This window comes from Nostoc sp. CCY0012 (genome assembly GCF_963920855.1).
Taxonomy (GTDB): domain Bacteria; phylum Cyanobacteriota; class Cyanobacteriia; order Cyanobacteriales; family Nostocaceae; genus Cyanocohniella.
On record NZ_CAWUDM010000034.1, the window covers coordinates 1 to 57,671 of the forward strand.

Genomic DNA, 57,671 nt, shown 5'->3' on the forward strand with positions numbered 1-57,671 from the left:
GTAATTCGTAATTCGTAATTCGTAATTCGTAATTCGTAATTCGTAATTCGTAATTCGTAATTAAGTAACAACTACTAACTCTTGGCGTTCTACAGCCCTTACGGGCATCGCTGCGCGCGGGCGGCTTGGCGGTTGAGTAAATAAAGCTTTTTCTCTCAAGATAGTCAGAAATAGTATAGACTGCGGAGTTAGGCTAGACTTGTAGTTAAATAGCAGCAGAAAAAATATTATGATTAAAACACCTACTCGTCAGATAACTTTAGAGGAATTTTTAGAATTACCAGAAACAAAACCCGCCAGTGAATATATTAATGGTGAAATCATTCAAAAACCTATGCCTCAAGGTAAACATAGTAGATTACAAATTCAATCAGCTAATGCTATTAATAATGTAGTAGAACCAAAAAAAATAGCGTTGGCTTTACCAGAGTTACGCTGCACATTTGGTGGGCGTTCCATTGTGCCTGATGTAGCAGTATTCGCTTGGCAAAGAATCCCTGTAGACGAAAAAGGCAATATTGCCAATGTTTTTAATACATATCCAGATTGGACAATTGAAATTCTTTCGCCTGAACAAAGTATAACCAAAGTTATTAGAAATATCTTACATTGTCTAAATCATGGTACTAGTTTAGGTTGGTTAATTAATCCAGAAGAATATAACGTTTTAATTTATCCACATAACCAACAACCAATATTTTTAGAAGATGAACAAGATATATTACCAGTACCAGAATTAGTTGGTGATTTACAGTTGACATTAGGACAGTTATTTGGTTGGTTGAAGTTATAGAGAACTGCCATACCACACTTATGAATATACCTAACTGGATTACCTTTTCTCGACTTTTAGCAATTCCATTTTTACTTTACGGTTTATATAATCCCTCATCCCAAGCCAGATGGGTATGTTTAACAATATTTTTAGTTGCAGCATTAACTGATTGGTTAGATGGCTACTTAGCGCGGAAACTCAACCAAATTACAGATTTAGGTAAATTTCTCGATCCTTTAGTAGATAAATTACTGGTGCTGGCGCCATTATTGGTGTTAGTGGAATTAGGAAAGATTCCAGGTTGGGGCGTGTTTGTCATTTTAGCGAGGGAACTAGCGATCGCCGGGTGGCGAGTCAATCAAACTACCATTACCGGGGCCAATATTTGGGGTAAACTCAAAACTGTGAGTCAGATAATTGCGATCGCTCTTTTAATCGCACCTTTACCTGAAGTATGGCAACCTCCCTCTATCATTGCTTTTTGGGTTGCTGTTACCCTGACGATTATATCTGGAGTAATTTATATTTTGCCACCAAAAGCTAGTCCAAAAGTCCAATAAATTTGACTTCCAAGGCAGAGGTACTAGTCCCCAAAACTGCAAATATCCTGAAATCTGTAGCCATTCCCCAAACTGATGTATATACTCGAAGTCTGAAACTGGGCAAATATGAGTATGATTATAGATTGGTTAGCTGTTTGGGGTGTAACTCAGGCTGTCGGGTTTATTTTTAAACCGATTTTTGAGGACTTAGCTAAAGACATCGCCAAAGACTGGGCTAAAGATTTAGTAAAAAGTATTCCCAAGCATTTTTTACAGCAACTCAAAAAAGAAGATATTGAAATTGCTGCCGGCAAAGCCTTGAAGGAATTTTTGCAACTGATGCAGCAGGAATTAGAAGATGCGGATTTAGAAGAAGCAGAACTGCAAAAATATACTCAGCCTTTAAAGCAATTTATTCATAATCAAGCACTTACAGAAATTTTAGGTCGTCCCTTTCAACCAGATTGCCAATGTTTAGATTCTCAAGTATTAGCTAAGACTTGGTATGATATGAATCTACCTGTTCTTCCCGATACATTTGAATGGGAAAGGCTGAGTAAACGCTATCTGAAAAAAGTTAAAGCAATTATTCGAGAGTCAGATAAGTTACGCCCTATTCTCGATGCCAAACATCTAGAAGAAGTTCAAGAAAATCTACAACAAATTGCTGGTATTCCTACAGATTTTGATTTACCAGGATATCAAGAAGGGCTACGTGAGCGCTATGGCAATTTAAAATTAGATAGTTTAGATACCACTGGTTATGCCTATAACGAATTGAAGTTATGGCGTATGTTTATTGCCCAGAATGTGCGAGAAGTTCACCAAGTTTTGCCCCATGTCCATGAACTGCCTAAGGAGCATCTGAAGCGACTGCGAGCCAATAACCAATTAGAAGAAGAAATTTCTCTAGATGAGTTAGAAGGTTACAAACAAATTTATTTTGAACAGCCGATACTCTCGGTATTAGATATTATCAATGATAAACAAACTTATAAATATATAGTAATTTTGGGTGATCCTGGTTCTGGTAAGTCAACATTATTACAATTTTTAGCATTAAATTGGGCAGAAACCCCCTTAAATAATATAACTTCTCAGCCTATTCCTTTATTAATTGAGTTACGCACTTATATTCGCAGACGGGATAATAATGAGTGTAGTAATTTTTTAGAATTTTTCCATAAATGTAGTGGCAATGTGCATCATCTGAATCAACTGCAACTTCATGAACAGCTAAAATCTGGAAATGCTTTAGTGATGTTTGATGGGTTAGATGAAGTATTTGAACCAGGAAAACGAGAAGATGTAATTACAGATATTCATCGCTTTACTAATCAATATCCTCATACGCGGGTAATTTTGACTTCTCGCGTGATTGGCTACAAACCACAACGTTTACGTGATGCGGAATTTCGTCACTTTATGTTGCAAGATTTAGATGTAGCCCAAATTCAAGATTTTATTCACCGCTGGCATGAATTAACCTTCCATGATGAAGTAGATAAATTTCGCAAACGAGAGCGATTACAAAGAGCAATTGATACATCAAAAGCCATTGCTGAATTAGCAGGGAATCCCCTATTGTTGACGATGATGGCAATTTTGAATCGTAATCAAGAATTACCTAGAGATAGGGCGACACTTTATGAACAAGCATCACGGGTACTGCTACATCAATGGGATGTGGAACGGGCTTTAGTAGAAGATTCTCGCTTAGATCCCAAAACTATTGATTATAAAGATAAGCAGGCGATGTTGCGGCAAGTTGCTTATCATATGCAAACCAGTAAAAAGGGTTTGGCTGGGAATATTATTAGTGTAGTTTATTTAGAAAAGATTTTAATTCGCTATTTAAAAAATATAGAATTTGAAAATCCCACAAAAGTTGCCAGAGTAATGATTAATCAGTTACGGACACGTAACTTTATGTTGTGTTTTTTAGGTGCAGATTATTATGCCTTTGTCCATCGAACTTTTTTAGAATATTTTTGTGCTTGGGAATTTGTGTGGCAATTTAAAGAAACACAAACTTTATCCATTAAAGAACTGAATAAGGATGTTTTTGGTAAGCATTGGCGGGATGAAACTTGGCATGAAGTGTTGCGCTTAATTACAGGAATGATTGAGCCAAGGTTTGTTTGTGAGATTTTGGATTATTTAATGTCGCAAAATGGCGAATCAGAAAATTTTATTAATTTGTTTTTGGCAGCTAAATGTCTGGCTGAAGTGAGAAATCGGTTGTTAGTGGCCTCAATAGCGAATAAATTACTCAACCAAATCAAAGCTTTAACAAAATATGATTTGGCTTACTATTACCAACCTTATTTAGATGAAGCAGAAACCAAGTTAGTGCAGGAAATTCGCACCCAAGCTATTGCATCTGTGGCTGCAACTTGGAAAGATGATTCTGAGACTATTCCTTGGCTAAAACAACTGGCCACATCTGATAATAATGAGTATGTGCGTCGTGCGGCTGTGCAAGAATTAGCGAGAAATTTTAAAGATAACCGCGATATTTTACCGTGGCTAAAACAATGTGCTACGGCTAATGAAGATTGGACAGTGCGACAAGTGGCTGTGCAAGAATTAGCTAGGGGGTTTAAAGATGATGCTGATATCTGCTTGATCCTTAAACAATTGGCTACTGTTGATGATAATGAGTATGTGCGACAAGCAGCTGTGCAAGAATTAGCCAGGAGTTTCAAAGATGACGCGGAAACTTTGCCTTGGTTAAAACAACACACCACTACCGATACTGCGGGGACGGTGCGACAAGTAGCAGTACAAGAGTTAGCAAGGAATTTTCGAGATCATGCTGATATTTTACCTTGGTTAAAACAATGTGCTACGGCTGATGAAGATTGGACAGTACGACAAGTAGCTGTGCAAGAATTAGCCAGGGGTTTTAAAGATGATTTTGATTCTCTACCTATTCTCAAGCAAAGTGCCACTACTGATGAAAATGAGTATGTGCGACAAGCCGCTGTGCAAGAATTAGCAAGGAATTTTCCCGATGACTCGGAAACCTTGAGTATTCTCCAGCAAAGTGCCAGATTTGATAAATATTCTGATGTGCGACAAGCCGCTGTGCAAGAATTAGCGAGGAATTTTCCAGACGAACCAGATACTCTTCCTTGGTTAAAAAAACTGGCTATTGCTGATGATGATAAATATGTGCGCCGGGCCGCTGTGCAAGAATTAGCCAGGGGTTTCCCACATGACCCGGATATTTTATCTATTCTCCAACAACGGGCGATCGCAGATCAATATTCTGATGTGCGCCGGGCGGCTGTACAGGAATTAGCCAGGGGTTTTAAAGATGATGCTGATACTTTGCCTATTCTCAAACAACGCGCCACATCTGATGATAATGAATATGTACGCCGTGCAGCATTGCAAGAATTAGCCAGAGGTTTTAAAGATAACCCTGAGATTCTCTCCATCCTCAAGAAACACGCCACATCTGATAAATATTCGGATGTGCGACAAGCCGCTGTGCAAGAATTAGCCAGGGGTTTCAAAGATGACCCGGAAACCCTGACGATTCTTAAAAAACGCGCCACTGTGGATAAATCTTCGGTTGTTCGCCAAGCCGCTGTGCAAGAATTAGCCAAGGGTTTCCAAGATGACCCTGGGATATTTGAAGTGTTTTATAATTGCGCTGTGAGTGACTCTTTTGAACGTGAGTATAACTTTCAAGACAATCCCCGTCAAATAGCATTAGCAGCCATTACTGAGCAATATCGGGAATATCCCCAGACTTTAACACTGTTGCGTGATAGAGCGGAAAATGACCCAGATGAGCAAGTGCGGGAATTTGCTCAGAAGAAGTTGGCTGATTTTCAGGGGCTAGAGTGAATGGCTGTCTGGCAAAGTTGCCACCAAATGATTTTTACCACAGAATTTTGGAGTAGGCGATCGCATCCCCCAATCACAATGATCAAAATCTCCCATCCCTGGGGAATAATTAAACTATCATCCCCTTTTCTGTAGTAGAAGAGGGTATTTATAACTTTGATAACTTTATAGACAAAAATAAATGCCAAATCTTACTGCATACCAAATTAATCCACCTCTTCATAAAGGCATTCAGACCGTCATTTATCGCACACAAATACCAAATACGCAACAGCCAGCCATCCTCAAAGTTCTCAAAAATGAATATCCTACCCTAGAAGCTTTTACTCGGATTAAAAATGAATATCAAATTCAGCAAAATTTAGATCATCCTCACATAGTTAAAATCATCAGTATAGAAACATTTGATAATCGGATAGGACTGTTGCTAGAAGATTTTGGTGGTCAGTCGTTAGCACAGTTGTTAGAAATAGAAAGACTAGATTTAATTAGTTATTTAAAAATTGCCATTCAAATCACTAAAGCTTTAGATTACCTGCATAAACAGCAAATTATTCATAAAGATATCAAACCCAGCAATATTATTATTAACTTAGAAACAGGTATTGTTAAGCTCACTGACTTTGGTATTGCTTCCCGCCTCAATAAAGAAAATCCTCAATTTACTAACCCTAATTCTGTTGAAGGGACACTTGCTTATATGTCTCCGGAACAAACCGGGAGAATGAATCGAATCCTTGATTATCGTACTGATTTTTATTCTCTGGGGGTAACTTTATATGAAATGCTCACTGAGAAAATACCATTTTTTAGCCAAGACCCCCTAGAGGTAGTTTATAACCTTATTGCTATTCAACCAGTCAACCCGCAGTCGTTAAATCCAGAAATTCCTAGCAACATTGCAGCTATTATCATGAAATTGATGGCAAAAAATGCCGAAGATAGATATCAAAGTGCTACAGGATTATTAGCAGATTTAGAGCTATGTCTTAACCAATTAGAAAATGATAGTACAATTACTAACTTTGTACCTGGTCTTTTAGATGTTTTAAGTCAGCTATTAATTCCCCAAAAATTATATGGACGTGAACAACAAGTCCAAGAACTTTTAACATCATTTGAAAATGTAGCATCGGGAACTAGCGCTATGATGCTAGTCTCTGGTTATTCAGGTATTGGCAAATCAGCTTTAGTTAATGAAATTAATAAACCCATTACTCGCCAACAAGGTTATTTTATTGCTGGGAAGTTTGATCAATTACAACGAAATATACCTTATGCACCATTGATTCAGGCTTTTAGTTATTTAATGCGCTGTTTATTAACAGAATCAAATGAAAAAATAGCAGCATGGCGTGAAAAAATATTGGCAGCATTAGGTACTAATGGCAAAGTTATTATTGATGTTATTCCTGAAGTTGAATTAATCATCGGTCAACAACCAGAAGTCCCCCTACTAGGCGCCACAGAATCACAAAACCGCTTTCATCGTGTTTTTGAGAAATTTATTCAAGTTTTTACTCAAAAAGAACATCCCCTAGTTATCTTTTTAGATGATTTGCAATGGGCAGATGCGGCGACATTAAATTTAATCCAAATATTAATGACTGATGCCGAAAATAAATATCTGTTATTAATAGGAGCATATCGGGATAATGAAGTTAGTCCTACACATCCTTTAATTCAAACCATAGCAGAAATCAAAAATACTGACACAGTTATTAATAATATTGTCTTGCAGCCTTTGGACTTAGATAATGTAACTCAGTTAGTCGCTGAAACTTTACAAGAAAGCTGTGCTATCGTCGAAAGTAATAAAAATCATCATCTGCAAATTATTGAATTAGCTGAATTAATTTTTCATAAAACAGGTGGCAACCCATTTTTTATCACGCAACTATTACAGGTACTTCATCAAGAAGAACTCTTACAATTTGATTTTAATCATGCCAAATGGAAATGGGATTTAGCAGAAATTCAGGCAATTGGCATTATCGATAAAAATGTAGTTGAACTTGTCGCTAGCCGATTGGAGAAGCTACCACAATTCACTCAAGAGGTTTTAAAATTAGCAGCTTGTGTAGGTGATAGTTTTAGTCTGGATGTTTTAGCAATAATTCATGAACAATCACCTGCTGTGACTGCGAATCATTTATATTCGGCTTTACAAGCAGGTTTAATTCTACCTTTAAGTGAAGCTTATCGCATTCCTCTAGTTTTTAATCAAGAAGAAGCAGTTAATTTAAATTTTGATAGTTCACGGGTAGGTTATAAGTTCTTGCATGACAGAGTGCAACAAGCAGCTTATTCACTAATTCCCGAAGAGCGAAAACAATCTACTCATTTAAAAATAGGTCAATTACTGCTGCAAAATACACCCCAATCAGAAATAGAAACTAATATTTTTGATATTGTCAATCAGTTAAATGTTGGGATTATTTTTCTAGTTGAACAATCTGCTAAAACTGAATTAGCTAGACTAAATTTAATTGCTGGACGTAAAGCAAAAGCCTCTACAGCTTATGCCGCGGCGCTAAAGTATTTGGAAACGGGGATAAATCTTTTAAATATAGATGCTTGGCAAACTGAATATAACTTAACTATTGGATTATATGAAGCCGCCGCCGAGGTAGCTTATCTTAGCGGAAATTTTCAGCAGATGCAGCAATGGGCTGGGGTGGTGCTGCAAGAGGCAAAAAATTTATTAGATAAAGTGAAAGTTTATGAAGTAAAAATTATCGCTTCTATAGTCCAAAGTCAACAACTAGAAGCTATTCAAACTGCATTATCCATTCTCCGATTGTTAGGAATAAATTTTCCCGATGAACCCACACCTGTTGATATTCAAAAGGGAATGGATGATATTGCTAGTCACCTACAAGATAAAACAATTGCAGAGTTAATTAATCTACCATTAATGACTGACCCTAACAAGATAGCAGCTATGAAAATCTTAATGGGTGTTTTACCTGCGGCTTTTCAAACTGCGCCGGCAATGATGCCAATTATTGCTTGTGAAATGGTCAATTTATCTTTAAATTATGGCAATACAGCTGTATCTGCATATGGTTACAGTCTTTATGGATTAATTCTTTGTGGAGTACAAGGAAAAATAGATGCTGGTTACGAATTTGGCAAATTAGCATCTAGTTTAGTTTCCCAATTTAATGCGACAGAACTAAAGGCAAAAATTCTCACAGTTGTCAGCGCCCATGTTCTACATTGGCAAGAACATATTAAGGAAACATTCTTAACTTCTAAAACTGGCTTTGCTAGCGGTTTGGAAACTGGAGATTTAGAATACGCCGGCTATTGTGGATATATCTATCCTTGTCATTCCTTTTGGTATGGCAAAGAACTTTGTGGGTTAGAAAAAGAATTGATAGATTATTGTGAATCGCTTAAAAAAATTAAGCAACAAGTCGCCTTAACTTGGAATCAAATATATTTACAAACAGTTGTTAATTTAAAAACAAATACAGAAAATATTTGGTGTTTAATGGGAGAGGCGTACAATGAGCAAACTATGCTGCCTATGCATCAAAAATTTAATGACCTTTACACGATTAATCACTTATTTGTAAATAAGCTGATGCTTGCTTATTTATTTAAAGAATATGTTTTGGCTTTAGAATATTCCGCAATTGCAGAACAATCTTTAGGTGGAGTTACAGGATTATTTGTTGTACCTGTGTTTCATTTTTATGATTCTTTAGTGCAATTGGCTATCTATCCTCATGCTAAAGCATCTGAGCAATCATCTATTTTAGAAAAAGTACAAACTAATCAGCAAAAAATGCAACTCTGGGCTACTCATGCCCCGATGAACCACTTACATAAATTTTATTTAGTAGAGGCAGAAAGATATCGGGTTTTGGATCAAAAACTGGAAGCGATGGAATATTATGATACTGCCATTGCTAAGGCTAAAGAAAATGGTTATCTTCAAGAAGAAGCCTTAGCTTATGAGTTAGGCGGAGAGTTTTATCAGTCTTTAAATAAAGAATTAATTTCTCAAACTTACATTACTAAAGCTTATTATACCTATATTCGATGGGGTGCGATCGCTAAAGTTAAACAATTAGAATTAAAGCATCCTTTTCTATTAGAACAAACAAGTACTATAGAAACTCCTAATTTTACCCTAGATGTCACTCATATTGCTTCTAGAACTACTACTAATAGTAGTTTAAGTGACGCTTTAGACTTTAATACATTTATTAAATTTTCCCAGGCAATTACTAATGAAATAATTTGGGAAAACTTATTGAGCAAGTTAATTAAAATATTACTAGAAAATGCTGCGGCTCAAAAAGCTGTGTTACTGCTAGTAAAAGATAATCAACTATATATTGAAGCCTCTGGAACTACGGCGGAGGAAGTGACGATTTTGCAATCCTTACCTGCCGAAACATATCAAGATTTACCTGTCTCTATAATTAACTATGTCTGGAGAACTCAGGAAAATCTGATATTAAATGATGCTACTGTGCATGAAATATTTAATGTTGATTTTTATATTCAAAAATTCAAATCAAAATCTATCTTTTGTTTACCAATTATTTATCAATCACAGCTTACAGGTATTATTTATTTAGAAAACCAGTTAACAGCAGGAGCCTTTATTTTTGAGAGAATTGAAGTATTAAAAGTCTTAGTTTCTCAAATTGCCATTGCTTTAGAAAACGCCCGTTTGTATGCCAGAGAACAAGAAAAATCGAAAGAATTAGCACAGTCTCTGAATGAATTACAAGAAGCACAACTACAACTCATCCAAAGTGAAAAAATGTCCTCGCTGGGAAATTTAGTTGCAGGAGTTGCACACGAAATTAACAACCCCGTTGGTTTTATTTCCGGTAGTATTAGTCAAGCCAAAGATGCTGTAAATGATTTAATAGATTATCTGCAACTATACCAAGAAAAATTTCCTCATGCTGATGTCGAACTTGAAGAAAAAGCTGAAGAAATAGATATAGATTTCTTGCTAGAAGATTTGCCCAAAATGATTGATGGTATGAAACTAGGGACACAACGTATCCGCAATATCAGTACTTCCTTGCGTACCTTCTCTCGCGCTGATACGACATCTAAAGTATCAGCTAATATTCATGAAGGTATCGATAGCACATTATTAATTTTACAACATCGCTTAAAAGCTAATCATATGCGTCCGGCTATTCAAATTATTAAAGAGTATGGCAATATTCCCTCAGTCAAATGTTACTTGGGACAATTAAACCAGGTATTTATGAATATTTTAGCAAATGCCATTGATGCCTTAGAAGAAGTAACTAACGGTCATACCTTTGCCGAAAATCAAGCTAATACTCCTAATATAATTACTATTCAGACCAAAATATCTGAAAATAATCAAAATGTAGTCATTAAAATTCAAGATAATGGTAAAGGCATGACAGAAGAAGTGCAAAACTGCATTTTTGATAAGTTATTTACCACAAAAGATGTAGGCAAAGGAACAGGTTTGGGTTTATCCATAAGTCAACAAATTATTGTAGACAATCACAACGGAACTTTGATTTGTGATTCAGCATGGGGAAAAGGAACCGCGTTTATTATTTCTATTCCTATTGATGGAGAATAATTTTTTGACTGTTATTCTGACGTACTAAACTTTGACGTAAGGAAACCCAACACCAATATCCCTGTTGAGTTTCTGAGATCAATGTTGGGTGGCGCTGCGCTTAACCTAACCTACATTTAATCCCACATCTTAGCCTTGCCAAGCCAGTAGAGTATGTTATGAAGTTTTTTGTTTGTAGTAAGCGATTTATCGCTCTCTTGCCAGATTTTAAAGGGCTAGAGCCACTTACTATGAACTTGTATTTTATTGTGTATTATCTTTGTAAAATTAAAATATTTTTTATGAAAATGTGGTAAATATTTGGATAATTTTTCTATACTTTATCTCAGTATTATTTAAAGGAGAATAAATATTTACTTCACTATTGGTGTGCTACAAAAATATTAAACTTAGTTGCAATTAACAGTTACCAAGTTGTTATGTAGTTGCTATAAAGAATTAGCTGAACAAAAATGGCATCAGCCAAATTGCTCACTAGGATATTTATGGCATTGCTAATAAATGAATATTTTAGCTCATGACATGGGCTAAATATTTCGTGGTACAAACTACAAAAACAGTGAAATCAGGAATTACTTTTATGGACAATACAAGAAAAAATAAGCAACCAATTACTAAATACATTTCGCTTCCCTTACGTCATGTAACGTTAATTGCCCTAACCATTACTGTTGCTGCATTGACAGTAGGTAAATTTGAGCCAGCTAATGCTAATCAACCTAATGCAGAACTAGCAATTCAAAAATTAACAAACTGTTATGCACTGGGAACTGACGCTATTGGTAGCGGTAATGTTTTAGAAGGCAAAAATATTTATCGGGATTGTTTTACTCAAGATGCAGTTATCACAGCCGTTTTTCCTGATGGTGCTAGTGAAACACGCATGGGAACAGATGCTTGGGCAGATTTTGTCTATGGCGTATTCCAAGGAAATGGATATCAAGCTACCCAACATTTAATTGGGACGATAAACATTTCTGTGCAAGGTAATCAAGCAACAATGTCTTCTTACCTCCATGCAACTCACAAACGTTCGGAAACCAGCATTGACGTTGCTAATGGTACTTATGAAGATGAACTTGTCAAAGTCAATGGACAGTGGAAAATTCAACGTCGTACTCTCAAACTTAATAATTTCTTAAATCTCAGTTCTCCGCCCCCCACGTTGACACAACCACGCATACCTCGTCGCTCAAGACGATAATAGCTCAATCAAAAGTTAGAGAACCTTGGTTTCTTGAAGAAACTAGGGTTCTAATTTTATTTGTGCAAAAAGCCCACCAGAGGCGATGGCGTAAACGCCCACCGGAGGCGATCGCAATGCGGCATAAATAGCTAGAATCGAGATGTTTACTTATTTGTGCTGAGGTTGTGGCTACTATATCTTGTCCCCATTGCCATCAACTCGTTGATAGTCAAGCAATTACTTGTCCATATTGTCGTACTACGCTGAAAGCTTACGGACATCCAGGAATTCCTTTGCACCGCGCCACGGGGGACGAGTATCTATGCGATAGCTGTACCTACCACGCCGATAATACCTGCAATTTTCCCCAACGTCCTCATGCCAAAGACTGCACTCTGTATGAAAATCTGGAAGAGAGCAAGTTAAGATTACAGCAGCAGCGTAACGCCAGCAGCTTTGGTACAACTTTGCAGAACTGGGTTAAACGTAATCAGTCTTTGTTGCTGCTACTGGGTTTATTCTTTGTCTGCTTGCTGGTAGCCATGTCAACTGCTTGACATTTTGACCTTGTTACTCGCCTCTGGTTAAGCATGGCTATTGAGATGCGCCTCCTGAGACTGTGGGGATGGTCTGTGTTTCAGTTGTAGGCTCTGATACTGGCTTTGACGCTTCTTCAAATACAGTTAAATCAAACCAAAAAGTAGTACCCACCCCGACTTCGCTCACCAGATGCATTGTACTACGATGCCTTTCCATGATGTTTCTCACAATTGATAAACCTAAACCAGTCCCTTCTAGGGTGTGAACTCGGTTTTCTACACGGAAAAAGCGGTCAAAAATCGCCTGTTGGTCTTCTAGGGCGATGCCAATACCAGTATCGGATATTTCTACCCGCACCTGAGCAGAATGATTATGTGAGTTGGACTGGGGATCTAATTGGTAGGTGCGAATAGCCACTTTACCACCCGCCTGAGTGAATTTCAGGGAATTACCCACCAAATTAGCTAATACTTGCAGCAATAAATCATAATTACCCACAACTAAGGGTAAATTGGAGGCGACTTCCTGAATTAGTTCAATGCCTTTATCTCTAGCATTGAGTTGGTAAGTTCGCAAAGTTTGCTCAATTGCTTGCGCTAAATCTACACCATTGAAGTTGTAGCTGCGCCCAGATTCGAGTTTGGATAAATCCAACACATCGTTAACTAGACGAGTTAATCTATCGGTTTCGTGATTAACGGTTTGCAGAAAATCTTGCCGTTGTTCTACACTCAAGTCTTCGCCATATTCATGCAAGGTTTCAATAAAAGACTTGATGTTAAATAGAGGTGTTCGCAGTTCGTGAGAAACGTTACTGATAAATTGGCTTTTTGCCTCATTTAGTTCTACTTCACGGGTAATATCTTGCACTGTGATGGCAATACCTTTGATGCTTTCCCGTTGTAAATTTAGTACCGTAGTCAACAGAATCCGGATTGTGCGTTTGATGGGTTCGCTCAGATGAATGCGGAACTCAGCACTTTCACATTCACCTGCGGCCATTTCATACAAAGGCCTAGTGATTTCCATCTGCACCGCCGGAGGCAAATTATGTAAAACATTGCTACCTTCAACTTGTACCCCTTCCCAACCAAAAATGCGCCGCGCTGTGGGGTTCACTAAAATCACCTGCATACTGTTATCAATCAGCACAGCACCATCGGCAATAGTTGATACTAGGGTTTCGAGTTTAGCCTTTTCTGCTGTTAATTCTTCTATATTTTGTTCTTCATAGCGCTCTAGTCGCTCCGCCATTTCATTAAAACTAAGAATAACCTCTCCCAGTTCGCCACCTAGTGGTAAGTCGATGCGTTGCTTAAAATTCCCGGCGGCGATTTGTTTTACCCCCACTAACAGTTCTTTAATGGGCTTAGTAATGGTCAAAGCGTTAATTACTCCTGCCAAAATCACCATGACCCAAATCGTGATAAAAACGGCAATGGTGACATCGCGGGTGAAATTGGTGGAAATAACTGCGGTTTGATTAGGATTGATGCCGATAGCTAAGACACCCTGGGATTTTTCATCAACAATCAGGGGAATAAATACATCAGTAACTACCCCATCTGGGGACATGTGTTGCCGCACCATCGGCTTTTCTAAATCACTGGTGTAATCTTCTGGTAGTTGGATTCGCCGTTCAATGGTGAGGGAATTTTCAACCTCTGGCTCCCAAAAAGGAATGCCAAAGAAGATTTTCCCGGTTTCATCGGCATAGAGCATATAACGCACACTAGAGGTGCTGCTATAGAAGCGTTGAGAAAATTGAGCAACCTCAGTGAGATTGTGATCAGCAATGAGTGGGGCAACGTTGGCAGCTAGGAGTAGTCCCAAGTCACGACCAAAACGGGTATCATTCATCCGGGCATCTTGCTGAATTGTATTCACAGCCCAGAAAGTTAGACCACTCATCACCAAAGACACCACCAAGGTGGCCACAGCCAACAGTTTAGTCTGAAGGGTGAAGTCAGACCACCAATTGGCGAGTGTCTTCGACACGCCATTGGCGAACGCTTCTCGAATTGTTTTTAAAGGAGCCAGCATCTTAAACAAAGTTGTTAGTAGTTTTAGTTATTCAACCCCAACAACTAAAAAATTAACAGTTAATTTGACAAACATGTTAATCGAGATGAGGAAGTAGGAAGTAGGAAGTAGGAAGTAGGAAGTAGGGAGTAGGGAGTAGGTGCAGTGGGAAAAACTTCTCAGTTTCCAGTGTCTAGTCCCCAGTCACCAATCCCCGATATCACTTTAACTCAGCACTCGATGACCGATATCTTTGCGGTAATACATACCATCAAATTGAATGGATTTGATTCCAGTGTATGCTTGGGCGATCGCCTGCTGAAAATTGTCACCGATGCCTGTTACATTTAACACTCTTCCCCCATCTGTGACTATTTGTTGTTGTGAGTTTAATTTTGTACCTGCATGAAATACGGTGACTTGTGCTGTTTCTGCTGCTTGAATACCAGTAATGACTTTGCCTTTTTCATATGTCCCAGGATAACCACCTGAAGCAGCGACAACAGTAGCCGCAGCTCCTTGTTTCCAAGCAATAGGTGGCATTTCTCCTAAACGCTGCTGTACACAGGCTAACATCAATTCTTCTAGGGGTGTGGCTAACAGTGGTAAAATCACCTGAGTTTCAGGATCACCGAAGCGGCAGTTAAATTCTAAAACTTTCACATCGCCATCGGGTGCAATCATTAATCCTGCGTAAAGTACGCCTCGATAATCAATGCCTCTGGATTTTAAGCCTGCGATCGCTCTTTCTAAAACTTCTGTTTGTACCCGCGCCATTAATTCTGGTGTGGCAATAGGTGTTGGGGCATAAGCTCCCATGCCACCAGTATTTTCGCCTATATCGCCTTCCCCAATCCGCTTATGGTCTTGAGCCGGTAACAAAGGACGAATTGTTAATCCATCGGTCAAGGCTAAAACTGATACCTCTTGCCCAATTAAACATTCCTCAACAACAACAAAATTACCCGCACTACCGAACTGTCCTTGAAAAATTGACTCAATGGCACTATTCGCCTGTTCCACAGTCTCGGCAACTATGACACCCTTACCCGCAGCCAAGCCATCAGCTTTCACCACAATGGGCGCGCCCTGTGCTTTTACATATGATTTAGCTGCTGCTGCTTCCGTAAATACCGCAGCCTTGGCTGTAGGAATCCCCGCTTCCTGCATCAAAGCTTTTGCCCAAGCCTTACTCGCCTCAATTTGCGCTCCTGCTCTGACAGGCCCAAATACCATTAATCCTTGACTTTGCAGGTAGTCGGTAATTCCCATTGCCAGGGGTACTTCTGGCCCTACTACCACCAGGGAAATGTTATTTTCTAAAGCGTATTGGCTCATGCCCTCAAAGTCATCTACAGCCAAAGGCAAATTCTGGCAACGTTCCATACTTGCCGTACCCCCGTTTCCTGGCACACAGACAACTTGCTCAATTTGCGGAGATTGCAGCAGTTTCCATGCCAGTGCGTGTTCACGCCCCCCGTTACCTATAACTAAAACTTTCACTGATTTCCTCGTGAGTCCCTTGTGAAACGAGAATACCCTAGTGGTTCTCGCGGATCAATTTTTCACTAATTCTTCCGCTGATGCAAGCTTTCTGAAAAGTGCATGGTGGGACATAGCCGATGTTGAGTACAATTTATGCTATTTTTTCCGGATTTATACTTAAATAGCTAACAGAGTAGGACTTACGCAACTGGCATATTATTTTAAGTTTGTAGTGAGGACTTTAGTCCTCTCTGCGAGACGCTCCGCGGTCAGCGCAGCTATGCCCCCAGGGCTTGACAAGATAAGGGCTAAAGCCCTTACTACAAGCAAAAATTTTTTATTTTTTGTGACACTCGCGTAAGTCCTGTAGATTTCAGAAGTAGTTTTTATAATTTAATACCAATATTTCTACGGTTATTTTCCGAAAAATGATTCAGACTTTAGGTATTTGTCATTAATCTTAGCAAGTTAAAATAATTGATTTAAAAAGACTGGGTAACTAATGACGTTTAATCGGTGTAAGTATTAACCTGTGAATATAGAGTCAAAAAAATATCAATAAAATAGGAAACATGGCTAAAACTATTGTTACTGGAGCCGCAGGATTTATTGGTTCTCACCTTGTGGAAACACTGCTAAAACAAGGAAAAGAAGTAATTGGCATTGATGAATTTAACGATTATTACGATCCGATGTTAAAGCACAAGAGTATTGCACATTTACACGGATCGCCTAACTTTACTTTAATTGAAGGAAATATTCAGTTTTTAGACTGGCAGGCACTTCTCCAAGATGTTGAGGTTATTTATCATCAAGCGGCACAAGCTGGGGTAAGAGCAAGTTGGGGTGAAGGCTTCCGCAATTATACTGAACGCAATATTAGTGCCACGCAAGTTTTATTAGAAGCGGCAAAGGATGCTCAACATCTGAAAAGATTAGTATTTGCCTCTACATCTAGTGTATATGGCGATGCTGAAACCCTACCGACTCATGAACAGATACCACCGCAACCAGTGTCCCCCTACGGCATTACCAAGCTAGCCGCTGAAAGGCTGTGTGGACTTTATCACAAAAACTTTGGTGTGCCGATTGTGGCATTACGCTATTTCACGGTTTACGGGCCAAGACAGCGCCCAGATATGGCTTTTCATAAATTTTTCAAATCTATTTTGCAGGATGAAGCAATTCCCATTTATGGCGATGGACAGCAAACGCGGGATTTTACATTTGTCAGTGATGTCATAGCGGCCAATTTAGCCGCCGCCACTGTACCCGAAGCCGTAGGCGAAATCTTCAATATTGGTGGTGGTAGCCGGGTAGTTTTGGCAGAAGTTCTAGACACAATGGCAGAAGTAGTAGGCAAACCCATCAAGAAAAATTACATTGAAAAAGCTATGGGAGATGCACGCCACACTGCGGCTGATGTATCTAAAGCCCGGCGAATTTTAGCATATCAACCGCAAGTCTCCTTAAGGGAGGGTTTGATACAGGAATGGCAATGGGTGAAGGCTTTGTATTGTTAGGGATTGGATATTGGGGACTGGGGAGATGAGAGCGATAATACAAACAAATCTATATTATTCTCCCCCCTGCTCCCTGCTCCCTGCCCCCTGCCTCTTCTCACTCTGGCCTCAAATCATTAGATAATTCAATAATCCCCCTAGATCCATCAATCCTGACTCGTTGACCATCTTGCAATATCCATGTAGCACCGCGAACATCCATGATGGCAGGAATACCGTACTCCCGCGCCACGATCGCACCGTGAGAAAGTCGTCCCCCGGCTTCGGCAATTATTCCTCCCGCCCTGACTAACAGAGGCGCCCAACCGGAATCTGTATAAGGTACTACTAAAATTGTGTCACGGTTGATTTCTGGTAAATCTTGTAAATTGCGTACCACCTTCACCCGTCCTTCAGCTTGTCCGTGGCTGGCGGGAATGCCTTGTAATATTTGGTCTGAGTAGATTTCCGAGGATTCTAGGGCATGGGGTGTGGTGTTACCGTAAACTAAAATGGGGATTTGGTTGATTTGGCTATCTTGGCTAAATTGCGATCGCCTAGATTGTAATATCTCAGATAAGCGATCGCGCAATTCGGCATCACTATCGGCTACTAAACGCCGCACTTCATCCAACTCCAGAAAAAAGATATCTCCAGGTTCTCTGAGGATGCCCATCTTTAACCAAATTTGTTCTAAAGCCACAAATCGCCAGCGTAATTGGGCTAATAACCGGGAATAAACTTCGGTAACTCGCCCTTTGATATCAACCCGTTGCTGGACTATCCCCCGTTGACGCTTGCGGGACAAAGCACGGTTAAGAGAATTTACCCCTTCTGTCTCGGCTTTGTTGATCATCAACTGCACAAATAACTGCTTGACTGGTTGGGGGTCTTCTTTCCAGGTGGGAACGGCTATATTTGTCCCAACATCACTTAAATAGCCGTAATCCTCTAGCAATTCGTTAAATTCGTAGAGAATCTTATCTCCCTCTGGTGTTTGCGCCAGTTGCTCAAATATTTGATCGGGATCACATTCAGGTAATACTTGTTTAGCATCTGCGGCTAATGCACTCAAAGACCTTAATGCCGCTACTTCTGGGGTGACGCTGTTATCGATGCGCCCATCTTTTACCCGAAAAATAGCTTGTCTAAGAGCTGCGCTTAAGGGAGCTAAAATACTGTAGTAAGTGCCACTGCGGAGCAATTCCAGAATAAAATCAATTCTTGCTAGTAACTCAGATGGTTCTAGGGCATCGATTGATTCATTGGCTAATTGTGACAAACCCGGAATAAATACTCTGCTGTAGTCGCGTTTAAAGTCCTTTTCTAACCGCAGTTCTCGCTTCAGTAGCCTTGTCAGTCCTGGTAAATTCTCGAAGGTGGACTTTAAAGGCGGTTTGCTCATTTTCTCGCCTCTAGTTAAAAATTCCAGACTTTCCGGTGGTAAACCCATCCGCAGAAAAATCTGTCCTAAGAGAGATGCATTAAAATAAGCTCTAGAATAGTGCAATGTGGCAGTGTCAGTAAAATCTAAACCCAAAGCGCGATCGCCTAGAACTAAAGTAAAAAGATCCCCCCAAACCCCACAAGTTAATGGGCGATTAATCGACCACGTTAAGGGGTGAATCACACCCGGAATCACTTCGGCGGCAATTTTTCTTGTCCAGATGGGTAATAGGGTCGTAATGGGTCTAGCTTGCAATACCCAGAGGGTTTGACTGTCGTAACTCCACTCAATATCTTGGGGAATGCCGTGATAGCGTCGTTCTAATCGCCGGACTAAGTAGGCTACTTGTTTAATTAATGCTTGGGGGACTTGTCCTGTTCCCTCTACTTGCACAGAGGAAAAATCGTCTGTCTCTACTACAAAAGCGCGATATTGTTCTGGTGTGACTTTGCCAGAAACAACTTGCGTGGGGCTACCTGGTAAAGCCTCAATCACAATGGCCTCACCTTGTTGGGTAATGGGATCACGACTGAAGGCGACACCAGAATACACACTCTGGATTTCTTGTTGCACCAGCACAGACATTGCTGTATCTGGTAACCCGCGATCGCGTCGATATTGTATAGCAGATGGATGATTGTAAGAAGCTTGGACTTGGGCGATCGCCTCTTGTAATTCTTGTTTGCTGGTGACTTGCAAAATTGTTTGGTACTGTCCAGCAGCGGAAGCGTGTTCGGAATCTTCCCCAATGGCTGAAGAACGCACCACTAAGGGCGATAAATCTGAGGGCTGAAGAATGGCGATCAATTCTTCGGGATCATCAATTGGGGAAATCACCCAACCCTTGGGTACTGGGTAGCCCCAACGCTTAATTTGAGAGAGTGTAGCCGCTTTTTGCCCCACAACAGCTACATCCAGTTCATCATCTAAAGAAAGAATCGGGCGACTACCCCGTAAATATTCCAACGTTGCTTGGGAATCTGATTCGGCCTCTCCCACTGGCAAATTCAAGTCATCGGGAATTTGTGTATAAATCCACCCCAACACCCCAGCTAAGACAATAGCAGCAATTATTTTGGGGAAATTGTCCACATTTAAGAGGATCACAAATAAAGGAAAAATAAATAAAACTCCTACTTTGACCAGTTTTCTGGAACGTAGAAGTGTAAAGCTGATGATTGCCAACAAACTGGTAAATACGGTCACTAGGGGATCATGTGCAAGAAATCCCCAAACGACATTCGTAGTGCCTGCGCCTTTACCCATCCAGTATCTACCCAATACTAAGGCAATTAGAGCTACTAATTCCCAAGATGAGCCGTCAGGAAAAAACACACGAGACAGCAAAACTGCCCCGATGCCTTTGAGGGCCTCTGACAAAACTGCCAAAAGTCCTACTAATGTACCGCCGTGGTAAAAAGCGGCTGAAACGCTGATGTTTTTCGTGCCGATTCGTGATAATTGCCGACCCTTGAAAGCATAGGTAATCCAAGCAATCACTGGTAAACCGCCCAAGAGGGGGCAGGCAATTAAAATAACTAAGGCACCCCAAAGTTCAATCATTGTGGATTTTGGATTTTAGATATATATTCCATCTAAAACCTCAAATCTCAAATTCTAAAGTTTCTCTGAAATTTTTTGATGGTAGTTAGGGAACTTTTATGTTAGTTGCTTAATGGACACTTGACTGCGGCAGAAACCGTATTTGCAAGTGTCCCCCTCAGCCGCTAATTCTGAAGCTGCTAGTTACCTAGTTTAGCGCATAGGCAGCTTGCAGCGCCCAAACAATCAAGGCAGCAATCGATCCCAAGAGCAGAACGGTGGAAATGGTGACTAGTTTGGGGGAATCTGCCCCCTTAAATTTCATAATTCCTCGATTTAAATCGGACATAGCTTTGTAAGCCTCCTTTGCTACAGGGCTAATTTGTCCGTTTTGATTGTAGTCTTTCTATTTGCCGATCAAGCGAAAGTTCTCATAATATTTTGTTTAAGCTTTGCAACAATGTCATTCATACATTGACTGCCTAACTGTTTCTCCAAGGGGGTTACAGGGCTTGTATTGCCACAAGGGTAATTATGGGCTGAAGGTGACACCAAGTTAACTTGGCTGAGTAAATAAGTTCGTAGTCAGGACTTTAGTCCTTGGCTTGAGGGCTTCAGCCCTCACTACAAACTCAGGAAAATTTTTTGGGCAAACTACTAGTACAAGTCGGGGAATTAACCCCTTGTGGGCATAGCTACGTTTAGCGCCCAGTGTGCCTTGGGCTGCTTTTATAATTGCCAGGGCTAGGTGCTAAAGAGTGAAGTGTTACTGATTAATAGCACGGATGCATTTGTCAGATGCTAAAAAATTATTTAAATTACTATATTTTTAGAGGTATAGCTGGCAACTTTATTTTCAATAAATGCGTCATCAAAAACAAACTTGATATGCAATTGTCTCATCATATTAGGTAACAACAGAACTCTGGTAAATACAAATTAACAAATTGAAAGTGGTAATATTTATGCGGCAATTATTAAGTACTCTTTCTTTGCTAGCACTTCTCCAAAGTGTCTCCCTAATGCCTCAAGCCAGAGCGCTAGAGCCTAATAATCAAATAGAATCAACTGCAATTCAACAGGTAATTACAGCCAACTTAATGACAAATTCACCTGATGGCAACTTTTATCCAGAAAGGATGATTAATCGGGCAGAATTAGCCGCCATTATGGTGAAGGCATTTAACTTAGATAAACGAGATGCCGTGAAACAAGGAGAGACGAGATCTGTACCAGATGTTCCTCCCTCCCATTGGGCATTTAATGATATTCAGACAGTTCTCAAAACTGATATTATGAGAGGCTACCGGGGAAATTTATTTTTCCCAAATCAAAGAGTAACTAGGGCAGAAGGTTTGGCTATTTTTGCCCAAGCTTATGGTGTATTTCAGTTTGGTGATGACACAGTAAGTGAAATACTTGAATCCCATCCCGATGCAGCATCAATTCCCACATGGGCTAGAAGAGCGATCGCTACAGTAATTGCCGAAGGTTTTATCAACACAGATAGCCAAAACAATATTTCCCCATTACGACCCATGACCCGTGGGGATATGGCTTACGTATTAAGTAAATATTTAGAAAGACAGCAGCCATTACCACCAACACCGATAGTTCCTGGTGTTCCTGCAAGAGTGGAGTAGGGACAAGGAAGGGGACAAGGGGACAAGGGGACAAGGGGGACAAGGGGACAAGAATAAAATTACTTCCCTATCCCCAATTCCTATTTCCTTCCCTTTTTGGTAGTGAAGACAGTAGTAAACATCATCAACATACCGCCTAGTAGAATAGCGATCGCTAGTCCTCCTGTGATCAAGTCGAGTAAATTGTTGTTGTCCATGATAAATGAAAATTTGTAGTCAGCACTTTAAGGCTTAAAAATCAACGCCACGTTTAAGTTCTACACCTTGATTGGCATAGTGTTTGTGGCAGTATACCTCAGAGTGAACGCTAGCTAAATCAAAGTAGGCTGGTTGTTGTTGGCAACGTCCAGTAATAATGACTTCGGTATCGCGGGGTTTACGCAGTAAAGCTTGAACTATGGGTTCCACGGGAAGTAGTTCTAGGTCAACTGTGGGATTGAGTTCATCCAGGATAATGGTTTTGTACAATCCAGAGGCGATCGCAGTTTTGGCAATCTCCCAACCTCTTTCGGCTTCTATATAGTCTAGTTCTTGTCGGGAATTGCGCCAAACGATGGCATCACGACCACAGCGTTGATGATCTACAACCTCTGGATATGATTGTTGCAGGGCTGCGATCGCTGCATCTTCTGTATAACCACTACCACCTTTGAGCCATTGCATAATCAACACGCGGGTAGAACCTGGATGATTGATTCCCCTCCCGATAGCTTGCAAAGCTTTACCTAAAGCACTGGTGGACTTACCTTTACCTGCACCAGTGTAAATTTCTATACCCTCTAAGAAGAGAGCTTTGGCCGTAGGGTGGTCTTGAGGTTTCATTTCCGAGTGCAAATCCGCAATATCCAGTAATTCTGGCGGTGCAGCACGTCCAGTAGCAATGATTTCTAATTCCTGGGGTTTAGCTTTTAATGTCCGTACCACTTCATCCACGGGTAACAAACCTAAATCCAAAACCGGATTAATTTCATCTAAAACCACAACTGAATATAATCCAGAGGCGATAGCGCCTTTAGCTACATCCCAACCCCGTGAGGCTTCATCTTCGTCAAAAGAGGTAATTTCCTCCGGCCCAAAAAATTCCGCTCTCCCAGTACGTACCTGGTCAATTAAATGAGGGAACCCACGCTGTAAAGCGGCGATCGCCCCATCTTCGTCATAATCCCGTTCTGGCCCTTTTAAGAACCGCAGTAGTAAAACCCGGTTGGAATCGCTCGGTGTATTTATTCCCAAGCCAATTGAGCGCAAAACAACCCCTAAAGCCGCTTGGGACTTACCTTTACCCACACCATCATAGACGTGAATTTGACCAGTGAGCCGTTCAGGACGCACTTGCGCCGTGCGAATACCGATGCCGTTCCTTGTCATTTCTTGAAAAGCTGTAATGTGGCAGTCTTTAATTTTACAGAACCTTTTGTCATATCAGCCAGAAAAAATATCATTGGTCGAAAACTTAACTCCATCCCCCTACTCCCCAATAAATAGGTGTATACTGGCACACCAAGATGTAATCCCAGTTATACTTTCTAACATTAACCCCGACTCTTGACATTTTATGTTTGGACTTGAAAATTTCACTATTCCCAGCATTTGGCCTCTTGGGGCCATATTGTTTGAATTTTTATTTTTACTGACTGCTATTCCTATAGAGGCATATGTATTGAATAAGCGGCTACAATTCGACAAAAAAACGAGTATGTTTTATGCCATCTCTATAAATCTTTTTTCTAGCACTATTGGTTGGATTATATTTTTCTTTATAGAACCAATGTTGCCTATAAATTTAAAATCAGAATTAATTGGTTACATGGTTTTTAATAACTTCCGGCGTGATAGTTCACAAGCTATTATGATTTTTACAGCTTTTATTATGTTTTTTGTTACCTTTTTAATGAAATTTTTTCTTTTAAGAATTTTTGTGGTTTCCTTAAGAGAAACATTTGTTATTAAACAAGAAAAATTACCAACTTCTAATCGTTTAAAATGGCGACGTGCCAGCACTGTGAGATTACAAAATTCAAATTTAGTTACCACTGTATTAATAGCCAATTCACTCAGCTACAGTGCTATTACTATTATTTTGCTATTGGGTAGAAAAACTGTTTAACTGCTACTTAATCTGAAAAAATACTCATAAATTTATGAATTGGAGGTGTGAATAATGGTAACAATCTTTAAAGACCTCTTAAAGTTATTCAGCTTTACCGCAGGACTTTACGAAGGAATTAGAAAATTAATAATTCCCACTAGGGCTTATTCTTGGCAGACATTTATTTATCTGAGTATATTTTCTTGGGCGCTTTCATCTTTAGCTATTGGCTATGTAAGCAATATAATTGGATTTTGTGGTTGGTTATTTTTAATAACTGGTACCGCATGGTATACAACTGACGATCCTTTAAGAGTTCCCGGCACTTTTATGCCAGTAGGCGCAGTAATTACTGGCTTTTTAGTGAGTATCTTTTTGTTCCGCGATCCAGAAAGGGTAATGACAACAAGAAGTATTGTGCTGTGGCCCACAATCTCTGCATTAATTACGGCATTTCCTGACTTTATTGAAGGTGGAGAAAAAACTAAAGCCAAAATTCCTCAACCGGCAATTCGGGAAAAAATCATAATTTTAGTAGCTAGTTGTACGTTACTTAGTTGCTGGATTCAATTTTATTTTGTTATGGATAATTGGTTTACACAATATCCCAGTTTACTGGCAGATAGTTTTAATCGCAGTACAATTGTTTGGAGCATGGAAGAACCACAAGAAATACCCAAGAATGGTGTTTTAATTTTGGAACAACTGCAACCAATTGTAGAAAAAGAATTAGCCAACAGACCTTGGTCAGAAGTTGAAAAATGGTTGATAGATGCACAACAGCAAGTAGGAAACTTGGGAAGAGAAGTAATTAATATACATTTGGCAGAGTTTGAAGAAAGAGAGTTATGGCGTGTAGAACCGCGGATAACTAATACTCAAGCTGGGTATAGATTAGATTTACTGAGTATTTGGTCAGGGCCAAGTTCTAACCCCCAAGGGTATTATTTGCAAAAATCTTGTCGTATTGACCCCATTGCATCATCTAGCAGTACCATCGTCACTCCCACTCAAGCAGAGATTAAAAATACAGTTGCAGAAGTTGAATGCGATCGCGTCAGTAAATTGGTAGCTGGTGCGCCGCCACCGCAGCAGTGATGGTGGAGAAACTCCCAACTCCCAACTCCCAACTCCCAACTCCCTAGCCACAACTAACAAGCAATGAACTTAAGCAGAATTTTTGTCATCGCCAAAAACGTCTTTCGGGAAATGGTACGCGATCGCATCCTGTATATTATCGGTTTTTATGCCCTCATACTGGCTGTGGCTCTGCGTGTCATCCCTGAATTTGCCGCTACGACTGAAGATAAAATGTTTCTGGACTTTGGTCTAGCAACAATGAATATATTGACTTTAATTGTTGCCATATTTATCGGTACAGGACTGGTTAATAAAGAAATTGATAAACGGACTATTTTGGTGTTAATTGCCAAGCCTGTGAGCCGCAGCGAAATTATCGTGGGCAAATTCTTGGGTTTATCGGCCGTGTTGAGTGTACTTGTGGCTGCTATGACAGTCATTTATTTAATATTTTTGCAGATAGGGAATATTCCTCATTCAATTCCCAGCATATTAATTGCCACGTTTTTCTTATGCTTGCAATTATCTTTAATTACTGCCGTAGCTATTACCTTCGGTGTCTTTACAAGTTCCCTATTAGCTGTCACTTTAACATTTGCAGTTTACTTAATGGGGAATATTACCCCAGATTTAGTTCAACTTGGTCGCTTGAGTAATAACCCGATGATGGCCAGGATAACTCAAGGCTTGTATCTCATTTTGCCAGATTTATCTCGATTAGATTTGAAAAATGATGCTGTTTATGGTTTGCAAGCATTACCTGATGCCACAGCACTCATGACTAATGTCGGCTACGGCTTACTTTATAGCATTATGCTACTAGCGATCGCTAATCTGATCTTCTGGCGACGTGAGTTTTAATCCCAAATGACTATCTGAGGATCACAAATCGTACCATCAGGCATGATAGTGTCTCGTAGTTTCGCATAAATTATTTTAGTTTCCCAAAGATTTGCCTGACTCAAGTTAGCCCTAGTTAAGTTTGTTGATGTCAAGTCTGCACCGCTTAAGTTAACTTCGGTTAAATTAGCTTCTAGTAGTGTCGCCCCACATAATTTTGCTCCCGCCAGATTTGCTCTCAATAAATTCGCCTCAATCAACGATGCTTCAATTAATATTGCTGCACTCAGGTTGGCTTCAGTTAAATCTGTATCACACAAAGAAGCACCCCAAAGGTTAATGTGACTGCATTGCGTCCGCCACAAGCGAGAACAACAGATATTAGCAGATGTTAAATCAGCATTAGTGAAATTAGCTTCAGACAAATTAGCTCCAGATAAATTAGCCCCACGCAAAGTAGTTTGTATTAAATTTGCCCCATTTAAGTTAGCCCCAGTGAGATCAGAGCCAGATAAATTGGCCCCATGAAAATCTGCACCCATCAAGTTAAAACCGCTAAAATCAACTGATCGCAAATCAATTCCGCTTAAATCACAGCCACTAAAATCTCTACGCTGACAAGCTTTATCTTTGATTTGATCCAATATTAATTCTTGGTTGTCAGCATAATTTCTCATGATATTCACCTCAATTGATAATAATCACAAAGATTTAGTTTTTATGAGTCCTGGGTAATTTATGACTCAGGATTCATGTCTTTGTGAGTGAGAGTTACTGTATTTCGAGATTACACCTCAAATGCCCATAATCTTGCTCAAAATTCAGGAATAAATTGCGAAAAATTTGCTCATGAGCGGAAAATCCGCCTAGACAGTAGTATGGTCAACAATAAATGCTGACATAAGTCATGAAAAATTGATAATGTAAAACATATCGGGTCTATAAACTAATGCCTAATCTCACCCACTTAATTATTACTCAGGCACAATATTCAGGAGAACCGATAAAGCTAAGTCTACAAATTGAACACTTTATTAATTAACACCTATCTATAGGAGGATTTATTTACTTACCAAGTTAGATTAAAAGAAAGCGAATGTTTAATATTTAAAATCAGCCGCATTTGGGTAAAAAACGGCGGATTAAGATTTTTATAAAGAATTAGATCCCGTTTCTTGGCAAAACAGTTCCACTGCATTCATCTAAAGCGAACAAGATGCAAAATCAAGAAAAGTGTGATTATGACTTGGCTGACCAGCGACAAAGTAATATGAAAACCGCTACGGTAGAAGAGGGGATGATATTTCAGTTGGCAAATGGCAGTATACAAGGTTGTAATACTAGCGCTGAACTGATTTTGGGACTCACAGCCAAGGATATACATGAATGGGATTCTCCTAACGCCTGCTGGCAATTTGTTGATGAAAATAGCATACCCTTGACCGCATTAACCCATCCAGGGATGCTGGCTTTGGGTACAGGTAAGCTCTGCTTAAATGTTGTTGTGGGGTTAGATAAACCAAACACAGAATTAAAGTGGTTGTTGATGAACTGTCAGCCTTTATTTCTAGCTGAAGAAAGTTCACCCTATGCAGTTGTCTACACTTTTTCTCATATCACTAAACCAAATTCCCAGCAGATTCACAATGATTCTGGGACAGAATATAAAACCCAAATACCCATATTAGAAATGAATGAGCCAAATACTAATGCTGAAATAATGAGGCAATTAGTAGCAAGTGAAATTAAATTTAAAAAATTATTTGACTCGAATATTATTGGCATCGTTATAACAGATTTCACTAATATTATTGAGGCTAATGATATATTTTTACAGATGGTGAATTATACCCGTAAAGATTTGCTAGCAGGGGAAATTTATTGTCTACAAATTACACCTCCTGAGTTTCACCATCTAGACGAAAAGGCATTACAAGAACTTGTCACAGTTGGAAGCTTTACACCTTTTGAAAAGCAATATATCCGTAAGGATGGGAGTCGGATCACGATTTTGATTGGTGGGGCAATTTTAGAGCAGTCTCCACCAACTTGTGTGTGTTTTGTGATGGATTTAACTGAGCGCCAACAAACACAAAAATCATTGCGGGATGTTCTGCAAAGACTAACTTTCCATGTAGAAAACTCTCCTTTGGCGGTAATCGAGTGGGATCATGAATTTCGCGTATCTCGCTGGTCAAAGGAAGCTGAACGTATTTTTGGCTGGCCCGCTGAGGAAGTCCTCGGTAAACAGGTAAATGATTGGCAATTTGTCTTTGTGGAAGATGTAGAGGTCGTCAATAGTGTAATTGACCGGTTATTTAATTGCAGTGAAACACAAGTAATCGCCAACAACCGTAACTACACCCAAGATGGAACTGTACTTCATTGCCAATGGTATAACTCAGCTTTATGTGACGAATCAGGCAAGTTAATTTCTGTATTATCACAGGTACTAGATGTTACGGAAACTAAACGAGTAGAAGCCGCATTACGAGAAAGTGAAGCCCGATTTCGACAGATGGCGGATATCTCTCCTACTTTGATTTGGATGAGTGATACCAGCAATCTTTGTTGGTATTTTAATCAGCCTTGGCTGGAGTTTACAGGACGAACAATGGAGCAAGAAATGGGTCACGGTTGGACAGAAGGGGTGCATCCTGACGACTTACAGCGTTATTTTGCTACTTATATTAATGCATTTAATACCCGTAAAGAATTCCGAATGGAATATCGGATGAAACGGGCTGATGGGGAGTATCGTTGGATTTTAAATATGGGAGTACCGCGTTTTACATCAGAAGGTACTTTTCTCGGTTATATCGGTTCCTGTATTGACATTACCCATCGCAAACAAGCAGAGGCAGAAAAAGAGAAAATGTTAATGCGATCGCGGCAATATACCAGACAACTACATGGGTTGATGGAGGCGGCAGTGGCGATTAATTCAGCACTCTCCATCGAAGAAGTATTACGTTTAATTACTGAGCAAGCCCGCGAAATTATTGGCGCACATCAATCAGTCACCAGCGTGATAATTGATGATGATGATGAACAAGCCATGAATGCAACTTCACTGTCCGATAAATATGCTGCCTGGCGAGATCAATGTCAACAATTAGATAGCTTAGGCATTGAACCCAGTATTCATCAAACAAATGGGCCTATACGCCTATCTCAAGCAGAACTCACATCTCATCCCCAATGGCAGCAGTTTGGTCAGCAAATAGACAAATACCCACCGCTGCGGGGATGGTTAGCTACTCCCCTCATTGGCAGAGATGGTCATAGCATCGGACTAATTCAGTTATCCGATAAATATGAAGACGAATTTACCAAAGAAGACGAAGCCATTATCGTGCAATTAGCACAAATGGCATCCATCGCCATTGAAAACACCAGGTTATATGAAGCCGAACAACAAGCACGCGCCCAAGCAGAAGAAGCCAACTGCATTAAAGATGAGTTTTTGGCTGTCCTTTCCCACGAATTGCGCTCCCCCCTGAATCCGATTTTGGGTTGGTCTAAGCTACTGCAAAGTCGTAAATTTGATGAATCAAAAACCACAGCAGCCTTAGCCACAATCGAGCGCAATGCTAGGTTACAAGCACAATTAATTGAAGATTTACTAGATGTCTCGCGGATTTTGCAAGGCAAGTTGACGCTCAATGTGGATAAAGTCAATCTGGCAACGACGATTACCGCAGCAATGGAAACAGTCCATTTAGCAGCCAAAGCAAAATCCATCAAATTAAAGTTTCAGCCTCATACCGATGCTCCAGTTCTAGTCATGGGTGACCCCAACCGCTTGCAACAAGTGGTCTGGAATCTCCTTTCCAACGCCGTTAAATTCACTCCCCCAGGAGGACAAGTACAAGTTTGCTTAGAACAAATTGATTCTCACATTCAAATTCAAGTCATTGATACAGGTAAAGGAATAGACCCTCCTTTTTTGAGTTATGTATTTGATTACTTCCGTCAAGCAGATAGCGCCACCACCCGAAAATTCGGCGGGTTAGGGCTGGGGCTAGCAATTGTGCGACAGTTAGTAGAACTCCACGGCGGTACAGTCGGCGCGGATAGTCCAGGTGAAGGAAAAGGAGCAACTTTTACAGTCCAGTTACCAGTTTTGTCTACACAATTGACCACAGTAGAGAACCAGGAAGAAGAAACAATGGACTCCAACATAGGTAATCTTCAGGGCATCAAAATCCTAGTTGTAGATGATGACCTTGACTCGCGTGACTTTATTAGCTTTGTCCTCGAAGAAGAAGGCGCAGAAGTGATTTCAGTCTCATCAGCCATTGATGCACTAGAAACCCTGCCAGCATCAAAAGCAGATGTGCTACTGAGTGATATTGGAATGCCAGACATAGACGGCTATATGTTGATGCGCCAAGTGAGAACTTGGACACCAGAAACAGGCGGAAAAATCCCCGCGATCGCTCTTACCGCTTATGCAGGAGAATATAACCAAGAACAGGCATTATCAGCCGGTTTTCAGATGCACGTCACCAAACCAGCCGAACCCACTGAATTAGTTGCAGCCGTCGTTAGATTAGCTGGGAAAAAGGTTGTGAGTTTAGAGGCTAGAAACTAGTACCGCAAGGCGGAAGTCAAAAGTCAAAAGTCAAAAGTTTACCCTGAGCTTAGTCGTTCGCGTTAGCGTCTCCGAAGGAGAAGGGTCAAAAGTCAAAAAGCTTATTTTCTAGGCTTTTCATTGATTTCAACTGGTCTGTTTATTTACGCCGAATTGTACTAGACAGTTTCTTGCCCATGTCCCCATGTCCCCATGTCCCCATGTCCCCATGTCCCCATGTCCCCCTGTCCTATTCATCGCCCCAGGTTTGTAATTGAAAATACACCAAAACTAAGGTAACTGCTAACAGTACTGTGGCGGCGGCTGCTGCATAACCAAAATCAAATTGAGCAAAGGCTTCTTGATAAATGTAGTAAACCAGCAGGTTGGTAGAATTTAGGGGGCCACCACCTGTAATTACATAAACTTGCTCAAAGCTGCGGAGTGTAAAAATTGCTGTGGTAATAGTAGCAAAGATGACAGTGGGTTGTAATCCGGGTAAGGTCACATGCCAAAATTGCTGCCAAGCATTAGCACCATCTAGTTCTGCGGCTTCGTAGCGACTGGGAGGAATGGCTTGCAATCCTGCTAAAAATACCACCATATTGAAACCTAGTTGTTTCCAAATACTCAAGATAATTAACACCGGCATAGCCCAAACTGTACTTCCTAACCAGGGAATGGGGGAAATACCAAATACATTTAAAAACGCGTTGACAGGGCCAGTATTTTGAAATAGCCAGCGAAAACCTAAACCAGCTGCAACTAAGGAGATAATGGAAGGTAAAAAATAGGCACTCCGCAGCACTCCCCGCAGGGCTAAAGATTTATCTAGTAGTACCGCTAACGCCAAAGGAATCACTAAACTGGGAATAACGGTGGCAACAGTAAAATAAATCGTGTTCCATAAAACTTGCCAAAAATCAGGAGTGAGAAACAAGCGCCAGTAATTTCTCAAACCTATCCATGTAGTACCTGTAGAGGTGAAACTTCCAGCAGTAAAACTCAGATAAAACAAATAAGCGATGGGCCAGATGATGAAAATACCCAATAAAATCAGCGCGGGGGACAAAAAAGTCCAAGCGGCAAGTGTATCATTATCCAACCAAGACTTAGTATATGTTTTTGGCATCTATAATTTTTCCTCTTTGCTATGAACCTCCGCCCTGATTCTACCGTTAGCTTGGTTGCTCCCAGCGTTAATCATGACCAAATTTCTGCCAGCACTCCTCTGAAACTGGGAATAATGGCTTCTGGTAGTGGTAGTAATTTTGCAGCTATTGCCCAAGCGATCGCAGATCAGCAACTCAATGCTCAAATTCAAGTTTTAATTTATAATAATCCTTCGGCGAAAGCACCAGTCAGGGCAGCTAATTGGGGCGTGGAAGCTGTATTGTTAAATCACCGGGACTACAGTAGCCGGGAAAGTTTTGACACAGAAATTGTCAAGACATTGAGACAATATGATGTTGAATGGGTGATTATGGCCGGTTGGATGCGTCTTGTCACACCAGTGTTAATTGATGCTTTTCCCGAAAAAATAATTAACATCCATCCGAGTTTATTACCAAGTTTCAAGGGCATTAATGCCGTAGAACAAGCCCTAGCTGCGAAAGTCAAGATTACTGGCTGTACAGTACATCTAGTTTGTTTAGAAGTAGATAGTGGCCCAATCTTAATTCAAGCTGCTGTACCAGTATTACCAGACGACACCCTAGAAACACTCCACGCCAGAATTCAAATTCAAGAACATCGAATTTTACCACAGGCGATCGCACTGGCCGCCGCCAGGGAATTATCAGTTATATAGTGGATCACGTGGGTGATCACACCTAGAATTTTCAGATAAACTGTGATCGCTATTCGAGTTTCAGATTCATGGCTTTTAAATATACAGAAGCACTTGTTACCATAGCATCATTAAATTTTGATGACGTAGTAAATTTTTATATAGATTTACTCAGTAAAAAACCTGTTATTTACATTCCCAATGTTTATGCAGAGTTTCACATTCCTGGTATGCGATTGGGTATTTTCCAACCTAAAAAAACACACGCATCTGAATTTGCTAACTCAGCAAAAAGTACAATCAGTTTATGTTTAGAAGTGAGTAACTTAGAAGATGCGATCGCTCACATAACAAATTTAGGTTATCCACCCCCAGGAAAAATTTCCATTGCCTCCCACGGTAGAGAAATTTATGCATATGACCCCGATGGCAATCGGATAATTTTACATCAAGGTAATTCGCCATCTTCAAAGGTAATATGACAAATACCAAATCTGTCAATGCAGACAGTCTAGAAATAATATCATCTAAAAGATAGAGAAATATTATGTAATCTTGTCACCCTAAATCCTTAACAATATCAGCGCCGCGATTATCTTCAAGGTCGATTTCTATCAGCACCAATTATCTATCTAAAGGAATAGATGATGAACAATATATTCCTTTGTTAGAACTTCATTTACTTTAATTTAGATTGTTCTTGCCAAATCAAAATGTTAATGTATAATTCAATATAAGCTTGAGTAAGTCAGCCTAATCCAGCGAGTGATAGCTCATAACGCTGGAGCGGAGGAACCAAATTATGGGGCGTATCTCAAAATCGATTATTGATTAAGATTTGAAGCTTAAAAGGGAAACATTGCTCCCGACTTCTCAATCTAAAAATCCCAAATCGACTAGAGAGGGGCATCTCTCAGCCCTAGCCCGTCAGCTAACTTCGTAGGCATTGAGAGGAGACTGAAGAGACAGCATTTTGATAATGTTTTGATCTCATCAGTGTCCGAGGCTGGTACTGCTCGGTTTTTTGTACCCGCACTGAGTTCTGTTGAGGTCAGTAATGTTATTACAATTAAATTTAGCTGCGATTATTGCGATCGCAGGGCAGACTGCTTGGAAAAAAGCCAAGCCTGTAGTTGCGCGAGATGTTTTTATCCTACCTACCTTGGGGTTTTTAGGCGTTATTGCCCTGTGGTGGATTGTGGCACTGCTCAATCATGAATTAATGCCCACTCCACCGGAAGCCTTTATCGCTAATCTTGATTACATATTAAATCCATTTTATCAACGAGGCCCTGGTAATTTAGGAATTGGCTGGTTGTTGATAGCTAGTCTAAGACGGGTATTAATTGGTTTTTTATTAGGCGCGATCGTGGCGATTCCTTTGGGATTCCTCATTGGTATGTCTAGATCGGCCATGTTAGCGTTTAATCCCATCATTCAAATTTTCAAACCCGTATCACCTTTGGCTTGGTTGCCTATTGCCTTAGCTATCTTTAATTTGGCAGATCCTTCAGCAATTTTTGTAATTTTCATTACTTCTTTATGGCCCACAATTATTAATACTGCCTTAGGTGTTGCCAGTGTTTCCAAAGATTATCTAGATGTGGCGCGGGTATTAGAAATGCCACGTTGGAGGAGAATTACAAAAATTATTTGGCCTGCAAGTTTGCCCTATATTTTTACAGGATTACGCATTAGTTTAGGGATTGCTTGGCTAGTTATTGTTGCTGTAGAAATGCTCACTGGTGGTGTGGGTATTGGCTTTTTTGTGTGGGATGAATGGAGTCGTTTAAATCTCAGCTCAGTCTTTTTAGCCGTACTGGTAATTGGTGTAACTGGATTAGTTTTAGATTATGCAGTGGGCAAAATCGAAGAATTTGTAACCCACAGGCCTAAAGCTTCTAACTAACAAAATTTTACTCATTAAAACCTAGCAAGACGCAATGTCATTCTGCGTCTTAGCCTGAATTTGCCGAAAAATCATTGATTACCACTGGAGCCAAAGAAATGGGTGATCATCATTGGAATCGCCGTGACTTTATTAAAGGCATAGGATTAACAACAACTGGGTTAGCGCTGTCATCCTGTGGCATTACTGGAAATACTGGTGCTGGAAGACTGAGTGCAGAAGCCTTAGAGGTGGAACCAGTCGTCAAATCTCAAGATTTAGAAAAACCTGATATTACCGTTGGTTATGTCCCTGTTAATGATTGTGCGCCATTTGCGATCGCCTGGAAAAAAGGTTTCTTCCGTAAATATGGTTTGAACGTCACACTTAACCGCGAAGCGAGTTGGGCGACATCCCGCGATGGATTAATTTTTGGTCGTTTAGATGCTTCCCCTGTGGTGTCTGGTGCTGTGACTAACGCCAGAATTGGTGCTGAAGGCGCACGTCACGCCCCCTTATGTGCAGCTATGACCATTCACCGTCACGGTAACGCCATGACTATGAACAAAGCTATGTGGGACTTTGGGCTACGTCCGTGGTTTGAATATCAAAAACAATATAGCGATGGTGCATTAGAAGCCTTTGGGCGCGATTTTCGCAACTACTTTGCCAAGCAACCCACAGAACGCAAAGTCTGGGCCGTAGTCTTGAGTTCTGCCATTTACGAATACTTTATTCGTTACTTATCCGCAGCCGCAGGCGTTAACCCATTACAAGAGTTTCGCGTCATTATTGTGGCACCTCCCCAAATGGTGACGAATGTGCGAATTGGGGCTATGCAAGCCTACATGGTAGCTGAACCGTGGAACACCAGAGCCATCACAGGTAACGAAGGTATTGGCTTCACCTTCGCCCAAGGTAAAGAAATCTGGTTAGGACATCCAGACCGATTATTGGGAGTCATGGAATCTTTCATTAATGATTATCCCAAAACCTACCGTTCCTTAGTTAAGGCAATGATAGAAGCCTGCCAATATTGCAGCAAACCAGAAAATCGTCAGGAAGTAGCCGAACTCATTACAGACCGTTCCTTTACAGGTGCTAGACCCAGAAATCCCAATGCACCCATCGCTCAATTAACCAGTCCAGGAATTATTGGCAATTACAACTACGGTGGATTTGATAACCAAGACCGCACCATTAAATCAGCTGATGGCACAATTTTTTTTGATATTCCTAAAAACCTGCCTCAATATGCAGGTAATCATTCCACATTTTTGTGGCAATCCCAAAGTATTTGGTTAATGACTCAAGCTGCACGTTGGGGACAAATTTCGGAGTTTCCTAAAAATGCTGAAGAAATAGTGCAACGCGGTTGGCGAACAGATTTATATCGAGAAATAGCAACAGAAATGGGTATTGAATGTCCCCAAGAGAATTATAAAGTTGAACCGCCAGAAGTCTTTATTGACAAAATAGGTTTTGACCCTAGTGACCCAGTAGGATATCTGAATCAATTTGCTATTAGGGCTAATGCTCCCACTCGTTTTTTTATGTCTTAAATCGTCAATATAAAAGTTTAGGAGATTTTCATCATGAAAGATATCCCATTAGTCGTAAATAATGGACACCAAGTTATGTCCCGCCCTAATTTTTTAGAAATTGAAAACTTAGTCAAGGCTTATCCCACACCAGACAAAGGTAATTTTGTCGTCTTAGATGGCGTAAATCTCACCATTGGCGAAGACGAATATATTTCTGTAATTGGTCACTCTGGTTGTGGTAAATCAACTCTATTAAAAATAGTAGCTGGCTTAGACAAATTATCTTCTGGCTCAGTCAAGCTAGACGGCAAAGAAATTCAAAAGCCAGGAGCCGAAAGAATGATGGTATTTCAAAACTACTCATTATTACCTTGGTTAACTGTCCGCGAAAATATCCGTATTGCTGTAGATGAAGTCCTCAAAAATGCTAATCGGGCGGAAAAAATCAGCATTGTTAATGAACATTTAGCAATGGTAAACCTAACAGCAGCAGCAGATAAATATCCTGACGAAATTTCTGGGGGAATGAAACAAAGAGTAGGTATTGCTAGAGCTTTGGCAACTCGTCCCAAAATGTTATTAATGGATGAACCTTTTGGGGCGTTAGATGCACTAACTAGAGGTAAATTACAACGACAGGTATTAGATATTTGGGAAAATCATCGCCAAGCTGTGATGATGATTACCCACGATGTCGATGAAGCCATTTATATGTCAGATCGCATCGTGTTAATGACTAATGGCCCATCAGCAAAAATTGGGGAAATATTAGAAGTTCCTTTTGAACATCCACGCGATCGCGCCGCTATGCGAAACTCAAAAGAATATTTTGAACTGCGTAATCATGCTCTGAATTTTCTGGATAATTATTTTAAGCAAGATGATTAGAATTTATTCTTGTGTGCGCTCTGAAGAATTAGAGGAACAAACCGCAAAGGACACAAAGAGCGCAAAGAAGGAGAAAAATCAGAGAAATAGAAAGTTAACTTTATTGGGGATAAGTAAATCTGAGCTACAGAAAATTCTTTCCCCACTCCCTACTTCACAGTAATTGATGCTGCCAAAGGCGATAATGAATAAATAGCTATTGGTAATTCATTATGTCTTTAACGCAAAATTATAAATTAAACCTGATCCAATGGTATCCAGGACATATTGCCAAGGCGGAAAAAAATCTCAAAGAACAGCTAAACCGGGTAGATGTGGTACTAGAAGTACGAGATGCGCGGATTCCCTTGGCGACACATCACCCCCAAATCAATGAATGGGTGGGAAATAAGGCGCGAGTGTTGGTATTAAACCGATTAGATATGATTTCGCCCCAAGTGCGATCGCTCTGGGTAGATTGGTTTAAAAGTCAGGGTGAAGTAGCCTATTCTACCAACGCCAAACAAGGACAAGGCGTAGTAGCAATTGCTAAAGCCGCCCAAGCAGCTGGTGTAGAACTCAATCAAAGAAGACGCGATCGCGGAATGTTACCTCGTCCAGTTCGCGCTGTGGTTATTGGTTTTCCCAACGTAGGTAAATCAGCTTTAATTAACCGTCTTTTAGGCAAGCGCGTAGTGGAAAGTGCCGCCCGTCCGGGGGTAACTCGTTCTCTGCGGTGGGTGAGAATTTCCGAACAATTGGAATTACTGGATGCGCCTGGTGTCATCCCTTTAAAGATGGGAAATCAAGAAGCCGCAGTAAAATTAGCCATTTGTGATGATATTGGGCAAGCATCTTATGATAACCAACTAGTGGCATCGGCTTTCGTAGATTTAGTGAATAATCTCCAAGAAACAGCAGGTGAATTACTACCCCGCGCACCCTTATATTCTCGTTATAACCTCGACCCCGCACTTCACACAGGAGAAGGATATTTACACGCCCTAGCGGAGCATCGTTACAAAGGCGATGTAGAGCGAACCGCTAGGCATCTTTTAACGGATTTTCGTAAAGGCTTGTTGGGTACCATTCCTCTTGAACTACCCCCATCCTAATCATGTCATTGGTCATAATCCAGGGAAAATCACTTCCCCGTATCCCCTTGTCCCCGTGTCCCCCATTCAATCAACCACCTCATTTACCGGGAATCTATCAATTAATTGAATAGCCCGATAAGCATTACGTTGGAAGCTTTGCGGCACATTGGGAACGTGGGGTATTTGAGATAATAAATCCAACGTCCGGCGTAAAATTCTCACAACATCGCCTTCATCCAAAGTGGTATTGTCACAGAGTTCTGTCCACGGTGTTCCCAATGCCCATTGTTCCACTAAAGCAATTAATTCAAATTCCAACCAGATTGGCAGGGTGACATTATACCGCCGTTGCAGTTGAAAGATTTGGCGACGAATACCCCGTAGTTTTGCCAAGGCTTCTACCACTTCGTTACTCAGTTGAAAATGTACCCTACTATCTGGACGGGGAGTTTCAATGACTAAGGCGGCAATTGCGGCTGCTAAATGGTGCGGATCTAAGTTATCCAATTCACCACTAGCCAACACTAAACCGATCCACAATTCATTTTCTCCGCGAATGGCAGCGGCAATTTGCCCTAATCGTGTGGGGACTAAGTTATCCAAACAACCAAAGTGTTGCAAGATGGCAATTAAATTGACAAATTCTTCCCAATGACGTTGTGAGTTTTGCTCTACTTGCGATTGCAACTCTTCGAGTTCAGCTTCTAATTCCACATAACGCGCCCGGCGTTTGAAAATCTTGCTAGCATTGCCTGATTGATGGATGGGATTAGCTTCTAATTGCTCTTGGACGGCGGCAACGCGACTGAGTTGTTCTGCCACTTCTGGCGGTATGTATAATGAGCCTTGTGGCTGAGGAATTTGCTGGGCGATCGCAAATGTTTCGTCACTACCACGCAGTGATTGTCCTGGTTTTAAATTCAAGTCTGGCGGTGGTAGGATATGTTCTGGGATATCAATTCGGGGCAGTTCCGCATATAAATCAATTACATCCCCAGTAGTCACCACATACCAGCGGTTATCTTGTCCCAAACATACCAAGTAAGGAGCTTCTCCAGTACCAGGTGTTTTGCCCACTAACACTGCTGTTATCGGTGCAGACACAGCAATATTTTTACCCTTGAGACTCAGCAGAGTTCCCGACACCGCAAAGCTCAACATCATCACAAATTCTTCTTGCCGATTTTCTTGGGCTTGTTCTTGCAGAGTTTGTAATAACTGGCGTTCGACTTTCAGGCGTTGCCGTAATTTCTCATAAATCGCCAAATCATGTTCACTAACTGCGGCAATTTGTTCATGCAATTGCGCTAATTGTGTTTGCAGTTCGGCCATCTCGTCATACTCTGGTTTCAAATACAAGGTTGCCATGTACTGCCCAAAGCTGCGTTCTATGAGTTCCTTGGCTTGCTCTAGAGTATGGATTTGCAGCAAGTTCAGCACCATCCCGTAGCTTGGTGTAAACTGGCTGACCAAAGGATCTGGTTTTGATGTCGCTAAATATGCAGCTTCTTTCGAGCCTTCAAAGGGAGTTTGTACTGTCACCACATGACCTTGTAAATCCATCCCCCGACGTCCGGCTCGTCCGGCCATTTGCAGAAATTCTGAAGCGTTTAATAAACGATGTCCAGAGTCGGTACGTTTAGAAAGGGTAGAAATTACTGTAGTTCGGGCAGGCATATTAATTCCTGCGGCCAGGGTTTCTGTGGCGAAAACGACTTTAATCAAGCCTTGTTGAAATAATTCTTCTACCAACACCTTCCACGCTGGTAAAATGCCGGCATGGTGAGCAGCAATACCCCGGTAAAGCGGTGCAATTTGCCCAGAACGTCCAGCTTCGGGATTGCGGGCTAAAAAGTCATCTATTTGTCGTCGTAATATTTGCGACTCGTCATTATTCACCAGCCACAAATCACCAACTTCTGCTACAGCTTTATCACATCCCCGGCGACTAAAAATAAAGTAAATCGCCGGGAGCATATCTCGTTGCTGTAAATGGCTCAAAGTGTAGGCAATACCGGGAGCTTCCGGTCTGCCACCTCTGCCCCTGTCTCCTTGCTTTCTTTTGCCCCTATTTGCCAGACGCGGGTTAATTTTAGTTTTGCTATCATTCAGAAGCGGAAATAGCCCTTTAGGATTGCAATAGTGAAATTCCAAAGGAACTGGGCGAAAATTGGAGTAAATCAGGTCAGTGGGGCCGTGAACGCGATTTAGCCAGTCGGTGAGTTGATCGCTATTAGCAACAGTTGCTGACAAGGCTACTAGCTGAATTGCCCGAGGACAATAAATAATTGATTCTTCCCAAACTGTACCTCTTTGGCGATCATTCATGTAGTGGCACTCATCCAGCACTACCGCCTCAACATCTACTAAGGAAATGCCTACTTGCCCGATGGGTGTGCCATAGAGCATATTCCGAAAAATTTCTGTAGTCATCACCAGAATCGGTGCATCTCTGTTAATGGAAGCATCTCCAGTTAACAACCCCACCTGGTCATACCCAAACGTCTCACGAAAATCGCGTAATTTCTGATTTGACAACGCCTTGAGGGGAGTAGTGTAAAACACACGTTTCCCCCGCGATAGGGCGCGATAAATAGCATATTCCCCGACTAATGTTTTGCCCGAACCTGTGGGCGCACACACAACTACGGAGCGTCCAGCGTTTAGGGACGCGATCGCATCATTTTGGAACTGATCTAGTTCAAAGGGAAATATCAACCCTAAGTCAAGGTCTGGAGAAGGCGCGGGATAATTCACTCAATCAAATTTGCAACCGGACTTTTTACTATATTAACGGCTATTTTGTCAACTTCGTTAAGTATTAGGGAGTGGGAAGTGGGGAATGGGGGGAGGATGGGGGGATGGGGAGATGGGGGGAAGAACTTAATATTAGTAATCACTCCTTGTCCCCTTGTCTCCTTGTCCCCTTGTCCCTTCACTTCCCCAACTCCTGCGATCGCCATGCTGCTGCTTTCACTGCTTCAATTAAGGCAGAGCGAAATCCTGCTTTTTCTAGTTGGGCTATACCCGCAATTGTTGTCCCACCGGGACTGGTTACCCTGTCTTTGAGTTCTGCGGGGTGTATTTTTTGGTCTTGCAAGAGTGTGGCTGTGCCTAATACAGTTTGCAGGGCTAGTTGATGGGCTATACCTCTGGGTAAACCTGCGGCTACTCCGCCATCAGCTAGGGCTTCTACCATTAAGGCGACATAAGCCGGGCCACTACCAGATAGTCCGGTGACTGCATCCATTAGCACTTCGGAAACTTCCACAACTTCCCCCACAGCGGAAAAAACTTGCTGTGCTATTTTGTGGTGCTTGGCGTTGGTGTATGCGCCTAAACACATAGCGGTAATTCCCGCCCCCACTGTGGCTGGGGTGTTGGGCATAGCTCGAATTACTGGTAACTGGGGAAATGCTGCTTCTAGCTGACCTAAGGATACTCCAGCCAAAATCGATATTACTAGGGGTGACAGCCCTTTAGTCAGGACATCTGCTAATTCTTGAGCGATCGCACTAAATACTTGTGGCTTTACTGCTAAAAATACCACTTCGCTGGCTTTCTGAAAAACTAAACTATTATCTGTAGTGACAGTTACACCATATTGCTGCTGCAAAAAAGCTTGTCTTGCTTTGAGGGGTTCGCTGACTATGACTGCCGATGGTTGATAAATTCCCCGCGCAATAAGGCGGGATAATAGCGCTTCTCCCATTACCCCGCCACCAATTAAGCCAAATTTAATAGTCATTAACTTATATAGTCAATAGTCAATAAGAGCAGGTTTAACCCATCAATCTATGGTAAGACAATATATCTCGTTAAACCCACCCAGACAATAATCAAAAATTTGCAACTTTGGACTTTTGACTAATTTTTGAATGTTACTGTACCATCCGGTTAACGTCATTACCCCAATTTTGAGTAGGATTACCAGCAGGACGTGCAGGGCGAGCAGGGGGTTGTGGCACTTCATGAATAACTCCACCTTGGGTGCTAACTTGCACACAACTGGGCGTAAACAAAAAGATACTTTCTCCGATGCGCTCTTGATGTCCATCTAGTGCGTAAGTTCCACCTGCAACAAAGTCTACTGCCCGTTGTGCTTGATCCGGGTCCATAATGGTCAAGTTTAATACAACTGACTTGCGCTCTCTGAGTGCTTGAATTGCCTGGGGCATTTCTTCAAATGTGCGAGGCTCAAGTACTAAAACTTCTGAAATACCGTTAATAGCTCCTGGCATACCAATAACATTCCCCATCGTAGACTTTGATCCTGTGGCTACATCATCACCCATTGTAGTCATGGGTTCCCGCCAACGTCGATTCTGAGCAGTGGCTTCTGCTGGTGCTGGTTGGGGATTTTCTTCTTGATACAGGTTTTGGTAGTTACCAACGTCTGCATCGGCTTCTTCTTCGTAATACTCGTATTCTACTTGCTCGTTGAGACCTACAAAGTCTCGAAGTTTAGTAAATATGTTGTTCATTGTTACTCTCCTGGTAAAAGTTACCCTTATTGTTTTTGCTATTAGTTCATTTAGCTAGGTTTGATTGCTACAAAGGCAGACAACTTAGCAATTTTATCGCTGATTGTAGCCTCGATCACAGCTAGAGGTGATGAACCGAATTTTTGGGGAACGCCTGTAGATTAACCCACACGCAATAATGAGTCAAGATTATAGCCTAATGATTGTGCTAAATAAAGCTGAGTTTGCCTCCCTTTTTTCTTGGCAGCCAGCTTTGTTAATGCTGAAGTTCTTGTATTAGATGACATCAGTAAGGCTGGATACATCTCTGTATACCAGCCCTTCTGCTATTGATACTACCACCAATAATTGAGGATTGATCCCCTAAGTGCGCTGACCAAACAATATGGTTCCTAATCTTACCATCGTTGCTCCAGCTTGCACTGCCAATTGGTAATCGCCTGACATACCCATAGATAATTCTGGAATTTTTATATGAGACCAGTTTTGTGATTGAATTTTTTCGGCTAATTGACGCGTATCATTAAATACATTTAAAATTTCCGCATCGTTTAATCCTAAAGGTGGAATTGTCATCAAACCTTGAATTTGTAAATTTTTACATTCATCCAAGGCGGGTAAGTCAGCTAGTAGTTCTGAGACACTCCAACCTGACTTATGAGGATCAGGCAAAATTTTCACTTGTAGACAAACATGGGGACTAATTCCTTGTTGTGCCGCTAATTGATTTAAGCGCTGTGCCAGTTTCAAATTGTCTACCGAGTGAATCCAATCAAATAATTCCAGGGCTTTTTTGGCTTTATTGCTTTGCAAATGACCAATAAAGTGCCAAGTAATATCCGCTAAGTCTTGTAACTCGGCTTGTTTACTTGCAGCTTCTTGGATGCGATTCTCGCCAAAATCCCGAACTCCGGCGTTATAAGCAGACCGAATTGCCTCAGCGGAAAATGTCTTGCTAACAGCAATTAACCTGACTGAAGGCGGTAATGAGGCACAAATAGTGGTGATACGTTCGCTAATGGAACTGGTCATTGGAATGTGCGTTGGAAAACACTCTGAAGTTGATCGTACTCTTGGGATTGACCACTGCGACGAAGAGTACGCAAACGATTTTCCAACAACATTCTCGCTTCAGTACGACCTATAGACTGAAATTTGATCCCTTTAATGTCATTTGCCACTACAAAAAACAAACGTTGGGCATAAAGTGTTGTGAACAGATCCTGGTTTTCATCAACCATGCAGATTCTATAAAGCAAACCCCAAGTTGGATGATTTATGTAAGTTTCTGAGTTTTCTGGATTCATTTAAGAGTCAAGGTAGGAGTATATATATCTTTGTCGCAGTTCAGTACAAATGTTCAGACGATAATACACCCCTTTCGCCAGCCTATTGAGGAAATTTATGCGAACATCAATGTTTTGGCCATTTCATGGCGGTTATCAAAACCTTGATGTAGTTGCAAATGGGCAGATGATACTAACAGTAGCAACGCAGACCTTTACAAGAGAGGCAATCACAATTTTGCCTGGGGGACTTATACTTAGGTGCCATTGGGAATAAGGAAAAGTTATTACCCTGATTTATGAAGTTTATAGTTGGCAACCTGTAGGCACAAGCCGACTCTCATACTTCTGTTTACTCTGGCTCTATTCTATATTGCCATAATTATCGCTGGATGGAGCAAAATAGCCAAGAGGGGAGTGGGGTAATGAAAAATTCTGTTTGTTCTTGTCCTTTTTTGGACTGATCCCCTATATCTTGTCTAGTTTAAATTCATCAAATTTTACAATTTCTGACTCTGCTGCTCGTGTATCAAAACGATAGCCACTAATAGTGTTTGTACTGGTGTCAAAGATGCTAAAAACGGTGATTTCGTTACTAGCAATATAGGGCATTGGTTGACCATCCTTATCTAGCAAAGGGTCAATCGTCGGGACTACTGGTTGTAAATTATTAGGGTCACCAAGGGCAACGTATTCTTCTTGATAACCATTGGGTATTTCTCGCTTTTTTTCACCCCAAGCAGCACCATAGGAGTTACCTACATTTGAGGTTTCGAGAAAGTGTATGCCACTAGGACTGACAAAGCGATTCCACAAATGGGAATGCCCATAAAATACTAATTGCACACCAGCAGCTTCCAGTAAGGGAACAACATCACGGATGATGTAATCGGCCTTTTTGGGATACTCATAACGTACTGCTTTGACTTGGCTATTGCGATCGCGGTCGATGATTTGGACTGGATTGGTGTAAGCAGGAACGATGTTATCACCCAAAGTATGGGGGGGATGATGGAACATCACAACTTTGTATTTTGCTTGTTTAAATTCTGGGCTGTTGAGTTCTGCGGTTAACCAATTATATTGCTGAGTGCCTTGAGCGATTGGTTCAAAAATCAGCTGTCCATAACCCCAGTTTTCCGGATTATTTAAATCTGGGGTGGCTTCCCTGTATCTACCTCTAGATTTTTCATCTAGTTTGGGTGTGCGCCACATATTAGTAACGTAGAGGACAACAAGACGCACATCACCAAAACTAACTGCATAATATCGTTTTCCACCTGTTTTACTTTGGGGTAGGGTGAAAATTTCTTCGTAAGTATTGGTGTTATAAGAATTATTTATTAAAGATTTACCACTATATAACTTTTGAGCAACAGGACGAGGAATCGCATCATTAAATTCATCGTTTAAACTTCCCTTACGTCCTAACCGTCCCATGACTTCATGATTACCAATGGCTGTAAACATAGGGGCGTGTTGAATAATTTCGCCTCCTGTGTATGTGGTTTTAACGCCATTGTGTTCCATTTCATAGTTAGCACGACCTTGTAAAGCCGGGAAAAATGCACCACCCCGCTGATCATCAAACCATTCTGAGGCGCGATCGCTCACATTAATTAAATCACCAGCGAACCACACTGCATCTACTCGTCCTACTGTCTCTACCACTTTTTGTAAATTGGCTGCTGTCATCGGTTTTAACTGATGGTCTGAGGTCAGCAATATTTTTAGTGGTGTACCTGGTTTTGGTGTGGGTGCAAGGGTAAAAACATCGCTGCTGATATTTTCTCCATCTTCCCGGATACTCGTGACGCGATAAGGAATACGCACACAAGCAGTTAACCCAGTTACCTCTGCTTCGTGTCGCCAAATATCACGGTTGACAGGTTGTTGAGGTGGATTAGCTATTTGTGAGCGCTGGTCTTCGCGTGTGCGACTGAGTTTAGTTGTATTTGCTCTGATGGTTTGATCTAAATTCTCACCATAAGTGACTATGTGTTGATTACCCAGAAACTCAGTAAACCATACTACTCGCACTGAGGTTTCAGTTGGCAGTTGCAAAAATGGGTCTGTCAGCAGGCGGGGTGCTGAGGTCATAATTGTTTGCCCAAATGAATGCAAGCTTAACAGCGTCAGAGATAAAATAAACAGAAGTACAGGCGTTAGTATTTTGGTTTTCGCCATGATTATCCTGAGTATTAAAGGCCTTGACTATCTTACAGGGGCAACATTAAAAGATGGTTAAGTAAAAACCTGAAAAAAACAAGCTTAGTCCGAGGGCCAACTGCAATTACCACACCCAAAGAAAATTTACTAATAATTGTAATCTTTTTTAAAAAAACTCCTGGTTATGTAATTTACATTAACTAATGCAGAGAATTTATCGCAGAGTGAGTAGAATAACAAATACAAGCAGACGACTAAGACAACTAATTTATAAAATAGATTAGTTATCCTAGAAATATAGACTCAATTTTAAGTCCTCAGTTATTGTAAGTATTGTGCTTCTGAGGCACACTGCTCACGAACAAACCACATTCTTAACTACTAGAGAGCTTCCAAAAATCATAATGCCTGTGATTGAGAAAAAACGAACTCGCGATCTGCCCCAAATCAACGAACGCATCCGCTTCCCGAAAATTCGAGTCATTGATACTGATGGCGCGCAATTGGGAATTATGCCTCCACAAGAAGCTTTGCAACTAGCTGAAGAAAAAGAGCTAGATCTAGTGCTTCTCAGTGACAAGGCTGACCCCCCGGTTTGTCGGATTATGGATTACGGGAAGTACAAGTTTGAGCAGGAGAAGAAGGCACGGGAAGCCCGGAAAAAACAACACACGGCTGATGTCAAAGAAGTGAAGATGCGCTACAAGATTGAAGAACACGACTACAACGTGCGTGTGAAGCAAGCAGAGCGCTTCCTCAAAGACGGTGATAAAGTCAAAGCAACTGTGATGTTCCGGGGACGCGAGATTCAACACAGTGACTTAGCAGAACATTTGCTAAAGCGCATGGCAAGGGATTTAGAGTCGCTTGGTGAAGTGCAGCAAGCGCCTAAAAAAGAAGGTAGAAACATGATGATGCTGATTTCACCCAAAAAGTAATCTTATGAATTTTCCAGATACCGAGTAGTTAATCTACAAGTCTGGGAAATTTATCAAAAACTGATAGTCCTGAGCGCTGAGTGGGAAAGATAATACTCAGTTGCTTGGGACTTTTGCTATTTCTGGGGAGTGTTTGAGGCAGACGAGAGTAATAGTCACCAAGTAACTCTTATTCTGTTTACTCGCGGTGCATGGAACTCAAAAATCTGTCGTTGGTTGGCAATAGGGGTGCTTTAGCACGGCTGTTACAGTGGGTGAATCTTCGACCAGAAGAAGGCGAACGGACTTGGTTGATGTTTGCCTTTTACACCACTGTATCAATAGGATTGCGATGGGCAGAGGACAGTACCGTAGCACTGTTTTTGGATGAATATGGGGCTGGCCCTTTGCCTTGGATGTATATTGCCAGCGCTTTCATGAGCGTGGGACTGGTTGTTGTCTATTCTTGGCTGCAAAGGATTTTCCCCTTGCGTTGGGTAATTGTGGCGATCGCACCTTGCATGGTCTTACCGCTAATATTAATAGTGTCACTGCGGGGGAATATACATATTTCATACCTGACAGTGATTCTGGTCTTTCTGCTGCGACTGTGGGTAGATGCACTTTATGTCATTAACGACCTCAACACCTCTATTGTTGCTAACCAGCTATTTAACATCCGCGAGATTAAACGCACTTATCCTCTAGTCAGCAGTGGTTTGTTGGTGGCAGATGTGATCAGTGGCTTTAGTTTGCCTTGGTTGCTGCAATTCATGAAATTGGAGCAAGTGATATTGATTGCCTGTGCCATGATTATGTTAGGGGCAGGTATTTTGTCTTACTTAAGTAATCATTATCGCGCTGCTTTTCCCGATGCTCCTCAAAGACGCATACCTGAAGAACAATCCTCTCGACATCGACGGCTGCAAACACCATTAAGAAACTATACGACGTATCTATTTGCGTTTGTGGGATTACTGCAAATTATTGGCTTATTAGTAGACTTTCAATATCTGCGCGAACTTAACTTGAGTTTAAACAGCCGAGATTTGGCTAGTTTTTTGGGTTTATTTGGCGGGATAGTGGGACTGTGTGAGTTGATGACTCAGTGGTTTATCTCTAGCCGACTTATAGAACGCTTTGGCGTATTTATTACCGCGGCGCTATTACCCATAGCTGTAGGCTTTGTTGTACCAGGTGCGATCACTTTAGTTAATTTATTTCCCGCATTACAGTCCCAAGGCTTTTTCTGGGGATTAGTGGGGCTGAAATTCTCTGATGAACTTTTACGCTACACCTTTGTTGTCAGTAGCGGCCCAGTCCTATATCAACCGATTCCCGAACGTATACGTAGCCACACGCAGACATTATCTGGAGGTACCGCCGAAGCCATCGCTACAGGACTAGCAGGTTTACTGATTCTCCTGACGTTGTTTTGTGGTGGGCGGGTTTTCCCTTCAGAACTCCAAAAATGGGTGTTGGTAATGGAAACAGTCTTGATTGCAACTGCTTGTTTATATGTAGTGGGGGCATTGCGATCGCGTTATGTTGATCTGTTAGTTTTAAGTGCAGAACGAGGCGAACTGAGTGCGGCTAATGTTGGCCTGCGCTTCTTCAAACAAGGTGTAGTTAAAGCTTTATCCGAAAAAGGTAACGCCACCGATAAAAGCTCTTGCATTGAATTATTAGCCCAAATTGATCCCCAAGGAGCATCACAAGTTTTAGCACCCCTACTGATCAAATTACCTCCAGATTTGCAGCGTCAAAGTTTAGAAGTCATGCTGACAGGAGATGCCAATCCTATGGATGCTCTCGAAGTCCGCTCTTTGTTAGAACAGCCCCAAGGTGCAGTTGATCCCGAAGTTTTTGCCCTGGCTTTGCGTTACGTTTGGCTAGCTGATGACAATCCTAATTTAAGCTTATTAGAAGAATATCTCCAACCACGACATCATTCACTGATTCGTGCTACCGCATCCGCCTTAATTTTACGTCAGGGAACACCTCTGCAAAAAGTCGCCGCCACCAAAACCATGCGCCGGATGCTGACTCACAAACAAGAACGAGAACGAGTCAATGGAGTCAGAGCGCTGAGAGAAGCCGTGTATTTACAAGCACTGAGGATTTACATCCCGAATTTGTTGCACGATGAATCATTACGGGTACGCTGTGCAGTATTGGAAATGATCGCGGCTACGCATTCAGAGGAATATTATTCGGCATTACTGGGGGCGCTTTATTATAAATCAACCCGCAGTACCGCCATGCGGGCTTTGATTAAACTTGAGAATGAAGCCTTGGATATGCTATTAAAACTAGCTACCAATACTTACAAACCAGAAGTAGTGCGGATGTATGCTTGGCGCACCATTGCTCAAATTTCCACCTTAGAAGCAATGGAAACCTTATGGCTGCACTTAGAAAAATCTTGGGGTGCTACCAGACATCATATTCTCCGCAGCTTACTCAAAATCAATAAACAACCAGAAATTAACAGTGTAGATAGATTTCACCACAGTAGAGTTGAAAGTTTAATTGAGCAAGAATTAAAGTTCCTCAGTGAAATTTACGCCGCCTATATAGACTTTCAACAACCAGATATTTTAGAGAACCATCAATCAGACAGAATTATGGTGATTGGCAGCTTATTACAACGCTCCTTGAGAGAATTAGAAATAGATGTGAGAGAGCGATTGTTGCTACTACTGCGATTACTTTATTCTCCCGAAAAAATGCAAGCAGCTGCATTCAATATCCGATCGCAGTCAGGGGCTAACTTGGCTCAAGGATTAGAAATTTTAGACCATACAATTAATTTGCCGACAAAATCCCTCATATTAAACATATTCGACAGGCGATCGCCCCAAGAAAAACTGCAATATCTCACAGAAGCAGGATTAGCAAAACATCAACAAATGCCAGTAAGCGATCGCATTCGTCGGTTGTTGACTTTAAATAACTTTCTCTCCGATTGGTGCTTGGCTTGCTGTTTTCATTTTGCTCAAATTAGCCGCATTCGCCTGACAATTCACGAAATATTAGTAGCCTTACGCCATCCTACAGGCTTTGTTAGAGAAGCGGCCATCGCTTATCTCAGCGTCGCCTCACACCGCGTACTCCTAGAACTTTTACCCAAACTCCAACAAGACGCACACCCGCTAATAGCAGCACAAGTCAAGGAATTAATGCAAAAATATTCAGTCAACAATCATACCAATTAATCCACAAGGTTTAGACTTGCGCTCTTGATAGCTTATAGCTATGGGAAAATAATCGCATTGAACTTTGCGCCTTTGCGCCTTTGCGTGAGATAAAAAAAAAGATATGACAAACCCTCAAGTCAGCGCGAATGCTGTCGCCATCGATTTTGGAACTAGCAACACAGTCATTACTCGCTGGAACCCCGTCACCCAGCAACCAGAAACCTTAAATATACCCAATTTATCAATTCAGCAAAGCCTCAATCCCCCCCTAATTCCCAGCTTAGTATACATAGAAGAAGCCACCCAAGGTAAAGTCTTAGTAGGTCAACAAGTACGCGATCGCGGTCTTGATCTCAAAGGAGAAGCACGATTTTTCCGCAGCTTCAAACGGGGAATTGGCGCAGATATCCAAGGTTTCTTACCAGAACTAGATGGACAACTAATCACCTTTGAACAAGTAGGGCAATTATTCCTGACTCAAATCATCAACCAACTCGCACCCATGCAAGGAGGATTGGATTCTCTGATATTAACTGTACCCGTAGACAGCTTTGAAGCGTATCGTCATTGGTTAGGCAAAGTCTGTCAAGCCCTCCCCGTAGAAAAAGTACGGATGATAGATGAACCCACAGCAGCAGCCTTAGGTTACGGTTTAGCAGATCAAGAAGTTCTATTGGTAATTGACTTTGGTGGCGGTACTTTGGACTTGTCTCTTGTCCGTTTAGATCAAAGTGTGCAATCCACCAAGCCTGTAGGGTTTCTTCTCAAGTGGGGTAACAAATCCCTAGCGGAAAACTCCAAACAAAAGACCAAAACTGCCCGTGTTTTGGCTAAAGCCGGGCAAAATCTCGGTGGTACAGATATTGATAATTGGTTAGCTGACTACTTCGCCAAAACTCAAGGAATAGCGGTAAGTCCCTTGACCACAAGATTAGCAGAACGGGTAAAAATTCAGTTATCAACCCAAAACCAAGCTAGTGAAGTTTACTTTGACGATGAGACATTTGAAAGCTATGAACTAGAACTCAACCGCGAAACTTTAGACAACATCCTTAAAGAACAGGGATTTTTTGACCAATTAGATGAATCAATGACAAGTCTATTGCAGCAAGCGCGTCGCCAGGGCATAGAAATTGCAGACATTAACGCCGTACTACTAGTTGGTGGTACAGTACAATTACCCGCTGTGCAGACATGGGTAAAACAGTATTTTCAGCCAGAAAAAATCCGCTGTGAACGTCCCTTTGAAGCCATCGCCCAAGGTGCATTACAGTTGGCCCAAGGCTTAGAAATCAAAGACTTTCTCTACCATAGTTACGGTGTGCGCTATTGGGATCGTCGCAACCAGCGTCATAGTTGGCATCCCATTATTCAAGCTGGACAAGCCTACCCCATGACTCAGCCAGTGGAATTAGTCTTAGGTGCATCCTTAGAAAATCAACCCAGCATTGAATTAATTATGGGGGAGTTAGGGGCAGAAACAGGCAGCACCGAAGTTTATTTTGATGGCGATCGCTTAATTACTCGTCGCCTAGAAGCAGGTGTCACCAGCGTCAAACCCCTCAATGACCAAGCAGGTGCGAGAACCATCGCCCAACTCACACCACCGGGATATCCCGGAAGCGATCGCATTAAAATTCTCTTTCAAGTTGATGAGCAACGCTTTTTGCGAATCACCGTTGAAGACTTGTTAACTAATGACACGGTTTTAGAAAATCAGCTGGTAGCACAGTTGAGTTAGGTGGGAGAGGTGAGGAGAAGGGGAAGAAGTTTCTGGCTAATGACTAATGCTCAAAATTCCTTGATCTGCATCTAATGTGGCTAATACACCAGCAGGTAAGGCGGCATTGGGGCAGTCATGACCAAAGGGTAAATCGGAGACAATGGGAATACCTAAATCACCCAGGCGATCGCGCAATACTTCGGCAACACTAAAGCTAGGTACATTCGGTGGTGGTTCGCAGTTAGTAAAGCCGCCTAAAGCAATACCACGGACTTTTGATAAAGCACCGCTTAAACGCCACTGTGTCAACATCCGATCAATGCGGTAGGGTGCCTCTGTCACATCCTCCCAGGCTAAAATTACACCATCAAGATCTGGTATAATTGATGTAGCTAAAAGATGTGTTGTCACCGTAAGATTACCAGGCAACAACAGACCAGTAGCAATCCCTCCGCCCCAACCGCAACCCTTAAGAGGAGGCACAGGACGACCTTCGACAAAATCGAATAATCGCTGAATAGACCAATCTGTTTCATCTGCCAGAGTCGTCAATACAGGAGCATGAACGCTGGCAATACCCGCAGTGTAAAGACTCCACAACAAAGCCGTAATATCAGAAAATCCAATTAGCCATTTTGGAGGTGTTGAGTTGGCGTGCCAATTCCAACTTTCCAAAATTCGGGTGCTACCAAAACCACCCCTGGTACAAAGGATACCCCGACACTCTGGATCTTCCCAAGCCGCGGCTAATTGTTGGCGGCGATTTTCGTCTTTTCCTGCTAAATACCCCCATTTATCGCCTAATTTGGGCATTATATCCACTTGGTAGCCACGCGATCGCCAAATTTCTACACTCTGCCCAAATGCCTCAAGTTCTCGCAAAGCACCACTAGGCGCAATGACTTTTAGTAAGTCGCCAGGTTTCAGCGGTGGGGGTAATATTTTTGATTGCATGAATAGGTCGTTAGTATGAAAAATTACAGATGAACCAAAAGTAAAAACTTAATAGTGAGAAATTAGCAATAAATTTTCTGTCCGTCTAGTGTAGTGTTAATTTTTTCTATTGAGCATCGGGGATAAATTAACCCAATATGTAGATTTATAAACTTTCTTTAGGAAAACTAAAGATGGCAATACTGCAAGTTTGAGCAATTTGCTAGACAACTATCAGAATAGTTTTTCGGGGCGACGAGCAGAATAATCTTAAACTGTTTTTTCAGTAAAGAGCTTTGGCACTTATAAAATCTTTTTAAAGTAGTAAAATATACTAGAAACCCTTCTTCCACATCTCCCTTGTGATCCCAGATGCAAGGAATTACCGTTATAGAGAAAACCTGATGTTTAAAGAATTTCGCGTCAGCGCACTGGTGTTGGCAGTGGTGGGAAATTTAACATGCTCATTGAATGCTAGAGCCAATTTTCAAGGTAGTTTGACTGTGGAAATTAATGGCATTAAAAATCAACAAGGACAAGTATGTGTGAGTATATTTGGTAGTAGTCAAGGATTTCCCAATGATCGCGATCGCGTATTAAAAAGGCAGTGTAACAAAATTACCGATAAGTCTTTACAAGTAACCTTTGATAACTTGCAGGCTGGTAGTTACGCCGTCGCTGTCATCCACGATCAAAATAACGACCAAACCCTGAATCGTAACAATCTTGGTATGCCCATCGAAGGCTTTGGATTTTCCCGCAACCCAGAAGTTCGCACTAGTGCGCCCAAATTTAGCGATGCTGCTTTTTTACTAGCAGGCCCCAATACCATTATCCAAATTAAAATGAAATATTTATAAGTCTTCTGCTTCCTGGTCTTTGTCGTTGTCTTCTGGGAGACTCCGTTGATTGGGTAAATTACGGATTCTATTCATTTGCGATAGAGCATACTTTGCTGTTATTTGCACATCAATATCGGGGTCTTCTGTTGCATGAACTAACATCTGACTCATTTGAGTCATCATGTCATAAACGCGAGTTAAGTCACGGATGGCGTTTTGTCGCACTTGTGGACTTTCATCTTGCAATGAGATTGCCAAAGCACGGTTCATGGGTTTGAGTGCGCGAGAACTAATTTCTGCTAAAGCTGCCAAAATTAAACTACGTTGTTGCGAATCAGAATCCATCATCAAGTCTACCAATGGCTGAATTGCTTTTGAGTCACCTTGCTGACCCAAATCCCAAATAGCCTTGCGTCGCTTCTTGGAATCATGACTGCGTAAATCTTGAATCAATTCATCAACAATATTGACTTTAGCTAGGCGAGAAGTCGATTCTAGTGATACGAATGCTGCGGTATTTGATGTTTGTGTCGTTTGTGAATTAGTTACAACTGCCGTATTTTCCTGGGAATCAGGTATTTTTTCCCCTGCTGAAGATTGTGAATTTACCGATTCGTCCTCAGATGGACTCAAAGCTTTAAATTCTTTATTGGCAGATTCTAGCTCTTGTTGATTTTGATGTAACCATTTGAGGAGAAACACAATGGCCCCAATACTTCCAAGTATTCCTAAACCCAGTAGTGACCACCAAAGAAAACTTTGCTGATGGGACTGAGGTTGGTTAGTTGCTGAACCATTAGCCAACTGATTTCTTGCTGTCCAGGCTGTTCGCAAACTACGCCTAGTTGCCATATCAGCAGTACCATCAATTCTGCCTAAATTTTGTGCTTTCTGAAATTGAACGACAGCATTTTGCGTCTCACCCTGATATAGTCCATCGACCACGCCATTGTAGTAGCCTAAATCCTTTAATTGAGTTTGCAGTTCTTGGACATCCGTTCCTTGACTACCGGGTATGAGAACAGATTGGGTAACAGGTATAGTCGAGCTAGCTTGTGCCAGTTCTGTAGGGGTTAGCTTAGGCTCAATTGTACTTGCGCGAATTGGGTAACCCAGGCAAGTCAAACAAATAAATATCAGTATTGAGGAATGGCATAGCCTCATATTTTCAGTTTAGTCTGAACGTATTTTCAAGTTATCAATATCACAATAACTTCAGGATGCTTAAATGTTAACTTCTAATTTGACACAAAAGTCATCCGAGTTTCTTATTAGGTGAAGATTCGGAGGATTTTTTCAGGTTCGCGTCTGATTTACCAAAAGATCAGGTTAAAGCCGAGTGGAATTGTGGGTGATTTTTCTCCCCTGCCCCCTGCTTTTTACACTTCTGCGCCTTGCAAGTTTATTTGCCGGCAGATACTTTTACTAGGGGCGGTTTTTGTGTTGTTTGTTCCTCGACACTCACCTTGTTGTTTCGGCCTGCCAAGATATCGCGTTGATTGATGAGATAGATACTGATTAGCGTCATCCCCACACCCACCCACTGCAAAGGGCTAAGGACTTCGGCAAGGAAGATATTACCAAATACGAGGGCAAATACAGGCGTTAAAAAGGTCAGAGAACTGAGACTTGTCAGACTACCACTAGAAGCAAAGTAGAAAAATAATCCATAGGCGATCGCACTACCAAACACCGTAGCGTAACCTAAAGCTATCCACTCAGGAGTCACAAGATTTTGCCACTGCTGAGATTCTGCTACAGATGAAATACCCCACAATGGCAACCCGCCCAAAATCATATGCCATCCTGTGGCTGTCACCGGATCAGCGTACCTACAGACAAACCGAATCATCACTGTTCCCGCCGCCATTGATAAGGCAGCCAACAGCATTAACCACTCACCACTAGCAAACAAATCTTGCCAATTACCCAGGGTGACATTGGTATTGGCATCGAACAACTGAAAAATCCACTCATCCGGCAAACCAATCAAACTAATACCCGCAATTCCCAGTCCTAATCCCCACCATCCCCACACACCAATATGTTCTTGGAATAGCCACAATGACAACAAAGCAACTGCCAAGGGTTGTGAATCAATCATCACAGACCCCAAACCAGCACTAGTTCTAACTAATCCTTCGGCCAAAAAGCCTTGAAATAACGTGCCATCTACCAAGGCAAATAAACTAATCCATAGCCATGCAGCCCAACCTTGTGGCTGGGGTCTGCCCATAAATGCTGCGGCGATTAAAATTAACACCCCTGCTGGTAGCAAACGCACACCTGCCATAAATAAGGGTGTAGTGTCGGGTATGACTCCTTTCATTGCCACCATTGCCGTTCCCCAAAGGAAAAAGGGCGCGATTAATAGTAGGGTAGCGAAGGGAAATTTAAATGCACTGAGTTTCAGTTGCATGGGTTTGCTGATGCCTTTGTTTAACAAATGCCAAAATTGCTTTACCCAATTCTACCGAATTATGTCGTTTTGTGAAGGAAATAATACTCAGGTGTAGTAAAAATAACTAGTAATGGATTTGTTTACTAAAAGACAAGGCTTACAGCCGAGTGGAATTGTGGGCGATAGCTCCCTTGCTCCCTGCTTTTTCACCAATGCTGCGGTTTTGGTGTTTTCTCTTAAGTAAAATAATAAAAATTCATTTCGTGGTCAGCGGCTTTAGCCCTTATTTGAGGACTAAAGTCCTCACCCTACGGGTTCGTTAGTCGCTCATGGGGGAAACCCCCAAGACCGCGCTAACTCACTACAAACTTTTAATTATTTACGCTGTCCTACTTATTTGCAGGATTACCATAGATGCTAGAAATTTAAAATATCTAATGATTCTTCTATTTCTAAATCTAAAATTTTTTGCCGAGCGTCTGTAAGTGCTTCTAGCTTACCTTCATGACGATAGATATCTGCTGCTTTGCGAAAGTCTTCAATTGCTAACAGCTTATCTCCTAATTCAGCATAAACATTACCCCTGTTGTAATAGGCATTAGCATAATTAGGATTAATCTGAATTGTCTGGGTATAATCCTCAATTGCTCCCTCATAATCTCCTAAATCATAACGAGAATTACCTCGATTATAATAAGCATCTATATAATGGGGATTAATTTTGATAGCTTCAGTATAATCGGCAATTGCCCCTTCATAATCTTCTAAATCGGCGCGGGCATTACCACGATTTTTATAAGCTACAGCATCCTGAGGATTACTCTTAATAATTTGAGAAAATCCCCGGTGATATTCTATAAAATAACGTGCCATTCCTTGATTTTTATAAGTATCAGCGTAATGAGGATTAATTTTGATTGCCTGAGTATAATCCTCTATGGCTCCTTGGTTATCGCCAATGTGAGAACGAGCTTCAGCACGATTTTTATAAACAACCGCAATATGAGGATTAATTCTAATAGCTTGAGTGTAATCTTCTATGGCTTCTTCATAGTTGCCCAATTGATAACGAGCTAGACCTCTCTTGTTATAAGCTTTTCCATCATTAATGTTAATTTCTATTGCTTGAGAGTAATCTGTGTTTGCTGCTTCATAATCCCCTAATTGATAATAAGTTAATCCGCGTTTATAATAAACTTCAGGATCGTCTTTTATTGCTAGTACTTGGTTATATTTTACAATTGCCGCTTCATATTCACCTCTTTTAAAACATTCGTCACCTAATTTTACATAAATTAAAGTTAAATCGTCTTTATTCTGGTCAATTAAAGAATTAGGTTTATTTGAATTTAAAGCCTGATGATTTAAATAATTTTTAGTCGTTTGAGATATTAATTCTTGCTTAGATATCTGTCTGGGTAAATTGGAAATTACAGAAGATGGCAACTTTTCTAGATAGCACCATAAACCACCACCATATAATAGCTGATTAATACCAAAAGAGATTTTACCAGTTCGTAATTTAATCATTTGAGTAGGAAGAAATCCAGCCAAAAAAAGATGATATTCGGATTGTGCTTCGTTGACTTCTTCTTGAATCAAAACACAAACCACAACAGCATTTTTTTCTACTTCTTCTGCACTTACAGACCACCTGACTTTATCAATACTGCCATGACGAGATTTAACTTCCACACCAATAGATGGGTCTGAAGTTAGAGTAAAATCTATATTGCCATCGCCGCCGAAGCGTTTTTCATAATCGACTTCTGTAATAAAATCGGCTAAACGTTCTTTGA

At 41.2% G+C, this 57,671-nt stretch carries 39 protein-coding genes and 1 riboswitch (1 of these 40 running past the window's edge); of the genes, 22 read left to right on the forward strand and 17 right to left on the reverse strand.

The features are described 5' to 3' along the window. The first annotated feature begins 229 nt into the window (after positions 1–229). The 3 genes from ACM0OS_RS11890 to ACM0OS_RS11900 all read left to right on the forward strand — a co-directional run bounded on the left by ACM0OS_RS11890 (position 230) and on the right by ACM0OS_RS11900 (position 5,178). Positions 230–793 (forward strand): Uma2 family endonuclease, encoded by a 564-nt coding sequence (locus ACM0OS_RS11890; RefSeq protein WP_414543392.1) that lies wholly within the window; start codon positions 230–232, stop codon positions 791–793. Between the two features lie 20 nt (positions 794–813). Continuing rightward, positions 814–1,335, forward strand: coding sequence for a CDP-diacylglycerol--glycerol-3-phosphate 3-phosphatidyltransferase (gene pgsA, locus ACM0OS_RS11895; RefSeq protein ID WP_414543393.1), 522 nt, complete (start codon positions 814–816; stop codon positions 1,333–1,335). Positions 1,336–1,449: 114 nt separating this feature from the next. Then, positions 1,450–5,178, forward strand: coding sequence for a HEAT repeat domain-containing protein (locus tag ACM0OS_RS11900; protein ID WP_414543394.1), 3,729 nt, complete (start codon positions 1,450–1,452; stop codon positions 5,176–5,178). On the opposite strand, the gene ACM0OS_RS11905 is transcribed toward ACM0OS_RS11900, so the two are convergent. Continuing rightward, positions 5,163–5,366 carry a hypothetical protein gene (locus ACM0OS_RS11905; protein WP_414543395.1) on the reverse strand — a complete coding sequence of 68 codons (204 nt, stop codon included), beginning with the start codon at positions 5,364–5,366 and terminating at the stop codon, positions 5,163–5,165. The two genes, ACM0OS_RS11900 and ACM0OS_RS11905, sit on opposite strands and share 16 nt — an antisense overlap. Between ACM0OS_RS11905 and ACM0OS_RS11910 the strand changes: the two genes are divergently transcribed. The 3 genes from ACM0OS_RS11910 (at position 5,360) to ACM0OS_RS11920 (ending at position 12,523) form a co-directional block, all read left to right on the forward strand. Then, entirely contained in the window at positions 5,360–10,780 is a 5,421-nt protein-coding gene (locus tag ACM0OS_RS11910; protein WP_414543396.1) for an AAA family ATPase, read from the forward strand. The two genes, ACM0OS_RS11905 and ACM0OS_RS11910, sit on opposite strands and share 7 nt — an antisense overlap. Before the next feature lie 580 nt (positions 10,781–11,360). Continuing rightward, the gene (locus ACM0OS_RS11915) at positions 11,361–11,984 is read left to right on the forward strand and encodes a nuclear transport factor 2 family protein (RefSeq protein WP_414543397.1); all 624 of its coding nucleotides are present in this window, start codon (positions 11,361–11,363) and stop codon (positions 11,982–11,984) included. Between the two features lie 167 nt (positions 11,985–12,151). After that, entirely contained in the window at positions 12,152–12,523 is a 372-nt protein-coding gene (locus tag ACM0OS_RS11920) for a zinc ribbon domain-containing protein (protein WP_414543398.1), read from the forward strand. A gap of 37 nt (positions 12,524–12,560) precedes the next feature. Here the strand turns inward: ACM0OS_RS11920 and nblS are convergent, their stop codons facing one another. Next, the gene (gene nblS, locus ACM0OS_RS11925; protein WP_414543399.1) at positions 12,561–14,549 is read right to left on the reverse strand and encodes a two-component system sensor histidine kinase NblS; all 1,989 of its coding nucleotides are present in this window, start codon (positions 14,547–14,549) and stop codon (positions 12,561–12,563) included. A gap of 204 nt (positions 14,550–14,753) precedes the next feature. Next, the gene (gene purD / locus ACM0OS_RS11930; RefSeq protein ID WP_414543400.1) at positions 14,754–16,031 is read right to left on the reverse strand and encodes a phosphoribosylamine--glycine ligase; all 1,278 of its coding nucleotides are present in this window, start codon (positions 16,029–16,031) and stop codon (positions 14,754–14,756) included. A gap of 554 nt (positions 16,032–16,585) precedes the next feature. Between purD and ACM0OS_RS11935 the strand changes: the two genes are divergently transcribed. Continuing rightward, entirely contained in the window at positions 16,586–17,536 is a 951-nt protein-coding gene (locus tag ACM0OS_RS11935) for an NAD-dependent epimerase/dehydratase family protein (RefSeq protein ID WP_414543401.1), read from the forward strand. Positions 17,537–17,633: 97 nt separating this feature from the next. On the opposite strand, the gene ACM0OS_RS11940 is transcribed toward ACM0OS_RS11935, so the two are convergent. Continuing rightward, the gene (locus ACM0OS_RS11940; RefSeq protein ID WP_414543402.1) at positions 17,634–20,525 is read right to left on the reverse strand and encodes a glycerol-3-phosphate acyltransferase; all 2,892 of its coding nucleotides are present in this window, start codon (positions 20,523–20,525) and stop codon (positions 17,634–17,636) included. Between the two features lie 944 nt (positions 20,526–21,469). On the opposite strand from ACM0OS_RS11940, the gene ACM0OS_RS11945 reads away from it, so the two are divergent. Beyond that, a complete protein-coding gene (locus tag ACM0OS_RS11945; protein WP_414543403.1) occupies positions 21,470–22,147 on the forward strand; it encodes an S-layer homology domain-containing protein in 678 nt (225 codons plus the stop codon). A 231-nt stretch (positions 22,148–22,378) separates the two neighbouring features. Here the strand turns inward: ACM0OS_RS11945 and ACM0OS_RS11950 are convergent, their stop codons facing one another. Beyond that, on the reverse strand, positions 22,379–23,515 hold the full coding sequence (locus ACM0OS_RS11950) for a cob(I)yrinic acid a,c-diamide adenosyltransferase (RefSeq protein WP_414543404.1): 1,137 nt from the start codon (positions 23,513–23,515) through the stop codon (positions 22,379–22,381). A gap of 187 nt (positions 23,516–23,702) precedes the next feature. Between ACM0OS_RS11950 and fraC the strand changes: the two genes are divergently transcribed. The 3 genes from fraC (at position 23,703) to ACM0OS_RS11965 (ending at position 26,177) form a co-directional block, all read left to right on the forward strand. Continuing rightward, positions 23,703–24,254 (forward strand): filament integrity protein FraC, encoded by a 552-nt coding sequence (gene fraC / locus ACM0OS_RS11955; RefSeq protein WP_414543405.1) that lies wholly within the window; start codon positions 23,703–23,705, stop codon positions 24,252–24,254. 54 nt (positions 24,255–24,308) lie between these two features. Then, positions 24,309–25,334: a septal junction protein FraD gene (gene fraD / locus ACM0OS_RS11960; protein ID WP_414543406.1), complete on the forward strand. Its 1,026-nt coding sequence runs from the start codon at positions 24,309–24,311 to the stop codon at positions 25,332–25,334. Positions 25,335–25,397: 63 nt separating this feature from the next. Beyond that, positions 25,398–26,177, forward strand: a complete 780-nt coding sequence (locus tag ACM0OS_RS11965; protein WP_414543407.1) for an ABC transporter permease — start codon at positions 25,398–25,400, stop codon at positions 26,175–26,177. Here ACM0OS_RS11965 and ACM0OS_RS11970 read toward each other — a convergent pair. Then, positions 26,174–26,833, reverse strand: coding sequence for a pentapeptide repeat-containing protein (locus ACM0OS_RS11970; protein WP_414543408.1), 660 nt, complete (start codon positions 26,831–26,833; stop codon positions 26,174–26,176). The genes ACM0OS_RS11965 and ACM0OS_RS11970 overlap by 4 nt on opposite strands. Positions 26,834–27,372: 539 nt before the next feature. Here ACM0OS_RS11970 and ACM0OS_RS11975 point away from each other — a divergent pair. After that, positions 27,373–30,753, forward strand: coding sequence for a PAS domain S-box protein (locus ACM0OS_RS11975; protein ID WP_414543409.1), 3,381 nt, complete (start codon positions 27,373–27,375; stop codon positions 30,751–30,753). A 229-nt stretch (positions 30,754–30,982) separates the two neighbouring features. Here ACM0OS_RS11975 and ACM0OS_RS11980 read toward each other — a convergent pair whose 3' ends face one another. Then, positions 30,983–31,864 carry a carbohydrate ABC transporter permease gene (locus tag ACM0OS_RS11980; protein WP_414543410.1) on the reverse strand — a complete coding sequence of 294 codons (882 nt, stop codon included), beginning with the start codon at positions 31,862–31,864 and terminating at the stop codon, positions 30,983–30,985. Between the two features lie 21 nt (positions 31,865–31,885). Between ACM0OS_RS11980 and purN the strand changes: the two genes are divergently transcribed. From purN to ylqF, 6 genes are all read left to right on the forward strand, one after another. Beyond that, positions 31,886–32,542, forward strand: coding sequence for a phosphoribosylglycinamide formyltransferase (purN, locus tag ACM0OS_RS11985; RefSeq protein WP_414543411.1), 657 nt, complete (start codon positions 31,886–31,888; stop codon positions 32,540–32,542). A 68-nt stretch (positions 32,543–32,610) separates the two neighbouring features. Beyond that, complete coding sequence (locus ACM0OS_RS11990) at positions 32,611–33,003, forward strand: VOC family protein (protein ID WP_414543412.1); 393 nt, start codon at positions 32,611–32,613, stop codon at positions 33,001–33,003. Between the two features lie 258 nt (positions 33,004–33,261). Continuing rightward, positions 33,262–33,482: riboswitch (cyclic di-AMP (ydaO/yuaA leader) on the forward strand. 96 nt (positions 33,483–33,578) lie between these two features. Continuing rightward, positions 33,579–34,430 carry a nitrate ABC transporter permease gene (gene ntrB / locus ACM0OS_RS11995; protein ID WP_414543413.1) on the forward strand — a complete coding sequence of 284 codons (852 nt, stop codon included), beginning with the start codon at positions 33,579–33,581 and terminating at the stop codon, positions 34,428–34,430. A gap of 98 nt (positions 34,431–34,528) precedes the next feature. Further along, positions 34,529–35,971, forward strand: a complete 1,443-nt coding sequence (locus ACM0OS_RS12000; protein WP_414543430.1) for an ABC transporter substrate-binding protein — start codon at positions 34,529–34,531, stop codon at positions 35,969–35,971. 33 nt (positions 35,972–36,004) lie between these two features. Then, on the forward strand, positions 36,005–36,841 hold the full coding sequence (locus tag ACM0OS_RS12005; RefSeq protein ID WP_414543414.1) for an ABC transporter ATP-binding protein: 837 nt from the start codon (positions 36,005–36,007) through the stop codon (positions 36,839–36,841). 212 nt (positions 36,842–37,053) lie between these two features. Further along, the gene (gene ylqF / locus ACM0OS_RS12010) at positions 37,054–37,935 is read left to right on the forward strand and encodes a ribosome biogenesis GTPase YlqF (protein WP_414543415.1); all 882 of its coding nucleotides are present in this window, start codon (positions 37,054–37,056) and stop codon (positions 37,933–37,935) included. A gap of 66 nt (positions 37,936–38,001) precedes the next feature. Here the strand turns inward: ylqF and ACM0OS_RS12015 are convergent, their stop codons facing one another. The 6 genes from ACM0OS_RS12015 to ACM0OS_RS12040 form a co-directional block, all read right to left on the reverse strand. After that, the gene (locus ACM0OS_RS12015; protein ID WP_414543416.1) at positions 38,002–40,674 is read right to left on the reverse strand and encodes a DEAD/DEAH box helicase; all 2,673 of its coding nucleotides are present in this window, start codon (positions 40,672–40,674) and stop codon (positions 38,002–38,004) included. Positions 40,675–40,852: 178 nt separating this feature from the next. Next, positions 40,853–41,665 carry a pyrroline-5-carboxylate reductase gene (gene proC / locus ACM0OS_RS12020; protein ID WP_414543417.1) on the reverse strand — a complete coding sequence of 271 codons (813 nt, stop codon included), beginning with the start codon at positions 41,663–41,665 and terminating at the stop codon, positions 40,853–40,855. Between the two features lie 133 nt (positions 41,666–41,798). After that, positions 41,799–42,401 carry a cell division protein SepF gene (locus ACM0OS_RS12025; RefSeq protein ID WP_414543418.1) on the reverse strand — a complete coding sequence of 201 codons (603 nt, stop codon included), beginning with the start codon at positions 42,399–42,401 and terminating at the stop codon, positions 41,799–41,801. Positions 42,402–42,764: 363 nt separating this feature from the next. Further along, positions 42,765–43,433 (reverse strand): YggS family pyridoxal phosphate-dependent enzyme, encoded by a 669-nt coding sequence (locus ACM0OS_RS12030; protein ID WP_414543419.1) that lies wholly within the window; start codon positions 43,431–43,433, stop codon positions 42,765–42,767. Then, positions 43,430–43,708 carry a transcriptional coactivator PipX gene (gene pipX / locus ACM0OS_RS12035; protein ID WP_414543420.1) on the reverse strand — a complete coding sequence of 93 codons (279 nt, stop codon included), beginning with the start codon at positions 43,706–43,708 and terminating at the stop codon, positions 43,430–43,432. Before pipX ends, ACM0OS_RS12030 begins: the two co-directional genes overlap by 4 nt. 447 nt (positions 43,709–44,155) lie before the next feature. Then, positions 44,156–45,874, reverse strand: a complete 1,719-nt coding sequence (locus ACM0OS_RS12040; RefSeq protein ID WP_414543421.1) for a metallophosphoesterase family protein — start codon at positions 45,872–45,874, stop codon at positions 44,156–44,158. Positions 45,875–46,260: 386 nt separating this feature from the next. Between ACM0OS_RS12040 and infC the strand changes: the two genes are divergently transcribed. The 3 genes from infC to ACM0OS_RS12055 all read left to right on the forward strand — a co-directional run bounded on the left by infC (position 46,261) and on the right by ACM0OS_RS12055 (position 51,714). Continuing rightward, on the forward strand, positions 46,261–46,794 hold the full coding sequence (gene infC / locus ACM0OS_RS12045) for a translation initiation factor IF-3 (protein WP_414543422.1): 534 nt from the start codon (positions 46,261–46,263) through the stop codon (positions 46,792–46,794). A 191-nt stretch (positions 46,795–46,985) separates the two neighbouring features. Beyond that, positions 46,986–49,991 (forward strand): MFS transporter, encoded by a 3,006-nt coding sequence (locus tag ACM0OS_RS12050; RefSeq protein WP_414543423.1) that lies wholly within the window; start codon positions 46,986–46,988, stop codon positions 49,989–49,991. A 103-nt stretch (positions 49,992–50,094) separates the two neighbouring features. Then, a complete protein-coding gene (locus ACM0OS_RS12055; protein WP_414543424.1) occupies positions 50,095–51,714 on the forward strand; it encodes an Hsp70 family protein in 1,620 nt (539 codons plus the stop codon). A gap of 36 nt (positions 51,715–51,750) precedes the next feature. Here the strand turns inward: ACM0OS_RS12055 and ACM0OS_RS12060 are convergent, their stop codons facing one another. Beyond that, complete coding sequence (locus ACM0OS_RS12060) at positions 51,751–52,650, reverse strand: S66 peptidase family protein (RefSeq protein WP_414543425.1); 900 nt, start codon at positions 52,648–52,650, stop codon at positions 51,751–51,753. Positions 52,651–53,033: 383 nt separating this feature from the next. Here ACM0OS_RS12060 and ACM0OS_RS12065 point away from each other — a divergent pair, with 383 nt between their 5' ends. Next, positions 53,034–53,489 carry a DUF2141 domain-containing protein gene (locus ACM0OS_RS12065; protein WP_414543426.1) on the forward strand — a complete coding sequence of 152 codons (456 nt, stop codon included), beginning with the start codon at positions 53,034–53,036 and terminating at the stop codon, positions 53,487–53,489. Here the strand turns inward: ACM0OS_RS12065 and ACM0OS_RS12070 are convergent. From ACM0OS_RS12070 to ACM0OS_RS12080, 3 genes are all read right to left on the reverse strand, one after another. Further along, on the reverse strand, positions 53,484–54,635 hold the full coding sequence (locus ACM0OS_RS12070) for a HEAT repeat domain-containing protein (RefSeq protein WP_414543427.1): 1,152 nt from the start codon (positions 54,633–54,635) through the stop codon (positions 53,484–53,486). The two genes, ACM0OS_RS12065 and ACM0OS_RS12070, sit on opposite strands and share 6 nt — an antisense overlap. A gap of 238 nt (positions 54,636–54,873) precedes the next feature. Continuing rightward, positions 54,874–55,890 carry a DMT family transporter gene (locus ACM0OS_RS12075; RefSeq protein ID WP_414543428.1) on the reverse strand — a complete coding sequence of 339 codons (1,017 nt, stop codon included), beginning with the start codon at positions 55,888–55,890 and terminating at the stop codon, positions 54,874–54,876. A gap of 399 nt (positions 55,891–56,289) precedes the next feature. Further along, positions 56,290–57,671, reverse strand: partial view of a tetratricopeptide repeat protein gene (locus ACM0OS_RS12080; protein WP_414543429.1) — the 3' portion only. The gene runs 238 nt beyond the window's last position; only the last 1,382 of its 1,620 coding nucleotides appear in the window; its start codon lies off the right edge, out of view; the stop codon is at positions 56,290–56,292.

Coding starts and splice junctions, on each gene's coding strand:
- ACM0OS_RS11990 (WP_414543412.1), top strand. CDS start 32,611: ATGGCTTTTAAATATACAGAAGCACTTGTTACCATAGCATCATTAAAT.
- fraD (WP_414543406.1), top strand. CDS start 24,309: ATGGTAACAATCTTTAAAGACCTCTTAAAGTTATTCAGCTTTACCGCA.
- ACM0OS_RS11975 (WP_414543409.1), top strand. CDS start 27,373: ATGCAAAATCAAGAAAAGTGTGATTATGACTTGGCTGACCAGCGACAA.
- pgsA (WP_414543393.1), top strand. CDS start 814: ATGAATATACCTAACTGGATTACCTTTTCTCGACTTTTAGCAATTCCA.
- ACM0OS_RS12050 (WP_414543423.1), top strand. CDS start 46,986: ATGGAACTCAAAAATCTGTCGTTGGTTGGCAATAGGGGTGCTTTAGCA.
- ACM0OS_RS11950 (WP_414543404.1), bottom strand. CDS start 23,515: ATGACAAGGAACGGCATCGGTATTCGCACGGCGCAAGTGCGTCCTGAA.
- ACM0OS_RS11900 (WP_414543394.1), top strand. CDS start 1,450: ATGATTATAGATTGGTTAGCTGTTTGGGGTGTAACTCAGGCTGTCGGG.
- ACM0OS_RS11940 (WP_414543402.1), bottom strand. CDS start 20,525: ATGATTGAACTTTGGGGTGCCTTAGTTATTTTAATTGCCTGCCCCCTC.
- ACM0OS_RS11945 (WP_414543403.1), top strand. CDS start 21,470: ATGCGGCAATTATTAAGTACTCTTTCTTTGCTAGCACTTCTCCAAAGT.
- ACM0OS_RS12060 (WP_414543425.1), bottom strand. CDS start 52,650: ATGCAATCAAAAATATTACCCCCACCGCTGAAACCTGGCGACTTACTA.
- ACM0OS_RS11980 (WP_414543410.1), bottom strand. CDS start 31,864: ATGCCAAAAACATATACTAAGTCTTGGTTGGATAATGATACACTTGCC.
- ACM0OS_RS12000 (WP_414543430.1), top strand. CDS start 34,529: ATGGGTGATCATCATTGGAATCGCCGTGACTTTATTAAAGGCATAGGA.
- ACM0OS_RS11970 (WP_414543408.1), bottom strand. CDS start 26,833: ATGAGAAATTATGCTGACAACCAAGAATTAATATTGGATCAAATCAAA.
- fraC (WP_414543405.1), top strand. CDS start 23,703: ATGTTTGGACTTGAAAATTTCACTATTCCCAGCATTTGGCCTCTTGGG.
- ACM0OS_RS12040 (WP_414543421.1), bottom strand. CDS start 45,874: ATGGCGAAAACCAAAATACTAACGCCTGTACTTCTGTTTATTTTATCT.
- proC (WP_414543417.1), bottom strand. CDS start 41,665: ATGACTATTAAATTTGGCTTAATTGGTGGCGGGGTAATGGGAGAAGCG.
- nblS (WP_414543399.1), bottom strand. CDS start 14,549: ATGCTGGCTCCTTTAAAAACAATTCGAGAAGCGTTCGCCAATGGCGTG.
- ACM0OS_RS12030 (WP_414543419.1), bottom strand. CDS start 43,433: ATGACCAGTTCCATTAGCGAACGTATCACCACTATTTGTGCCTCATTA.
- ACM0OS_RS11915 (WP_414543397.1), top strand. CDS start 11,361: ATGGACAATACAAGAAAAAATAAGCAACCAATTACTAAATACATTTCG.
- ACM0OS_RS11890 (WP_414543392.1), top strand. CDS start 230: ATGATTAAAACACCTACTCGTCAGATAACTTTAGAGGAATTTTTAGAA.
- purN (WP_414543411.1), top strand. CDS start 31,886: ATGAACCTCCGCCCTGATTCTACCGTTAGCTTGGTTGCTCCCAGCGTT.
- ntrB (WP_414543413.1), top strand. CDS start 33,579: ATGTTATTACAATTAAATTTAGCTGCGATTATTGCGATCGCAGGGCAG.
- ACM0OS_RS12005 (WP_414543414.1), top strand. CDS start 36,005: ATGAAAGATATCCCATTAGTCGTAAATAATGGACACCAAGTTATGTCC.
- ACM0OS_RS12065 (WP_414543426.1), top strand. CDS start 53,034: ATGTTTAAAGAATTTCGCGTCAGCGCACTGGTGTTGGCAGTGGTGGGA.
- ylqF (WP_414543415.1), top strand. CDS start 37,054: ATGTCTTTAACGCAAAATTATAAATTAAACCTGATCCAATGGTATCCA.
- ACM0OS_RS12055 (WP_414543424.1), top strand. CDS start 50,095: ATGACAAACCCTCAAGTCAGCGCGAATGCTGTCGCCATCGATTTTGGA.
- infC (WP_414543422.1), top strand. CDS start 46,261: ATGCCTGTGATTGAGAAAAAACGAACTCGCGATCTGCCCCAAATCAAC.
- ACM0OS_RS12070 (WP_414543427.1), bottom strand. CDS start 54,635: ATGAGGCTATGCCATTCCTCAATACTGATATTTATTTGTTTGACTTGC.
- pipX (WP_414543420.1), bottom strand. CDS start 43,708: ATGAATCCAGAAAACTCAGAAACTTACATAAATCATCCAACTTGGGGT.
- ACM0OS_RS12025 (WP_414543418.1), bottom strand. CDS start 42,401: ATGAACAACATATTTACTAAACTTCGAGACTTTGTAGGTCTCAACGAG.
- ACM0OS_RS11965 (WP_414543407.1), top strand. CDS start 25,398: ATGAACTTAAGCAGAATTTTTGTCATCGCCAAAAACGTCTTTCGGGAA.
- ACM0OS_RS12075 (WP_414543428.1), bottom strand. CDS start 55,890: ATGCAACTGAAACTCAGTGCATTTAAATTTCCCTTCGCTACCCTACTA.
- ACM0OS_RS11910 (WP_414543396.1), top strand. CDS start 5,360: ATGCCAAATCTTACTGCATACCAAATTAATCCACCTCTTCATAAAGGC.
- ACM0OS_RS11935 (WP_414543401.1), top strand. CDS start 16,586: ATGGCTAAAACTATTGTTACTGGAGCCGCAGGATTTATTGGTTCTCAC.